This window comes from Burkholderia sp. 9779_493 (genome assembly GCF_015712215.1).
Lineage (GTDB): Bacteria > Pseudomonadota > Gammaproteobacteria > Burkholderiales > Burkholderiaceae > Burkholderia > Burkholderia cenocepacia.
Genome location: NZ_JACCQA010000014.1, coordinates 57672 through 115342, shown reverse-complemented (window position 1 = coordinate 115342; position 57671 = coordinate 57672). Strand labels below are relative to the sequence as shown.

Genomic DNA, 57671 nt, shown 5'->3' with positions numbered 1-57671 from the left:
ACGACAGCAACCCGTGCGTGAACTGAACCGGCAGCCCGCTCGGGCCGTTCCATTCGCTGCCCGTGTTGCCCGAGCATTCGAGGAAGTGGATTCGCGATTCGGACGGGAAGCGCAGCAGGTCGTCGACCGTGAAGACGCGTGGCGCGCGCACGAGGCCGTGCACGACGACGCGATGGCGTTGCGCATCGATGTCCGGCACGCCCGCGTGATGACGCTCGTAGACGAGCCCGTTCGGCGTGATGTCGCCGAACAGGTCGGCGAGCGGCGTCATCGACGAGCCGGAACCGGGCAGCGCCGGCGTGCGGGCGCTGCGGCGAATCACGTCGCGTTGGTGCGGCCCCGGCACGCCGTACGGCGGCGACAGCAGCGGCGCACCGGGCGCGCGCGTCCACGGCGGTACATCGAGCGGCGGGCTCGCGAGCGCGCCGCCGGCCGGCAGCAGCGTCGCCGCCCAGCCGCCGGCCAACTGGCGCAGCGCCGCGCGCCGGTCGGGGCGCGGCGCACGGGGAGGAAAACGGGAATCGGTCATGGTCGAACGCGTGTGGCGCGCGGGGAAACGATCATTCTCGGCAACCGGGCGTGGCGCGGCAAACAACGATTCCCGCTTTGCTTATCGTGACGATTGCGCCGCGCCCGCCGCGCGTGCCGTCAGAACTTCACGCGCAGCCCGCTGACGAACGCAAGCTGGCGGTTCGTCGACGACGCGCTGCCGATGTTCGAGATCGCCGCGATCTTGCGATAACCGCCCGACGTCGCGGTGCTCGCATCACCGGCCGCGAGCTGGTAGATGCCCGACACATAGATGTCGGTGCGCTTCGACAGCGCGTAGTCGAACCCGAGCGTGAACTGGTGCCAGCGCGGTTTCAGCGTCTGGCCGATCGTGCCCGGCAGGCCGCTGGCGCGCCCGTCGGTAAACGTATAGACACCGATCAGCGTGGCCGCCGGCGTGATCTGGTAGCGCGCGTTCACGTCGTAGTTGTTGAACTTGCGCGACGAGCCGTCGAGATAGTCGAGCTGCGTGTGGCTCCATGCGAAGCCGAGCGTCGTGCGGCCCAGCGAGTAGTTCGCGCCGACCGCGCCGATCTGCTGCTTCAGTACGCCGCCGTTCAGCCCGTAGAAGAACGCGCCGCTGTAGTCGTTGCCGGTGGTCGAGGTCGCGCCGCCCACCGCGCCGCTCGTGTTCGACGTCGCATTCGGGTGATTGAGCCGCACATAGCCGCCGCCGACCGACAGCGGACCGTTCACGTAGTTCGCCGATGCGCCCCACGCGTTGTTGTTCGAGAAGCCGGTGCCCGCGCCGCCATTGGCCTGGTTGCTGAATGCATAGAGCAGGTCGGCCGTGAAGCCGGCGATCGTGTCGCTACGGAATTTCACCGCGTTGTTCAGCCGGAAGCTCTGGTTCAGGTTGTCGTTGTCGCCCACGTGCGTGGCCGGCGACCAGATCCCCGATCCCGAGTACTGCGCGACGAGATCGGTGATCGGCTCGTACTGACGGCCGAACGTCAGCGTGCCGAGGCCTTTCTTGCCGAGACCCACGTACGCGGAGCGGCCGAACAGGCGGCCGCCCTGGCCGAGCCCGCCGTCGCTCGGCCGGAATCCGCCTTCCAGCGTGAAGACCGCCTGCAGGCCGCCGCCGAGATCCTCGGCGCCTTTCAGGCCCCAGCGGCTGCCGCTCAGCTTGCCGCTCGTCTGCTGGATGTTGCTCGCGCCGCCCTGGTTGTTCGTATACGCGATGCCGGCGTCGACCACGCCGTACAACGTGACCGAACTCTGCGCATGCGCACTGACCGAACCGATCGACACCAAACCCAGTACCACCGTTTTTTTGATCATGACCATCCTCTGTTGTTATCAGTACGTTTGTGAGGATCACGATGCTATTGACGACGGGCGCGTCGATGAACGGCCGATCCGTGGTTTGTAATTCGCTGTGCGGCCGATTTGTAATGTGCGTTGCCGCCGGCCCGGCAGGTGCGCCGCGATCGCGTCCGGCGCGCCTGCTGCGGCGAACGCATCGCGCGGACTGCGAACGTCGCGCGCTGGAAATGCCTGCGCGCGGTCATATCGATCGATGAAATGGTTCGATGTGCGGAATGCCCGTCGTTCGCATGACGATGCGTTTACGCAACGTCCGGCTAGGCGACGACCGGCCGATGCGCTATCCGCGTTTGCATATCGATTCCGCAAAACGTTGGTAGGGCCGTGCGAGGTGCGACGGTAGAGTCTGGCATCCGGCCGGTGGCCGGCATGACGCGGGAACAGCAGCGCGTACAGGCGTACGAATGCTTCCCGATCGGGACGATCGACGAAAAAGGAGCCGTTTGACATGAGTCGCGATGTGCTGTTTCTGCTGGAACCGGGCTTTGCCGATCCGAAGCATCCGGGCCAGCGCTTCGTGTGTCCGCATGGATTGCCGATCGAGGGGCTGCTGGCGAGCGCGCCCGATCTTGCCGCGCGTCTCGACGTGAAGCGCGTTGGTTTCGAGCGGCCGCGGCCCGCGGTGATCGACGCACTCGACGACGCACACCAGGGCCTGCCGGTGCTCGTGCTGGGTCGCGACCGGCCCGCGCCGGACGACGCGCAGACGCTCGGCGACGTGCGCTTCGTCACCGACGCGCGCCGCATCCTCGAACTGCTGGCCGAGCGCCACGGGTTTCCGGCGCTGCATTGACGCAGCGGTTCCACTTCCGATCCCATTCCATCCGATCGACAGGAGCATCCGATGTCGTCAATGTCGGCGGCACGTCGCCGTCTGCTGCTTGCCGGCGCCGCGATCGTGGCGCACCCATTGGCCGCGTTCGCCGCGCCGGCCGCCGACGCCGATCTGGCCGGCACGACGTTGCGCGTCGCGACCTACAAGGGCGGCTGGCGCGCGCTGCTGCAGGCGGCCGGGCTCGCCGATACGCCGTACCGGATCGACTGGCGCGAACTGAACAACGGCGTGCTGCATATCGAGGCCCTCAACGCCGATGCGCTCGATATCGGTTCGGGTAGCGAAATTCCGGCCGTGTTCGCCGCCCGCCAGAAAGCCCATGTGAAATTCATCTCGCGTGTGCGCGAAGACCTGAACAACCAGGTCACGCTCGCGCGCAAGGACACGCCGATCCGCGGCATCGCCGACCTGAAGGGCAAGCGCGTCGGCTACGTGCGCGCGACGACGTCGCACTATTTCCTGTATCGACAGCTGGCGGAAGCCGGCCTGACCTTCGACGACATCCAGCCGATCAACCTGTCGCCGACCGACGGGTTGTCCGCGTACGACCGCGGCGATATCGACGCGTGGGCGATCTACGGCTACAACGGCCAGCTTGCGCGCAATCGCTACGGCGCCCGCGTGCTGAAGACGGGGAAGGGCTACCTGTCGGGCAATTTCCCGGTGTACGCGAATCCGCGCACGCTCGACGATGCACGTCGCCGCGCGGCGACGGCCGATCTGCTGCTGCGGTTTCGACGTGCGTATGCGTGGGCGAACGGGCATTTCCGCGACTATGCGCTCGCGCAGAATCGCGAGACCCGCGTGCCGGTCGCCGATCTCGTCACGATGTTCGACCAGCGCAGCGAGGACTACGCATTGCTGCCGGTGACGCCCGACGTGGTCGCGCAGCACCAGCAGGTCGCGGACGTGTTTGCCCGCATCGGCGTGCTGGACGGGCCGACCCATGTCGCGCCGTTGTGGGACACGTCGTTCAATTCGGTGGTTGCGGCGGGGTGATGCGATGAAGCGGAAGGCGCGGTCGGGTCAGCGGTGATGCAAATTTCGTCGGACGATCAGGCTCGACCGGATCAGGAGAACGTCGTCGCGACCATGATGCCGAATACCACGCCGAGCGCGATCCCGCAGAGCCGGCCGTAGATCGATGCGCGAACGTTGTCGTCGAGCACGAACGGCGAGCGCTTGTGCTTCCAGACCGTGCTCAGTGCGACCGGACGCGTCAGCAGCGCAATGCACGCGATCAGCACGGGCGTGGCGATGAGCATCGCGACGCGCGGGCCGTTCCAGTCGACGCCGTGCATCGCCAGCGAAACCAGCGCGGCAAGCGGCACCTCGACGCACAGGCCCAGCAACGAGCCGTTGACGAAGGAATCTCCCGGAGTCTGGAACATGGTCGGTCCTGGGGGCGGGTGAAATCGGTGGCCGGATGGGGCTCCGGCAGAAAAATCATCGGCGCGATACGCGACGGTCGGTCGACCGTGTTCGACACGAACCGATATGACGGCCGGATGTTAAGGCAAATTGTCGGTCCGTTGGCGGTTATTCAAGCTATTTAACAAATGTTCCCGCGCCGAGGGCTTTCATGTCGCCCTTTCAACGTGTAACGTTCGGCAGTGACCATGACGATGCAGCGGCGTGCCCCGAGGGCCGGGCGTATTCCCGTTGCGTTCGTGGAGTGGGGCCCGCCAGCGGCATATGTCCCGTAGCCTGGGCCGGGAGCGAAAGTACAGGAGTCACCTGCCGATACCGGAAGCCGGTGGCCGCGATACGTTGTCGTGCCAACCGCGCCCAAATCAAAGTTCGATCATCGATAGAAACCGAATCACCAGCATTCCATGCGGGGATACATTGACCAGCGATCAATTCGGGCTCGACAGCGCATACAACGTCTACCTTCGCGAGAAATCCGCGAGCGCCGGACTCGCACTGGGCCGCGCGCTCAGATTGTCGGGCCACGCAGAAGAAGCGATTCGCGTGGTGAAGGAGCTTGCGGATCGCGTCAAAGAGCCCTTCTTTCGCGCGCAGATAGGCATCGACATGAATTATCTCGGCCTTTTCTCGCAGGCGGAAACGCTATTGACCCAAGCCATCACCGAACTTGATCACGAGCCTGATCTCAGGATCCTGAAAGTTGAACTCGCGATCTCGCGATACGCTCAAGGCCGTTTTCGGGAGGCGCACACGCTGAGTCGGCGACTGCGCGACGCATGGAGTCGGGCGGCGATAGTTTCCAATATCTATCAGAGCAGTACCGTCGAGTACGAGAAAATTGTCGGCAAATTGCTGCGATTCGACGAATCGGCCGCGGGCAAGCGTGTCCTCGTCATTCAGGAGGGCGGGCTGGGTGACGTGATCATGTTTTCCCGGTATTTGCATCTCTTGCGGGACGAGGGAGCGCAGGCTCTCGTATTGCAGGCACCGAATACGCTGGCGCCGGTATTTTCCGCACTCGACTGGCTCACCGTTGTAGAAGACGCCCGCACTGCGATCGACCAAAGCGATTGCATCCTCTGTACCTTCGATCTCTTTGTGCGCTATCAGGCGACGCCTTACTTTCCGAGCTACGCCGATTCATACTTGCAGGCGCCGGCGGGACGAGAGATGGCGACGCGGGTTGCCGACATTTTCAGAAATCGCCCCCAGGGCGTTCGCGAGATAGGCCTGATTTGGCGTAGCGGGACTGCGGTGCGCCACGAACCTTATCGATCGATCCCACTGGAGCAGCTTGCGCCCCTGTTCGGCGCGCCCGGGAGCCGCTTCCATGCGCTGCAGTTCGGCACGATCACCGAGGATGAACATGCGGTGCTCGACAAACACGGCATTGGGGTGATGAGTGACGAGCTGACCGATCTCGGCGACACGGCGGTCATCCTCAACAAGCTCGATTTGCTGATTACGGTGGATACCGGGCCCGCCCACCTCGCTGGTGCCCTCGGACGGCCAGTGTGGGTGTTGCTGTCGGCGGCATGCGACGAGCGCTGGTCCAACAGTCATCGCGACACGCCGTGGTACAGGTCAATGCAGTTGTATCGGCAGGCAACCCTAGGTGACTGGAGCAGACCGATATCGGAGATGGCGGAGGCGTTGTCCGGCGGCGATGCAATAGGGTAGCGGCTGACGTCGCGGTTGCCGTGTCGATTCGCGCCGCGCGCGCTCGTCAAACGGCGAAGATCCGCCGCTGGTAGTCGAGGATCAGGCGATCGATGTCCTGATCGGCGCGTCGCGGCTGGGTTTTCGGCTCGAGCCAGAGCCATCGCATCATCCGGTAGCGCGCCTCGACGCACATCAGCCATGCGTCCCAGTCCGACCAGTGTCGCAGCAACGGGATGTTGCGAATGTCGCGCAGCCCGTCGCGGATCTCGTACACGTTGAAGTACTTGCCCGCGCGCTGACTCAATTCGTCGAATGCGCGCGCGGCTTGTTCCGGGTCGGAAAGCAGAAAATCGTGGATTTCGATGATTACGTGGCTGCCGGAAAGCTGCTCCAGCAGCGCATCGTCGAACAGGTCGAACTCCGCACCCTCGATATCGCACAGGATGACCCGTTTGGCCGGCTCCCCGCCGTGCTCCGACAGAATCGCGGGCAAGTCGCGATCGGCCTTGCCATAGACCGCGACGCGGTCCGCCAGCCCCATCTCCGCGGCGCGGTGCTGGATCGCGTGGCGGCGCTGCTCGTCCATCTCGAAACACAGGCTGCGGGCAAAGACGTTGTTCCTGACCAGGCCGATGCCGAAAATCCCGTCGGCGGCGCCGAGGTCGACCAGCACCTTGTCGGGCGATCCGAGCGCTTCCAGGATCGCGCATACGGCGATCTCGTAGGTGCCGAGCAGATAGCCGCCGACCGCAACTTCCGCCCAATGACTGAAGCCGATCGGAAACCCGCGCAGGATGCCGTACTGGACGATCGAGCCTGTCTGCTCGCGCAGCAACTGCGACAGATAGTGCAGGCGAAGATTCGCGGCCTGGATCGAACTTTGGCTGAAATACTGCGAGTGGTCCATTTTTGTCGTTCTCTCGGGGTGAGGAAGCGCGTCGGGAAGGGTTGCGATGGCGGGCGGCTTCCGTCGTCGTCCTGCCTGGGACCAGAATATAGCGCGTTGTCGGCTCGCTCAGGAAGCCGGCTACCGGGGCGGCGCCGTCGATACGATGGGACGGGGTTCACCCGGAGCGTCCGGCCGAGCGATTCGCGAATACGCCGGCCACGTTGGGGGCGGCAGGCCAGGCAGCCTATGTAATGCGTATTCGTCGAGCGCCGATTCATTTGTCGGACCGCAAGGACGCACGATCCACCGGCCGCCCCCCTGCATACGCAGGCGGTCGGCCGGCCCCTTCTCGTCATTCACCCGAACGCCGCGTGACCACGACCGAATCGCTTTCCTCCGAAACGAAATCCCGCCACGCGACTGCCGGCGTCCGACGCGTTCATACACGCACGGTCAATTCACCCCGACCGCACTCCACGCGCGGGCGACCGTCGCGCTTTCGGCCGAGTTCGCGCCATACAGGTCGTTCGCGGCCTGGATCGACGCACGCCGCGCGTTCGGGTAGCTCGAGTTGGCGTTCAGGTACACGGTCAGCGTCCGGTACCAGATCTTGCCGGCCTTGTCGCGGCCCAGCCCGCTGAAGGTCGTGTCGCCGTTGCAGACCAGTTGCGTCCTCGACAGGCCGGTGTCGGTCGGCGGCACCGACGGGCCTTCCGACAGCAGGTAGAAGAAGCGGTTGCCGACCCCCGACGTGAAATGCGGATCGTGGCGCGGATTCGACCACGAGAAGCCGCCGGACGGGTAGCAGCTGAACGACCGGCCGTCGAGATCCTGCTTGTACATCTTGCGCAGGCCGCCACTCACCACGCGCGCGCCGATCACGTAGTTGCCGGGATCGTTCGGGTTGTTCGCGTAGAACTTCACGAGCGTGCCGAAAATGTCGGACGTCGATTCGTTCAGGCCGCCCGCATCACCCGAATAGTTCAGGTTGGCGGTGGCCTCGGTCACGCCGTGGCTCATCTCGTGTCCGGCGACGTCGACCGACACCACGGGTTTCGGCAGGCGCGTGCCCGGCTCGCCGTCGCCGTACGCCATCACGCGCGACGACAGCCATGCCGCGTTCGCGCCCGTCGTGCCGCTGCCGGTATTGAACACCACGTGCGCGTAGCTCTTCACACCGCGGCCGTCGTTGAAGATGCCGTTGCGGTTGTGCGTGGTCTTGTAGTAGTCCCAAGTCAATGCGAGCCCGTAGTCGATGTCTGCCGCGACGGTCTGCCGGTCGGTGGTCGCGTTGTTGCCCCACACGTTCGTGCTGCTCGTGAAGATCGGCAGGTCGGTCGCTTGCTCGACCTCGTCGGAGCTGAGACCGCGACCATCGTAGACCGAGCCGCCGCCGCGGCTCGGATCGAGCATCCGGTACGCGTTCGTGCCGGTCTGGTCCGTCGTGAGCGTCAGGTTGCCGTAGTACAGCGAGCGGCCGGTGCCGGTCGCGGCGGCGGTCTTGATCAGGTCCTGTGCATCGAGCAGGGTGCCGGTGCGAGCGTCGACGTAGTAGAGCACGGCGTCGCCGTGGGTCTCGGTCGCCTTGCCGTAGACGCGCACCGCATAGGCCAGCGTCGGCGTGACGTCGCGTGCGAACACGACGAGTTCCGCGTCGTCGACGCGGCGCACGTCGGAGTTGAAGCGCGCGGCCGCGATGTGCCTGGCGCGCGTCGCGCCTACGTCGGGTGCGTTGCGGATCACGGCGCGGTTTCCGACCTTGCCGATCGAGCCGGCGAGATTGATCGGCGCGAGCTGGGTCACGCTTGCCTGCTTCAATTGCCCCTTGCTCGAATGGACGACCACGTCGCCGCCGATCACGGGCAGGCCTGCATGGAAGCGGTCGAAGCGCACGTGCTCGGTGCCGTCGGGATCGACGATCACGTCGCGTACCTGGAACTGGTCGCCGTCGGTCGGTGCGCCTGCTTGTGGCCCCGCGAACTTCAACGTGCGTGCCGTGCCGCCGGCAGCCAGACTGAAGGCGGACGGGTTCTGCTGGATCAGTTGCAGTGCCTTGTCGACCGCGGCCGGCTGGTCGCCGGCCTGGGCAAAAGCGCTGAGACTCGCGAGGGTAATCGCGGTGATGGGCAGCAGTCGAGACAGTTTCTTCATGTAATTCCCCAGGTTATGAATGGGTTTGTTCGAGGAATGCATCAAGTGATGACTTTTAAACAAGACGTGTCGCGAACAGCAGAGGGATGCTAGAAGGTGATTTTTATAATTACAAGATATTTTCTGTTGGATTAATTTTTCATGTCACCGCTGTTAATCAAGTCGGGGTTTGGTGAGGGATTTGAAATGATCGTGTCGGGTGGGGCAGCCGCGTCGGGAGCCGCACATCGAGGTGTGGGGGATTGGGCCGTGATGTACGTGCCGCGATGGGCGGGGCGCGGTGCGGGTCGAGTGGACGGGGAGCGAGTGACGTGTGATCGAGTTGACGGAATGACTGGAATTGGTTTCATTAAATATTGTTTTTTATTATTGTCATTTAATGTATGAGGGTGTCGTCAAGTTGCGTGCAGTTTTCCGTCGACTGATCTTGATTGGGGTAAGGGCGCTGAATTGTGACCCCGAACATTTTGATTTAAATCAGTACCGGCCAGCCTCACGGATCCTGCAGTGACTCCAGCAGCCCCGTTCGTTTCTGCCGAAGCAGCAGGTAACGCATGCATGCGGTGAATGCGAGCGCTCCAGCGCCCGGCGGCGAGTGCACTGCTCGACAACGTGTCCCCGACGACTGCGATTTTTCGCAACATACGTGTGCTCCTCGAAATACGGCGTCGGCGCGGCGCGCGTCGGCCTCTCTCAGATTTGTTCGGATGATTGGCGGGGATTCCATCAAGTTGAGCGGTTCGCGCCCGGCAACAACGGCGCGTAGAGGCGTCCGGCGCGGTCGGCCTCGTCCTTCGCCGCGCTCCACGTTGATCGACGTTTATGGGGGATGTAGGTAGGTGGCCCGATACCGGTCCAGAGAGGGCCAGATCGCCACGAGCGCGGGAGATTCAGCGCGAGCGTGCGCCACTTGGCGAGCACGGCCGTGAACGCGCCTTCGCGCTTGGCTCGGCGGATTTTGTCCGCGACGTTCCAGCCGCGAATGACTAGATTTTACATAATGCTGATTATCGCCAAATTGGGGTCGAAATCGACAACCTCCATCTTCGGTATCACGTCGTGTGCAACGTAATGCTCCCGGCGTGGCCGCGGCCAGCCCGAGGGCGGTTTCCAGCGGATCCGCGCGCAGCGTTAGAATAGCGCCCCTTCTCACAGGAGACGAAAATGTCCTGGTTCGTTTACGAAGTGCCCGAATACCACGAAGACGCTGCGCGTATCGAGCCCTTGAGCGAGCTGCGCAGCCGTGTGCTGAAAGTCAACGGCCCGGCCATGGCCGACGAGCTGGAAAGCGTTCGCGAGAACGCCGCGGCGGCAGCGGACACGCCCGAGCGCCCGTTGCGTACGCCGGAAAATCCGCATGTTTTCCCGATTCCTTACGCCGATTCCATGATTCTGGTCGGCTTCATCTTCGATCTGAAGCGCGAATTCCGGCAACTGATCGTGTCGCCCGTGGAAATGCCCTGGCTGAAAGACGCGTAAAAGGCGGCCGGAACGGAAGTTAGCGTTCGAGCGATCGTGATAAGCAGGATGACATAACACTGACGGCAAACGGCGGTTTGAAAAAAGCCCGCCACGCGTGATGGTCGCGACACACCCGCGCCGTCTTCGCGTCGGACGCGCATCGTCGATCGGCCCGAGGAAGTCGCAGACGTCACACCGTCAGAAATTGCGCGCCAGGCCGACCATGAACATGTCCTGGTCCTTGTTGTTACCGGTTGCGACGCGATTGAAGCGCAAGCTCGCCGCCCAATCGTTCGTGACCTGATAGGTCACCAGCGCGCTGAGCAACGCATTGAGCCTCGTTTTGCGCGAGACCTCGTCCCGGTCATGCGACAGATACGGACCGACACCGGCCGAAAGCGTCCATTTGCTCTTGATCGGCGCGACGTACCAGAATTGCGCGGCCACGCCCCTTCGGCCCGCGACGCCATTGTTGCCTTCGTACACGAAGCTCGCCGAATAGGCCCACGCATTGCCGAACGGTCGTTTGACTTCGATCATGTAGCCCTTTTCGATCGGTACTTGGGGGCGGTTCGTCTGCGACGTCCCAGCCCAAACGCTCACCTGCGTCTTGCCGTCCGACAGCGCCGGGCGAGGATCGCCGCCAAAATCCGAGCCGATGCCGAACAGCACCGCGTCGGAATTGAATCCGCTGAACATCTGGACGTGGTTGTACTGCAGCTTGAGGAAGAACCGATTGGGCACGAGGTAATATCGCACCGCTGCCGACGCACGCACGCCCCAGCGCTTTTCATTGCGCGCCTGATTGTCGACATGCGTGGTGTCCATGCTGAAATACGGCCCGGCCGACAGTTCGAGCGTCACGCGACTGCCGACCGGCCAACGAAACGAGCCCAGCGCGGCGAAGCCGTCACGGTGGTGATCCAGCGGATGTCCCTCGTTCAGATACGCGAGGTAGACCGACAGGTAGTCGTTCAGGACGTCGCCGAAGCCGACTTCGTAGGCGCGCCAATGCATGTCGCCCCCCTCGGTCGCGCGTCCGTCGCCATACACCGCATAGGCGTTGATCGTTCTTTCCGATGGCTTGAAGTCGATCGGAAAGCTCGACGCACTGTCCTCGGCATGCGCGTTGCCCGGGCCAGCAAGCATGGCCAGACCGGCGATCGAACTCGTGAGGATGACGCGCGAATAGATGCGACGGTACGGTCCCATTTGCCCTCCCTCGCCTTGATAACCGCGACTTCCCGGACAAGCTGATGGCGATTATAGGAGGCCGCGAGGGATGGAGCCAGCCCGCGCTCTTCCGCTGCGGTACGCGTCACGGCGCGGCGATCAACGCCTGGACCAGATTGGCGGCCATCGGGCGCCCGAGGCCGGTTACGTAGTCGTATCCGGTTGTCGCAGTGCAAAGCGCGCCGCATGCGCCGTTCGAACCGCTGACGATGTCGTGGAAGTTCGCCGCGTAGGCGCTGGCGGCGAGCCCGTACAGCACGGTCTGGAGCGCGCTCACCGCATTCAGCGTCGTCTTGCCGTGCGCGATGCGCAAGCTGTTCGCGATCGCGATCAACGCGGACCATTGCGGTGCGCCCGCGCTCGTGCCGCCGACCACGAACCACCCGCCCTGCCCCGCATAGCCGTACGAATCGTAGACCGCGAAGCCGGATGCCGGATCGGCGTCATAGGCGACGTCGGGCAGCCCGCGCAAGCCGAGGCTATCCGACGGAATCCGGAAGTTCGACTGATACGTCGGCTCCGTCTCGACGGCGCTCTGTCCGCCGCCACTGCCGGCCCATGCCGTTTCGCCGGCATAGGCGCCGCTCGCATCGGTCGCGATCGACGTGCCGCCGACGCTCAGCACGTACGGCGACGCGGCCGGGTAGTCGATCCCGTTGCCGCCGTCGCCGGACGCTGCGACGAACGACACGCCGTTCGCGCTGGCGAACTGCCCGTCGAATTGCGTTTCGGCCAGGAACTCCCCGCTCCCCCAACTGATCGACACGACCTTCGCACCGACCCCGCCCGGGGCCGGACTCGTCGCGAGCGCGATCGCGCTCATCAGGTCATCGAGCGAGCTCGATGCGGCTTCGACCAGCACGATCCGCGCATTCGGTGCGATCGCGTGCACCCACTGCACGTCGAGCGAACTCTCGAGCGCCCACAGTGCGTCGGGCGGCGGCGGGCGCTTGTCGGCGGTCGCGTACACCTTCGTGAAGCAGCGCGGCGACGCGCACGGCGGCAGGCCGAACGTGCGGCTGAACGTTCGCAGATCCGCCTCGACGTTCGGGTTGTCGTACGCATCGACGATCGCGACGACCTGATCGTCGCCACCGTAGCCGCGCGCCGGCAATTGATCGAACCCGTAGAAACGGCGGATCTGCTGCGGTGACAGGCCGGCCGGATTCCGTTTCGCGGCGCCGTGCAGATGGAGCGGCGGCCGTGCAAACCCGCGCGGCGCGCGCGGTGAGGACTGGGCGAACGACACGCCGCACAAGAGCGCGACGCTCGCCGAAACGACCAGCATCCGCAGCGCACGCGCAAACGAAGCTCGCTTCATGATGTTCCCCGTTGGTCAAGGCGCCGGCGCGCGTCAATGCGCCTTCGCGCTCGTGAACGACAGCGACTTGCCCGTGCCCGCGATGACCAGCCAGTTGACCGGATCGGTGCTCACGATCGTTGCGCTTCCGCTTTTCACGCTCGGCATCTGGTACGTGCTCTTCGGGAGCAGCCAGGTCATGTCCTGCAGGCTGCTCGGGTGCGTCGCGCTGAACGTCCAGCCGGTGCCGGTGTCGGTCGCCGTCCAGTTCACGAGCAGACGGCGCCGGTCGAACTGCGTGAGCTGATCCATCGTGAACCACTTGAACTGGCCGGTCTTCGCGAGCGACGCGGCACGGCTCAGGATTGTCGTGACGACGTTCGGATACCACGACGCGCCGAGTGGATGCATGTAGATCAGCCGGCTCGTGCGGTTCGCGACGACGAAATCCATCAGCGACAGATACCAGTTCTGCACGTCCGCGGTCGGTACCGCGAACTCCTGGAACTCCTCGAACGTCGCGTACTTGCCGAACGGCATCACCGGAAACGCCCAGATGCCGGGATTCAGCAGCGAACCGTTACGATACGCACGCGTTTGCGCATTGCCGGTATGGCCGGTGAAGTAGTAGCCGGAGTAACCGTTCGATTCGAGCCAGTTCACCGCCCACGTCGGCGTATTGCCTTCCGGCGCCGCCCATTCGATGTCCGGCTTGCCCGTCACCGACTGCACCGCATTGCGGTTCAGCACCAGGTACTGCGTGAACGTGCTCGCGTTGGTTTCGCTGGCGTTCGCCCCCCAGTAGTCGTGCGCCCAGCCGCCGTGGCTGCCGACGTTGTGGCCGCGCTTGAGCAGGAACGCGACCAGTTGCTTCGCCTGCGTGTTGTTCGTCAGGTTGATGCCGAGACCATCGCCGATCGTCACGTCGTCAGGGCCGGCCGTCATCACGATCGAATACGGGCCGCTGTTCCAGATACCGTAATTCTTCAGATACTGCGCCGGCTGGATCTGGTCCTCCGCGCAGAAGTGCCAGTTCAGGACCATCCCGGCCTGGGCACGCGGCTGCAGCGACAGGCGCGGCATCGACAGGACGTTCGTCGTGAAGTAACGCAGGAAGCCGTGGATCGGCATGCTGTCGGTTTGTCCGTCGAGATACGCGAGCGGCAGGTTGACGAACATCACGCCGCCGTTTCCATACGCCTGATAGCCGGCGACGAGCCCGAAGTTCGGCGACGTCAGCAGCGTCGTGCCGGTATACGTGCCTTGCGTGACGTAGCTTGGATAGGTGAGGAAACCGTAGACGTAGCCGGAGATTCCTTCGAGCACGTCGGTCGTCGCGGCGGGCGACGTGCTCGCGAACGACGTCGCGCCACTCATCGACATCGATGTCGATGCCGACGACGGCCTCGTCGAGCTCGGCCAGTACGATCCGGAGCCGACCCTTGCGCCGGTCGACACGCGCCCGAGATTCAGCGGCACGCCGGTCATGCGTCCGTTCACCGTCTTGTACGTGAAGTACGCCTGATGGTTGTAACCGGCAAGCCCGCCGGGGTTCGACGTGCTCGGCTGCAGGTAGAGCGGCGGATTCGTCGTCGAGCCGGTCGACGTACTCGACAGTGTGGTGGCCGACGCGGTCGCGGCCGCCGTCGTGCCAGGCCATGTCATCGACTTTCCGGGCGGAATCTGCAGCGCGCGCAACGTGCTGCCCATCCCGGTCACGCTGCCGAGGCCGATCATGTTCCCGCCGAGCGTATCGTAGAGCACGTAGTTGACGCCGGCCATCGAGCTGAAGCGCGATTGCCCGGCCGGATAGAAGCCTGCCGCGTTCAGTACGCCGAAATCATAGACGAGCATCACGCGCCCGCCGTTCAACGCGTAGGTCTGGATGGCGCTCACGAGCGTATCGTCGGCGATCGTATGCACCTGGTCGGGCAGGATGAGGCCCTGGTACTGCTGCAGCGACGTGCCGCCCTGCTTGAATTGCGTGTCGCTGATCAGCGCGATCTGCAGCCCCTCTTCCGCCGCCGAATCGAGCCACGCGGACACCCGCGGGTCCGGCAGCGTGAAGTTGTCCGGCAGCAGCAACAGCAACTGGTTCGACAGTGCGCTCGCCCGCCCGGGTGCCAGCGTCATCAGGCAAACGGAGAAGACGATCAGCACGGTTCGTAGGGTCCGGATTGACTTGGCCAACATTTTTATCTCCCCGTAGAAGGTGGGACGACCGCCGATGCTCGACGCGTCACGGCCCGAGCGTCCCGCTCATCGTCGGCGGGCGGTCTGCGTCGGTCGGGTGGCGCCGTCGGCCGGCGGCGAAGCGCGAACGTGCCGTGTTGTCGGACACCCCGCGACGCATGCGCGTCGAATGGTCGGACGATCACGGGTGCTCGGCGGCTATCGTTCCCACTACGACCGGTGAAGCGAACAACGTGCCAGTCTCGCAACCGCGCCGTCGGGCCGGCCATGGGCGAGGTCGAGCATCCGGGACGCGAAAATCGAGCGCAAAACGTTGCAGCGTCGATACGGCGCCTGTCGCGCGTAATGGAGCGAAGCCGGCGGCCGCGGGCAAGATGGACGATGTGACGCTATTTGGCGCTGTGTCGGCCGGGGCTCGCGCCCGCGGCCGGCCGCGTCGGGCATCGGCAAGCGCGCCGGGCATCAACGGAAAATGATTCTGCCGTGCAACACCGGCGTGGCCCGCGCCTTGCTCGCCTGAACGGTGCGCAACATTCCAGGTTGCGATCAGGAGAGCGAGATGACACGTCAACAGCAACAGACAGGCAAGCAAACCGGCGACGCGAAGCCCGCGGAGAAGCCCGACGACGGGCAGCGGACCTTCGAAACCGATATTTCCGAAACCGGCGACGACGGCACCACGGTGCGCCAGGCGGAGGTTCACGAGGACGACCTGTCCGAGACGAAACCTCCGTCCGATCCGGCTCGCTGAGTGTCCGGAAGCGGCGCGGCCAGCGGGATCACCGCCGGCCGCGCGGCACACCGCGCCGCGCCATCGCTGCCGCGCGAACGACGCAATCCGCCGGCTACCGGCGGAATCATGCAAAATGCTCCGCATCTGAAATCCGAGTGGCGGAGCGTGACCCCGTGGGCATCAATTTCGATTTGACGGACTTGCAGGCGTTTCGCGCGGTCGTGGAAACGGGCAGTTTCCGAAAGGCCGCCGATGCGATCAGCCTGTCCCAGCCCGCATTGAGCCGCCGGATCGACAAGCTCGAGGACGCGCTCGGCGTGCGGCTCTTCGAGCGCACCACGCGCCGCGTGACCCTCACCACCGTCGGCCGCGTGTTCGCCCAGAGCGCCGAACAACTGCTCGACGATCTCGACGCCGCGCTGCTCGGCATCCGCGACGTGTCATCGAGCCGCCTCGGCCATGTGACGATCGCCTGCGTGCCGTCGGTCGCCTACTACTTCCTGCCGCCCATCATCGCCCGCTATCATCAGCGTTTTCCGCGCATCCGCGTGAAACTGCTCGACGCCAGCGCGAACGAGGTGCTCGGCGCGGTGATCAGCGGCGAGGCGGATTTCGGCGTGAGCTTCATCGGCAGCCAGGAGGCGGAGATCGAGTTCAAGGTGTTGCTCCAGGAACGGTTCGTCGCCGCCTGCCGCCGCGACCACCCGCTCGCGCGCAAGAAACGCGTGACCTGGAACGAACTCTACGCGCACGATTACGTATCGGTGGACAAGACGTCCGGTAACCGCCTGCTGCTCGACCAGGCGCTGGCGGCCGTCGCGCCGCGCACGCCGAGCGTCTGCGAGACGCGCCACGTCACGACCCTGCTCGGGCTGATCGAGGCGGGGCTCGGCGTCGCCGCGGTGCCGTCGATGGCGATGCCGGGGCACGACCACCCTGTCATCACGAGCGTGCCGCTCGTCGAACCCGTCGTCAAACGGCGCGTGGGCATCGTCAAGCGGCGCGGGCGCGCGCTGACACCCGCCGCCGAGGCGTTTCACCGGATGGTCGTCGACGCGAAGCGCGGCAGCATCGCCGACAGCGGTACATCGGCATGACGGCGCCGGAACGGAAACGAAGGACGACCGCATCGTGAGGCAGGCCCCGCTGCTCAAATCGCTGTACGTGCAGGTCCTGCTCGCGATGATGCTCGGCATGGGCATCGGCCACGTGTGGCCGGCGGCGGGCGCGATGCTCAAGCCGCTCAGCGACGCGTTCGTCGCGCTGGTGAAGATGACCATCGCGCCGATCGTCTTCTGCACGATCGTGTCGGGCATCACGTCGCTGTCGAACGGGCAGGCCATCGGCCGCACGATCGTGCGGGCGCTCGCGCTCTTCTATCTATTGACCGCCGCCGCGCTCGCGCTCGGGCTCGTCACCGCGTACGTGCTGCAACCGGGCGCCGGCATGCACATCGATGTCCATCACCTCGATGCGAGCCTCCTCGCCCCGTATGTGAAGCATGCGGCGCCGCCCGGGCTCGTGGCGTTCGCGCTCGGCGTGATCCCGGACACGATGCTCGGCGCGTTCGCGAACGGCGAAGTGTTGCCGGTGTTGCTGCTGTCGCTGTTGTTCGGCTTCTCGCTGAACGCGCACCCGCGGGCCGGCCGGCCCGTTCTCGCGCTGATCGACGGCTTCGCCGAGGTCGTCTTTCGCGTGCTCGCGATGATCATGCGGCTCGCGCCGCTCGGCGCATTCGGTGCGATGGCCTTCACGGTTGGCCGCTTCGGCATCGGCTCGGTCGGCTCGCTGGCGAAGCTGATGATGGCCTTCTACGTGGCCTGCGTGCTGTTCGTCGCGGGCGTGCTCGCACCGCTCGCGCGACTGCACGGCTTCGCGCTGTGGCGGCTGTTGCGCTACCTGCGCGAAGAGTTGCTCATCGTCCTCGCGACCTCGTCCACGGAGCCGGTCCTGCCGCGCCTGATCGTCAAGCTGGAAGCGCTCGGCTGCGACAAGGGCGTCGTCGGCCTCGTGCTGCCGGCCGGCTATTCGTTCAATCTGGACGGTACCGCGATCTACCTGACGCTCGCGGCGTTGTTCATCGCGCAGGCGTGCGACATTCCCCTTTCCGCGTCGCAGATCGCGACGATGCTCGCGATCATGCTGCTCACGTCGAAGGGGGCGGCCGGCGTGTCCGGCAGCGGGCTCGTCGCGCTGGTCGCGACGCTCGCCGTGATGCCCGACCTGCCGGTCGCCGGCGTGGCGCTGCTGGTCGGGATCGACCGCTTCATGTCGGAGGCGCGCGCGCTGACCAGCGTGATCAGCAATGCGTGCGCGGTGATTTTCGTGTCGTCGTGGGAAGGGGCGTGCGATCGTGCGCGGCTTGTGCGGACGCTCGCGATGGCCGGGCCGGCCTCGCCGAACGGAGTCGATGAAGATGGTATCGCGGCCCATGCGGGCGGGGACGGGAAGGCACGCTGACCCAAGCCTTCCCGTCTCTCCGGCTCAATGAGCCGAAACCGAATCGAGCCCGGTCGATTTCACGTCGCCCTGCACGTCGGGCGATGCGAGATAGTCGAGCAACGCCTTCGCTTCCTGCGGATGCTGCGCGCCGACCGGGATGCCGGCGGCGAAGCGCGTGACGGATTGCAGCGATTCGGGAATCTTGCCGACGAAGGTCGCCCCCTTGACGGGCAGCAGCTCGCTGACCTGCTGGAAGCCGATTTCGTAGTCGCCGTTCGCGACCACCGACGCCACCGGAATCCGCGGGATCATCTTCGCCTTCGACTTCACCTGCTCGTCGATGCCGAGCTTCTTGAACAGTTCGCGCTCGATATACACGCCGCTCGCGCTGTCCGAATAGGCGATCGACTTCGCGTGCAGCAGCACCTGCTTGAGGCCTTCGGCCGTGCTGATGTCGGGCTTGGCCGCGCCGTCGCGCACGACCATGCCGATGCGCGAGTCGGCCAGATCGACGCGGGACCCCGGGATCACCTTGCCCTGCTTGATCAGATCGTCCAGCGCGTAGCCGACCATGATGACGGCGTCGGCGGGCTCGCCGCGCGCGAGCCGGTTCGGAATCGCTTCGGGCGACTTGCCCATCGACGGGCCGAGCGCGGTGTCGAGCGTATTGCCGGTCGTCGACGCGAACCGGGGGCCGAGCACCTTGTAGGCGGCGGTGAAGCCGCCTGAGCTCATCACGTGCAGCTCGGCGGCCTGGACGTTGGCCGCCACCGCCGCGGTGGCGACGAGCGCGGTCGCGCAGCATTTCAGGAGCAGATTTCTCATGGTTGGTCGTGGTCGTACGAATGCGTGGGTGGGATGAACGTTCCGGCCGGGCCGGACATCAATGCGCCGGCGTCAACGTCGCGGCGTGCCGGCGATAGAGCGCGAACGTCGCCAGCAGCGCGCATACCGCGGCGAAGCTCATCCAGTAGCCCGGTGCGGCCTTGTCGCCGGTCATGTGAATGAGCCCGGTCGAGATGGCCGGCGTGAAGCCCCCGAACACGGCCGTCGCGAGGCTGTAGGCGAGCGAGAAGCCCGCGACCCGCACCTGCACCGGCATCACCTCCGTGAGCGCGACGACCATCGCACCGTTGTAGATGCCGTACATGAACGAGAGCCAGAGCAGCACGAGCAGCATGTGGGCGAACGACGGCGCGTGCGCAAGGAACGACAGCGCCGGGTAGGCGGTCGCGACGGTGAGCATCGTCATGCCGACCAGCAGCGGCCGGCGGCCGATCCGGTCGGACAGCGCGCCGCCGATCGGCAGCCACACGAAGTTCGACACGCCGACGCAGAGCGTCACGAGCAGGCTGTCGGCGGTGCTCAGGTGCAGCACCGTCTTGCCGAAGGTCGGCGCGTAGACGGTGATCAGATAGAAGCTCGTGGTGGTCATCGCGACCAGCATCATGCCGGCGACCACGACGCCCCAGTTCTGGACCAGCGTACCGAACACTTCCTTCATGCCCGGACGATGCTTGCGTGCCTTGAATTCCTGGGTTTCCTCCAGGTTGCGGCGCAGCATGAAGATGAACGGCACGATCATGCAGCCGACGAAGAACGGCACGCGCCATCCCCAGGCGGCGATCTGCGATGCGCTCAGCCACTGATTGAGCGCGAAACCGAGGGCCGCCGCGATGACGATCGCCACCTGCTGGCTCGCCGATTGCCAGCTCGTGAAGAAGCCCTTGCGGCCGGGCGTCGCCAGCTCGGCCAGATAGACCGAGACGCCGCCCAGTTCGGCGCCTGCGGAGAAGCCCTGCAGCAGCCGGCCGATCAGCACGAGCACGGGCGCCAGCAGCCCGATCGTCGCGTAGCCCGGCACGAACGCGATCAGGATGGTGCCGCTCGCCATGATGGACAGCGTGACGATCAGGCCCTTGCGGCGGCCGACCTCGTCGATGTACGCGCCCAGCACGATCGCGCCCAGCGGCCGCATCAGGAAGCCGGCGCCGAACACGGCGAAGGTCATCATCAACGACGCGAACTCGCTTTGCGCGGGGAAGAAGACGTTGGCGATCTGCGTGGCGTAGAAGCCGAACAGGAAGAAGTCGAACTGCTCGAGAAAATTGCCGGCCGTGACGCGAAAGATCGCGGCGGCCTTCGAGCGTTCGGCCGGAAGGCTGGACGAGGGATGCATCGAGGGTGTCTCCTGAAAATCCTGGAATACGCGGGAGGGACTGGTCTGATTGTCGTTTTCCGGCATGTTGGCGCGGTATCGCTCAAACGATAAGTGCGATTTTTGGAACGATTGATGCAGTATCGTTATCAGTTGGCAAATGCTGCGCAGGTCCGGACGGCACTCGGGCATCTCGCTGCGAGGCCGCATACGTTTGCGTCGCCGTGCGATGCCGCCATCGTCGGCGGGCCACCACGCGGGCCTCGATTTTTTGTTAACCGTGCCGTTAACGAGAATTTGACCGGCGCCGGCGCCATTGCAGCCGGCGTCCCAAACGAGCGCGAGCATGCCCGCATTCACTTCGATCGAGAAAATCGCCGACTGGGCCGGACGCAACCCGTTCGTCGTCGGTGCGTTGGGCACGCTGATGTCGCTCGCGGCGCTCGGGATCAGCGCGGTGACGCTGTGGGCCGCGCGCAGCGAGGTCGTCGAGCACGCGCACGAGACGTCGCGCAACGTCGCGGCCGTGCTGGCGAGCCAGATCTCGAGGACGGTCGAAACGTCGAACAACGCGCTGATCGCGCTGACCGTCGATCTCGGCAAGCCGTCCGTACAGCGCATGGATGCCGGATTGCGGCACGACCTGCTGTTCGAGCGCACCGCGGCGCAGTACGTGACCGGCATGGGCGTGACCGACCGGCACGGCCGGTTGATCGACGGCTGCTGCAGCGCGACCCATCGCTGGGACTTCAGCGATCGCGATTACTTCAAGGTCCATCGCGATGCGGACAATCTCGGTCTCTACGTCTCCCAGCCCTATCGCGCGCGCTCGCGCGGCGACAAGGAGTCCATCGCGCTGTCGCGACGCATCGAGCGGCCGGATCACGGGTTCGACGGGATCGCGGTCGTCGCCATCGATCTCGCCTATTTCGAGCAGCTTCTGTCCCGCCTCGATGTCGGGCCGAACGGGGTCAGCGCGATCGTGCGCGCGGACGGCACGATCCTCGCGAGAAACCCGTCGTTGAACGACGGCCAGATGAGCCGCCTGCGTCGTTCGACATCCTTCAAGCGGATGGTGAACAGCGAATCGGGCTTCTATCCCGCGCGATCGAGCATCGACGGCACCATGCGGTTGTATACCTACCAGCGGATACCGGGCACCCCGCTGATCGCGGTCGTCGCGCCGGCCGAAAGCGACGTGCTGGCCGGCATCCGGCGCCTGTCGTGGACGGTCGGCGTGTCGGCATCCGTGATCGGCGCATCGTTCTGCGCGGTGGTCTGGCTGCTGGCCTTCGCATTGCGGGACAACTTCCGCAAGCAGACGCTGCTGACCGACCTCACCCGCACCGATCCGCTGACCGGGCTGCACAATCGCCGCGCGCTCGATACCGCGCTGGCCGACGAATGGGAACGGCTGCAGCGCGGCAGCGGCGGCAGCCTCTCGGTGCTGTTCATCGACGCCGATCACTTCAAGCAGTACAACGACCGGCACGGGCACGCGCTGGGCGACACGGCGCTGCGCTTTCTCGCCGAATGCATCCGCGCGCATACGCGGCGGCGCGGCGACCTCGCCGCGCGCTACGGCGGCGAGGAGTTCGTCGCGGTGTTGCCGGATACCGATGAAAACGGGGCCGCGCGGGTCGCCGACGCGATTCGCCGCGAAGTCGAACGCAACCGGCTCGACGGGTTTGCGGAAACGGTTCCGCCCTTCACCGTCAGCATCGGCTGCGCGACCAGCCGGCGCGCACGGCATGTGTCGGTGCATGCGCTGACGCACGACGCGGACATGGCGCTCTACCGAGCGAAGCGCGAAGGAAGGAATCGTGTGTGTCGCGCGCAGGCGGAGCCGGTCGCGCAGCCGGCGTGAAGCGGGGAAAAGGCATCGGCGCGTGGCGTTCGCCCGGCGGTGCGCCGCGACCAGACGACGCCCGACAGACCAGCCGTCAACCGGTCCTCCCCCCACCCCGACGCATCACGACGAGCGCATGAAGTAATGCAGCGCCAGCTCGACCCAGTACCGGACCCCGGCCGGAATGATGTCGTCGTTGAAGTCGTATTTCGGATGATGCAGCGACGGTGCCGTCGCGCCGTCCTGCGCATTGCCGATCAGCACATACGCGCCCGGCCGCTCCTCCAGCATGAAGCCGAAGTCTTCGGACGTCATGTTCGGCGGCACGTCGCGGGACAGGCGTTCGTCGCCGAACGTCGCGCGAATCACCGCTTCGCACAGCGCCGTCTCGGCCGGCGTATTGACCGTCGCCGGATAGTACTGAAAAAACTCGACGTCGACCTGCGCACCATACGCATGCGCCAACCCCTCGCACGCAAGCCGCACGTCGCGCTGCAACTGCTGCTGCAATGCCGACGACAACGTGCGAATCGTGCCGCGCAGCTCGGCGGTGTCGGGAATCACGTTGTCGGTCGTGCCCGCATGGAACATGCAGACGGAAATGACCGCGGGGTCCACCGGGTCCTTGTGCCGCGCGGCGATGGTCTGGCACTGCAGCACCATCGAGCACGCGAGCGGCACGGGATCGATGCCCAGATGCGGCTGCGCCGCGTGCGCGCCCTTGCCCGTGACCGTGATCCTGAAGCGCGAGCCCGCGGCCATGATCGGGCCCGTGCGCAACCCGAAATGCCCGGCCGGCAACCCGGGCCAGTTGTGCATGCCGAATACCGCTTCCGTCGGGTATCGCTCGAACAGCCCGTCGTCGATCATCCTGCGCGCGCCCGCGCCGCCCTCTTCGCCCGGCTGAAACACGAAATGGACGGTGCCGGGCAACTGCGGCATTGCCTTCAGCACGCGCGCGGCGCCGAGCAACATCACGGTATGGCCGTCATGGCCGCACGCGTGCATGATTCCGTGCGTGCAAGATGCATGCGCGAAGTCGTTGGCTTCGTGGATCGGCAATGCGTCCAGATCGGCGCGCAGCACGATGCCGCGGCCCGGATCCGCGCCGGGCAGGCTCGCCACCACGCCCGTGCCGCCCAGCCCGCGCGACACCGCATAGCCGAGCGCCTCCAGCTCGCGGGCGACGACGTCGGCCGTCCGGTGTTCTTCGAATCGCAACTCGGGATGCGCATGCAGGTCGCGGCGCAGCTTTGCCCAGTGCGCGTGATGCGCGTGCAGCGACGGGACGGGAGTGACGGGGTTGTCCAATTTAGGCACCTTCGGAAAGTAGCGGGCTTGCAGCCGTCATGCCGGCGCGTGTCGCGCGCGGCGGCTGGGTCAGTCGTAACAGCCGACGATCGACTTGATCTCCATGTATTCCTCCATCCCTTCGATCCCGTACTCGCGGCCGTTGCCCGACTGCTTGTACCCGCCGAACGGCGCCTGCGGATCCCAGGCCGGGTAGTTCAGATGCACCTGCCCCGCCCGGATGCGGGCGGCCACCGCGCGGACGTGTTCCTTGTCGGTGCCTTGCACATGCGCGCCGAGCCCGTAGACCGTGTCGTTCGCGATGGCGACCGCTTCGTCGACGGTGTCGTAAGGCAGGATCGCGAGCACCGGGCCGAAGATCTCCTGCTGCGCGATCGCCATGTCGGTGCGCACGTCGGAGAAAATCGTCGGCCGCGCATAAAAGCCGCGGTCGAGCCCCGCGGGTCGGCCGGGGCCGCCGGCGATCAGTTTCGCGCGTTCGTCGATGCCCACGTCGATCATCTGTGCAACGCGGCCGAACTGCGCGCGATTGGCCAGCGGCCCGTGCGTGGTTGCGTCGTCGAACGGATCGCCGACGACGAGTCCCTGCATCGCCGCGACGGCCAGCGCCTCCACCACGCCGAGCACGGCGCGCGGCACGATCATGCGGGTCGGCGCGCTGCACGACTGCCCCATGTTGCGGAACGCGGCGGCCACGCCGGGCGGGATCGCACGCGACAGGTCCGCATCCGGCAACACGATATTCGGCGACTTGCCGCCCAGCTCCTGCGCGACGCGCTTGACGGTGGTGGCGGCCGCCTGCGCCACCAGCACGCCGGCCCGCGTCGATCCGGTGATCGACACCATGTCGACCTCCGGGTGCGACGCAAGCGCGGCCCCCACGGTTTCGCCGCTGCCGCTCACGAGATTGAAGACGCCGGCGGGCACGCCCGCATCGGCAATCACTTCCGCGAACAGCAGCGCGCTGAGCGGCGACAGCTCGCTCGGCTTGAGCACGACCGTGCAGCCGGCTGCGAGCGCCGGCCCGACCTTCGCGGTGATCTGGTAGATCGGCCAGTTCCACGGCGTGATCAGCGCGCACACGCCGATCGGCTCGCGCGCGACCGCGGTCGTCCCGCGCCGCTCGACGAACGGGTAGCGCGCGAGGTTGTCGCGTGCGACCCGGATATGTTCGGCCGCGAGCGGCACGTGCGCGCCGCGTGCATAGCCGAGCGGCGCACCCATCTCCAGCGCGAGTGCCGTGGCGAACAACTCGGCGCGTTCCAGCATCAACGCATGGATGCGGTCGAGCAGCGCGGCGCGTTCCTGGGGTGAAGTCGCGGACCAGCGTTCGAACGCGTGGCGCGCGGCCTGCACCGCGCGATCGGCGTCATGTGCGTTCCCGAGCGGGATCTCGCACAGCGTGTCTTCCGTGGACGGGCTGACGACCGCGAACCGGTCACGGCCGTCGGGCATGACCCAGTCGCCGTCGATGAAGAACCGATCCAGCCTTCCGGCTTGCATCAGGCGATGAACCGGTGAATTGACGGGGGAATGCATGGCAGGAATATCCTTGAGTCGATACCGTGCGTCGACGCACGGCGAAGGCCGTGATGAGCCGAAGCAGCGGTCGGAACGCGTCGCGGCCGCCCGCTAGAAATCCGCGACCTTGCCCCACGCGGATTCGGCGAACCGGCTGGGCCGATACGGCGCCGGATCGACGAGCGGTTGCGCACCGGTCGCGAGATCCGCGATCAGGTGCCCGGCGCCCGGGCCGATCCCGAAGCCGTGCCCCGAAAACCCGGCCGCGAGGATCAGCCCCGGCACGCCCGGCACTTCGCCGATGCCCGGCACGCCGTCCGGCGTGCTGTCGACGAAGCCGGCCCACGCGTGCGTGATCCTCGCTTCGCGCAGCTCGGGCAACAGTTCGGCCGCGCGGCGGTAAGTTTCGGCGACCGTCGGCATGTCGGGCTTCGGATCCAGGATGCGCACCGCCTCCATCGGCGTCGGCGCGTCGAGGCGCCAGCGCTTCAGCGTTTCGTGGCCGCCCCGCACGCCTTCGAGGCCGCCCGGCAGCAGATTGCGCCAGCGTTTCGCGAACATCGGCACGAATTGCGGCGCGAAGCGCAGGAACTGCGGCGTCAGGTCCACGCGCGCGCGGCCGCTGATCGCCAATGCATAGCGTCCGTCGCTGCGTCGCGTCACGGACACGCCGGACGTGTACATCGCCTCCGGCAGCGGCGTTTCGACGGGCGACACGCTCAGGATCGACTGACGGATCGACGCCTGCGGAAACCGGATGCCGAGCTGCCGGCAGAACGACGACGCCCATGCGCCGCCGGCCATCACGACCGTGCGCGTCTTGATGACGCCGGCCTCGGTGACGACGCCGGCGACCCGGCCGCCCTCCAGCTCGATGCCGCGCGCCGCGCAGTGCTGGTGGACGCTGCCGCCCAGCTTGATCAGCGCGGCGGCCACGGCCGGCGCGGCCTTTCCGGGGTCGGCCGTGCCGTCGGTCGGCGAGAACACGCCGCCCTTCCACTGCCGCCCGGTCGCCCGTCCGCGCTCGGCGGCCTGCTTGCTGTCGAGCATATACGTGGTCACGCCCGCGGTCTTCGCGAATTCGCCCCAGCTGGCCCAGCGGGACAGCTCGGCGTCGTCATTGCTCAGATACAGCAACCCGCAGCGATGAAAGCCCGTGTCTTCTCCCGATTCGGCGGTGAATCGTTCCCACAGATCGATGCTCTTGCTGGCCATCGGCAACTCGCGCGCGTCGCGGTTCTGCTGCCGGCACCAGCCCCAGTTGCGGCTCGACTGTTCGGCGCCGATGCGGCCCTTCTCGACGAGCGCGACCGATACGCCGCGGCGGGCCAGATAGTAGGCGGTGAAGACGCCGATGATGCCGCCGCCGATCACGACGACGTCGGCCGCGGCCGGCGGCGTGGACAAGGTTTCGATATGACGCAACGGAGGGGACATGTTCAGTCTCGCTCGACGGGGGCGTTGACGGTCTGCATCACGTAGAACTTCGCGACGCGTTCGCTGCTTTCCCACCCGATCGACGCGCCGCGCGGCACGAACAGCGCATCGCCGGCGCCGAGCGCCAGCACGCTGCCGTCGGGCGCGGCGAACCGTACGCCGCCGTCCAGCAGGAACATGAACTCGTTGGCGCGATGCGGCCGGACGATCCGGTGATACGGCGTCGAATCCCACGTGCCCGCGCAGTACCCGGCGCCGTCGTCGGTGAACACGTTGTCGCTGCGGCATTGCGGCGCGGGGCCGAGCAGCACCTCGGCCGGCAGCGTCGCGGACGGCTTGAAGTCCGCGTCGGCGTACAGCGCGAAGAGACCTTGCTTCGTCGGTGTCTCGCACGCCGCCGCGCAGAACGTCAGCCGCACGGGCGCTTGCGCGGCGATGCGCAGCGCGGTGCCGCAGCCGATGACGGCACCCTGTCGCGGACCGAGCACCAGCGGCGCGGCGCCGGCCGCTTCGAGCGTCAACTCGCCTTCGACGACGACGAGGGTTTCGACGTGCGGAAAGCTCGCCACGTCCAGCGCGCCCACGAAGGCGATGCGCCCGGCGGCCATCGCGTCGGGGCCTTCCCACGCAATCTCGCGATGCGCCGCGAACGGATCGCTCGCGCCGAACCCCTGCTGGCGGAAGGCGGTGGAAGACGGTGCGCCGTCGGCCCGGTGCAACACGAAAACTGCGGTCATTTCTGCTCCTGTGCAATGCGTGGCGACCTGGTTCGAAGCCGTCACGCGATATCGGAAATCGTCGTTCGCCGGCGCTCCTGCCGGAACGCCTCGGCGGCGCATGTCGTCCATGCGTGCGCCTATGCCGCGTGACACGACGCTTCGCGGCGTTCGCCGCGCACGCGCGTCGATGGCGCTCGCACCGGCGCGCCGGCCGTTCGGGCGACCACGTAGTCGCGCGGCGTGATCCCGAGCACGCGCCGGAAATGCCGGCACAGGTGGCTCTGATCGAAAAAGCCGACGTCGGTCGCGACGATCGACGGCGCGAGACCCGCGCGCAGCAGGTCCTGCGCCCGCCGCACTCGCACGAGACACAGATACCGGTGCGGCGACAGACCGGTTTCGCTGCGAAAGCGCGCGGTGAAACGCGACACGCTCAACCCGGCCACCGCCGCGAGCGTGTCGAGGTTCAGCGGCTGCGCGAACGCCGCGTCGATCGTGCGCAGCACGTCGCCGATCGCCGGCGACACGGGCCGCGCGACACGCGGCGAGCCCACGAATTGCACTGTCATGTCGAATTCTCCCGGCGCTCGCTTCAATGCAGGAAATCCTGCATCCGGTAATACGCGCCGACGAGCGGCAGGAACCACGCGTGCCCGAAATGGCCGGGTATCGCCGGCCAGTCGAGTGCGCGCCACGGGTTCGACGCGGCCGCGCCATACAGCACGTCGGCCATCACGCGGCCCATGTGCACCGACATCTGCACGCCGTGCCCGCTGTAGCCCATCGAGTAATAGAGCCCGTCGTGCTGGCCCGCGCGCGGCAGCCGGTCGGCGGTGATGTCGACCAGCCCGCCCCAGCAGTAGTCGAGCCGCACGCCGGCCAGCTCGGGGAAATAGCCGGCCATGCCGGCGCGCAGGATGTCGCCGCTCTTCGCGTCGGAGCGCGGGCTCGACATCGCGAAACGCGCGCGGCCACCGAACAGCAGCCGGTTGTCGGGCGTCACGCGAAAATAGTTGCCGATCTGGCGCGACGTCACGTACGCACGGCGCTGCGGAAACAGCCGGTTCAACTGCGCGTCGGGCAGCGGCTCGGTCACGACGATGAAGCTGCCGACCGGCGCGATGCGTCGCCGGAACCATGCGAACGGCCCGTGCTGCGACGCGCCGGTCGCGACCAGCACGCGATCGGCGACGATCGTGCCGCGCGTGCAGGTGATCCGGTGGCGCTCGCCGTCCAGCCGGTCGAGCCGTGTGACGGCCGCTTGCTCGTACACGCGTGCGCCGGCCCGCACGGCCGCTTGCGCGAGCCCGACGCCGAACTTGCCCATGTGCATCTGCGCGCCGTTGCGCTGCAGGAGCCCGCCGTAAAAGCCGTCGGACGCGATTTCATCGCGGATCCGCGACGGCTCGATCAGCTCGATGTCCGGATCGACGTCGCGCCGCAACGCATTGAAGGTCTTTTCGAGCCCCGCGAAATGCTGCGGTTTCGCGGCGAGCTTCAGCTTGCCCGTTCGCCGGAAATCGCAGTCGATCGCCTGTTCGGTGACGATCGTCTCGACGCTCTTCACCGCGCTTTCGTACGCGAGATAAAACTGCTTCGCCTGCGCGGCGCCGATGCGCGCGGCCAGCGACGCGTAGTCCTGCGCGACGCCCGTATTACACTGGCCGCCGTTGCGGCCGGACGCTTCGCCCGCGACCTGCGCGGCTTCGAGCACGACCACCGAGACGCCGCGCTGCGCGAGCGCGAGCGCCGCCGACAAGCCGGTGAAACCGCCACCGATGACGACCACGTCGGCCCGCCCTTCGACGGGCCCGACGCTGCCCGCGCGAAACGCGGGACGGGTATCCAGCCAGTACGATTCCAGTTTCATCGGATTCTTCTCGAGCATTCCCGCAACGACGATCGGCGATCGTTCAATGCGAATCATTTAATCACCGTCAAAAACCGCAGTTGCCGCGTATTCGCGCGCGGCACGCGTACAAATCGTCGTTTTGCGCGACCGCCGCAGCAGACTATGCGGCGGGCCGTTCACCGCGCCGCGCGACGCACGGTTCGCGCCACGGACTACAGCTGCACCGGCGTGACACCCGCGGGCGCCGGCTCCGCCTGAAAGCGCGCGAGATCCTCCTCGCTGCGATGGCACAGCACCTGCGCGCCGTTCCCGAGCGTGCGCAGCGACGGGGCCGTGCGGTTGCACACGCCGTCCACGCGCATCGCGCAGCGCGACAGGAACGGACACAGCTCGGCCTCGTGCTCGCGCTCGCCGATCGGCACCAGCGGACGATGGCAGCGCTCGGCCGCATCGTCGAGCCAGCCCGCGCGCAATTCCGGCGCGGACGACACCAGCAGATGCGAATACGGGTGATAAGGCGGCGCGCACAGCGCGTCGCGACTGCCCGTCTCCACGCGCCGGCCCGCATACAGCACGACGATGTCGTCGCTGATCGCGCGCACCTTCGCGATGTCGTGCGTGATGAACACGTACGACACGCCGAGCTTCGCCTGCAGGTCGCGCAGCAGTTCGATGATCGCGGCGCCGACCACGGTGTCGAGCGCCGACGTGACCTCGTCGCACAGGATCAGGTCGGGTTCGGCGGCGAGCGCCCGCGCGAGATTCACGCGCTGCTTCTGCCCGCCGGACAATTCGCCGGTACGCCGCGCGGCCACCGCCGGCGGCAGCCGCACGAGTTCGAGCAGTTCCGCGACGCGCTGCCGCGCACGCGCGCCCTTGATCCCGTGATAGAACGCGAGCGGTCGCGCGAGCGTGCGCTCGACGGTATGCACCGGATTGAGCGCGGTATCGGCGTTCTGGAACACGATCTGCACGCGGCGATGCTGCTCCTTCGTGCGCTTGCCGATATCGCGCGCGAGCGGCACGCCGTCGAGCAGGATCTCGCCGCCGGTCGCCGGCACGAGGCCCGCGATCACCTTCGCGAGCGTCGTCTTGCCGGAACCGGATTCGCCGATCACGCCGACGGTCTGCCCGCGCCCGATGCGCAGGTCGACTTCATGCAGGATCACCTTCGCGGGCCAGCCGTTCGCCGCGCGGCCGCCGTAACCGGCGATCGCGCCGCGCACGTCGAGCAGCGGCGCCGGCGCGGCCGGTCGTTGCACTTCCCCGCCACGTTCGGCATCGTTCGGCGTGACCGCCGCGATCAGGCTCTGCGTGTACGGATGCGTCGGCGCATGCAGGATCTGTTCGGTCGCACCCGCCTCGCGGATCACGCCGTCGCTCAGCACGACGATCCGGTCGGCCATCTGCGCGACCACGGCCAGGTCGTGCGACACGTACACCGCGCTCATCCCGTAGCGCCGGATCACGCGCTTGAACGCCTGCAGCACGTCGATCTGCGTGGTCACGTCGAGCGCGGTGGTCGGCTCGTCGAGGATCACCAGTTCCGGATCGGTGATCAGCGCCATCGCGGCCATCAGCCGCTGCAACTGCCCGCCCGAGACCTGGTGCGGATAGCGCTTGCCGATCGTCTCCGGCTCCGGCAGCGCGAGCGCGCGAAACAGCTCGATCGCCTTCGCCTGCGCGTCGCGCTTCGTCATCGTCTTGTGGATCAGTGCGCTCTCGATCACCTGGTCGAGAATCGTGCGCGACGGATTGAACGCGGCGGCGGCGCTCTGCGCGATATACGCGACCTTGCGGCCGCGCAGCGCGGTCAGCGCCGCGGCGGAAAGCGTGCACACGTCGGAGCCGTCGAGCTTCACCGAGCCGCCGGCGATCCGGCAGCCGGCGCGCGCATGGCCCATCAGCGACAGCGCGATCGTCGTCTTGCCGGAGCCCGATTCGCCGATCAGCGCGAGCACCTCGCCGCGTCCGATGTCGAAGTCGACGCCGTGGACGATCGTCGTTTCCTCGCCGCCCGGCCGGCCGCCGACCACGCGCAGCCCGCGCACCTCGACGAGCGGGTTCGATTCGTGTCGCATCAGTGTCCTCCGGCGGCGCCGGCCGCGCCCTTGCGGCGGCCGCGATGCGGCAGACCGTCGATCAACAGGTTGACGCCCACCGTCAGGATCGCGATCGCGACCGCGGGCATGATCGCGACGGCCGAGCCGTCGCCGAGGCTCGCGATGTTCTCGCGCACGAGCGAGCCGAGGTCCGCATACGGCGGCTGCACGCCAAGGCCGAGAAAGCTGAGGCCGCTCAGCAGCAGCACGACGAACGTGAAGCGCAGCCCGGTATCCGCCAGCATCGGGTGGATCATGTTCGGCAGCATCTCGACGCACGCGATGTACAGCGCGCTCTCGCCGCGCGCCTTTGCCACCTGCACGAATTCGAGCGTGCTGATGTTGACGGCCAGCGCGCGCGCGATCCGGTACGAGCCCGGCATGTAGCTGACCGCGGCTGTGAGCACCAGCAGCGGCAGCGACGAGCCGAACGCGGCGACGAACATCAGCGCGAACATCTTCGACGGAATCGACGTGAGCGCGTCGAGCAGCCGGCTCATCGTCTCGTCGACCGCGCGGCCCGACACGGTCGCGAGCAGCCCGAGCGTCGTGCCGGTCAGCGCGGCGAGCAGCACCGCGGCCAGCGCGAGCAGCACGGTCAGCCGCGTGCCGTACAGGATGCGGCTCAGCATGTCGCGGCCGAGGAAGTCGGAACCGAACGGCAGCTTCGCACCGAACGGCGCGAATACATCCGGCGTGACGATCGCGCCGACGTCGTGCGGCGCGAGCAGCGGCGCGAACACCGCGATGAACAGCATCAGGCCGACCATCGACAGGCCGACGCGGCCGCCGGTCGTCAGCCTGATGCGTGCGCCGCGGCGCTTGCGGGGCTGGTCGGGGGACGGCGCGGCGGGCGGCGTCGCGCCTCCCCACGGCGCGCGCGGGTCGCCTGACGGCGGCAGCGCGCTGCTGCGATGAACGGGTTCGGTCGGGTGCATGGGCGGCATCTCGGAAGAAGAACGGGACACTCAGGTCCGCAGTCGCGGGTTCGACACGATCGAGCACAGATCGGCGAACAGCACGAGCATCAGGTACGCGACGCAGAAAATCAGCGTGCATGCCTGGACCAACGGGAAATCGCGGTTGCCGACGGCATCGACCATCAGGCTCGCGAGGCCCGGATAGTTGAAGATCGTCTCGACGACGATCACGCCGCCGAGCAGATACGACAGGCTCAGCGCGATCGCGTTGGCGATCGGACCGATCGCGTTCGGCAGCGCGTGGCGCAGCACGACGCGCGCGGGGCTCGCGCCCTTGAGCATCGCCATCTCGACGTACGACGCGCTCAGCTGCTCGATCACCGCGGCGCGCGTCATCCGCGCCATCTGCGCGATCACGACCGCGCACAGCGTCAGCACCGGCATCGCATACGCCCGCAGGAAATCGTGCAGGCTGTCGATCGAGCCGCTGTACGACAGCGCGGACAACCAGCGCAGCTTCACCGCGAACACGAGCACGGCGACCGTCGCGATCAGGAACTCCGGCGTCGCGACGAGCGACAGCGTGCCGAGGCTGATCACGCGGTCGACCACCGACTCGCGTTTGACCGCGGCGAGGATGCCGAGCAGCAACGCGATCGGCACCGACACGGCGGTCGTGATCGCCGCGAGCGCGAGCGACTTCGGCAGGCGCCCGCCGATCAGCTCCGACACCGGCATGTCGCCGGACAGCGAACGGCCGAAATCGCCGTGCAGCAGCCCGCCGAGCCAGTGCATGTAACGCACGTGCGCCGGCATGTCGAGCCCGAACTGCTGACGCAGCGCGGCGACCGTCTCCGGCGTCGCCGACTGACCCAGCGCGGCCTGCGCGGCGTCGCCCGGCAGCAGGTTCGTGATCGTGAAGATGATCGCGGACACGATCAGCAGCGTCAGCGCGGTGACCGCGATACGTCGACCGATCAGCCCAAGCAGGATTCGATTCATGAAACGGCACTCCGGGAAAGATCCCGCGCGACCGGGGCGGTGGCCCGCTGCGGCCGCGCGGCGGCGTCACGTATCGACGTCAGGCGTTCCACCACACGTACTCGGCGAACATGAAGCCCATCATCCCGCCGGTCGGGATCGACCCGAGGCCCGCGAGCCGCTTGTCGTAGCCGTCGAGGAAGCTGATGAACGCCGGAATGCCGACCCGGCCCTGCTGCGCGACGAGCGTCTGCATCTCGCCGTATATCTGCTTGCGCTTCGCATCGTCGGTCTCCGAGCGCGCGGCGAGCAGCAGCTGATCGAACTTCGCGTTCTTCCAGCCCGACTCGTTCCACGCGGCGTCCGACTTGAAGAACTGCGTGAACAGCACGTCGGCGCTCGAGCGCGGGTTGATGTTGCCGAAGCCGAGCGGATGCTTCATCCAGTGGTTCGACCAGTAGCCGTCGGGCGACACGCGGTTGACCTGCAGGTTCAGCCCGATCTTCTGGCCGGCCTGCTGCAGCAGCACGGCCATTTCGATCGACCCGTTCGCATCGGACGTCGCATAGATCGGCGGCAGCGCCGTGCCGAGCGCGCCGGCCTTCTGGAACAGGAATTTCGCCTTGTCCGGATCGTGCGGCCGCTGCGGCAGCGACGCGTTGAAGTAGCGATGCCCCGGCGGAATCGGCTGGTCGTTGCCGATCACCGCATAGCCGCGAAATACCGCCGAGCGGATCTGTTCGCGATCGAACAGGTACTTCATCCCCTCGACGAAATCGGGATTCGCGGTGATCGGGCTTTCGCTGCGCATGATCAGGTCGGTATAGAGCCCCGACTTGGTTTCCTTCAGCGCATAGCCGGGCGTCGACGCGACCCGTTGCGTCGAGCGCGGGTCGATCGCGTTGATCAGGTGCACGTCGCCCGACAGCAGCGCGTTCAGGCGCGCGGCGCTGTCGCTGATGCCGATCAGTTCGATCTCGTCGAGATACGGCATGCCCGGCTTGAAGTAGCTGTCGTTGCGCACGCCGACGGTCGACACGCCCGGCTTGAACGACTTGAGCTTGTACGGGCCGCAGCCGATGCCGGTCGCGAAATCGGTCGTGCCGTCCTTGACGATCACGAGTTGCGGCGTCGCGAGGATGACCGGCAGATCGGCGTTCGCGCTGGCGAGCGTGAGCGTGACCTCGTCCGGGCCGCTCGCCTTCGCGTCCGCGAACTGGTCGGCGAGCGGCTTGACCTTCGACGCGGTGGCCGCGTTCTTGTGGCGCATCAGCGAGAACACCACGTCAGCCGGGCCAACGGGTTTGCCGTCGTGGAACGTGACGCCCTTGCGCAGCTTGATGATCCAGGTCTTCGCATCGGTCGTGTGCAACGACTCGGCGAGATTCATCTGCGGCGTGAGGCTCCCGTCGAGCTGCGTGAGGCCGCTGTAGAACATGAAGAAGCGGATGTAGTCCGCGCCCGTCGAACCCTTGGCCGGGTCGAGCGTATCGGCGGTCGAGCTAGATTCGTTCGCGACCCGGATCTTGCCGCCGCGCTTCGGCGCGGGCGCGGCGAATGCCGACTGCGCGCTCGTCAGCAATCCGCCGCCGCCGACGGCCATCATGCCGCTCGCCGCCATGACCCGCATCATGTCGCGGCGCGTGAAGCCGCCCTTGCCGCCATTGTCGATATCGTCGCTCATCCGAACTGCTCCTGACTGTGTAAAGTGGGTCATAGGGTCCAGCGTGGTTGTTCGATCCCGCCGCGCCCGCTTGCTGGTGGCGGGCGCGACGCCGTGCACATGCAATTCATTTAAGCATCGCCAAAATGCCGGTTGTCCCGATTCGGGCCGCCCTCACGATACGAATCGACCGTTTTGGGTAGCCTGCGCAGCATGATTTGCTGCGTGCGCCGGGGACCGTCGGCGGGTGCCGGCCGCATGCCGGCGCGTAAGTGAAAGTTCAGAGGATTGTTCGCCGGCATCGACGCGTTGATCCCGAGGGCGCGACGCGAATGCGTGCAGGCTTGCGCGACGTGGCGACGCCGGCCGCCTGCCGCATTGCGCGTGTTTCTTCAGGGATCGCGACGGGCGGCACCCGGCGTGCGCGGCACCGCACCGGGGAAACGCGTCGCTTACAGCCCGAGCTGCGTCGCGAGCTGGCCGATGTCCGACACTTCGTAATAGTTGTAGAACGGCGTGCCCGGCTCGTGGCCGCGATTCACGAAGGCCTTGTGCCTGATTCCCAGATCCTCGGCCGTCATCAGGTCGTAGCGCAGGCTCGACGACACGTGCAGCACGTCCTCGGGCTTGCAGCCGAGCTTGTCGAACATGTATTCGAAGCCCTGCATCCGCGGCTTGTACGATTGCGCCTGCTGCGCGGTGAACACCGCGTGGAACGGTGCGCCGAGCTTGTCGACGTTGCTCATGATCTGCTCGTCCATCGCGTTCGACAGGATCACGAGCTTGTACTTCGTCGCCAGCCGTGACAGCCCGGCCGGCACGTCCGGATGCGGGCCCCAGGTCGGCACCGCACGATAGAACAGCTCGGCCTCGGCTTCGTCGAACGTCACGCCGACCCGCGCGCAGGTGCGGCGGATCGCGTTGACGACGACATCGCGATACGGCTTCCACGCACCGAGCACCTCGTCGAGCCGATAAGCGGCGAACGCGCGCACGAATGCCTCCATCGCGGCCGGCGACAACCGGTCCGCATAGATTTCGCGCGCCGTCTCGGCCATCCGGAAATGGGTCAGCGTGCCGTAACAGTCGAAGGTGATGTACTTCGGTTCAAACTGGATCATGATGACGTCCTGTCGGTGTGAAGCCCCGGCGGGCCGGGGACGGGCTGGGTTGTACGAAATTGAATCAGGGCAAAAAGCCCCGCGCGCGTCGTTTGGCGCCGTCCGAAACGCAGAATCGTCGCGTGTTGCGCGGCGCGGGCAGCACGATATGCGGCGCGTCCGGCGTCGTCGGCCGCCGCAGCCCGCCGCGAACGGCCGCGATACCGCGCTTTCGTCGTAGCGGCACGCTCGCGGCAGGAAGGATCGCGTTCATGTGACGCGTCGGCACGACGGGCGGATGCGTTCGTGCCGGCCGAGCGGATCGGCGTCGATCCCGAGCGCCGGGCCGCCGCCGGAAAACAGGCGAATCGTCCTATCCGTGCCGCCGCCGGGCTGGCAGAGTGAACAGGTCATTTCCACCCATCCGGAGTCCGGCGTGTCCGACCTCAATCCTTCCCGCACGCTCATCTATCGCCCGTTCACCGAAGCCGACCTGCCCGCCGCCCATCGACTGTCCGAAGCAGTCAAGTGGCCGCACCGGCTCGACGACTGGCGCTTCGTATTCCAGCTCGGCAGCGGCTTCGTCGCCGAGGACGAAACCGGCATCGTCGGCACCGCGCTCGGCTGGCGCTTCGGCGAATCGCACGCGTCGCTCGGCATGGTCATCGTGTCGCCCGAGCGCCAGGGCTGCGGCATCGGCCGCGAACTGCTCACCCGCGTGGTCGACAGCTTCGGCACGCGGACCGTATTTCTGCATGCGACGCCGGCCGGCGAGCCGCTGTACGCGAAGTTCGGCTTCGACGTCATCGATACGATCGATCAGCACCAGGGCGCCGCGTTCCAACCGCCGCTGATCTCGCTGCCGCCGGGCGAGCGCCTGCGCCCGCTCGGCACCAACGACGGCCCGCGGCTCGCCGCGCTCGCGTCGCGCGCGGCCGGCTACGAACGCGGTGCGGTGATCGATGCGCTGCTCGACGTCGCGAACGGGATCGCGCTCGACCGCGACGGCGAGCTGCTCGGTTTCGCGCTGTTCCGCCGGTTCGGCCGCGGCCACGTGATCGGCCCGGTGATCGCGCCGGATGCGCTGCGCGCGCAAGCGCTGATCAGCCATTGGCTCGCGCTGCACGAGGGCATGTTCGTGCGGCTCGACGTGCCGGGCGACAGCGGGCTGTCGGACTGGCTGCAGGGGCTCGGGTTGCCGCGCGTCGATACGGTCGTCGCGATGGCGCGCGGCACGACGCCGCCACGCGACCCGGCGCTGCGCGCGTTCGCGATCGTGAACCAGGCGCTCGGCTGAGCGGGGCGCACGATGAGTTTTCTCTACAAGGCCGACCCGGTGCGCGGCGCGCAGTGGGCGGCGCGCTTCGCGCAACGCGCGCCCGACCTGCCGTTCCGGATCTGGCCGGACCTCGGCGACGCCGACGCCGTCCGCTATCTCGCCGCATGGCAGCCGCCGGACGATCCGGTCGCGCTGTTGCCGAACCTCGAAGTCGTGTTCTCGGTCGGCGCCGGCATCGATCAGTTCGACCTGTCGCGCGTGCCGCCGCACATCCCCGTCGTGCGGATGATCGAGCCGGGTATCGTCGAAGGAATGGTCGAATACGTGACGCAGGCCGTGCTGACGATCCATCGCGACCTGTTCGACTACGCGGCGCAGCAGCGCGATCAGGTGTGGCGCGAGCGCCCCGTACGCGCGGCCGCGTCGCGACGCATCGGCGTGCTCGGGCTCGGCACGCTCGGCCAGGCCGTGCTCGACACGCTGCGGCGCTTCGGTTTCCCGTGCGCGGGCTGGAGCCGCACGCCGCGCACGCTCGACGGCGTCGACTGTCATGCAGGCGATGCCGCGCTCGACGCGTTCCTCGCCCGTACCGACATCCTGATCTGCCTGCTGCCGCTCACCGACGGCACGCGCGGCCTGCTCGGCGCGCGCGTGTTCGACGCGCTGCCGGCCGGCGCGTCGCTGGTGCAGGTCGGGCGCGGCCCGCAGCTCGATGCACCCGCGCTGCTCGCGGCGCTCGCGAGCGGCCGGCTCGACAGCGCGATCCTGGACGTGACGGACCCCGAACCGTTGCCGGCCGGCCATCCGTTCTGGACGCATCCGCGCATTCGCATCACGCCGCACATCGCCAGCGCGACGCGACCCGACACCGCGGTCGACGCGGTGCTCGCGAATCTCGCGCGCCATCGCGCGGGACAACCGATGATCGGCGTCGTCGATCGCGCACGCGGCTACTGACGTGCGGGCCCGGCCTGCGGGGCGCGCAGCAGAAAATGCCGAAGCGCCCGGTGCAAACGCCGCGCGCATACGTTTCGGACCGCAAATTGAAGACGCATGCGGATGGCTTGCCCGTTAGCATGAACTCACCGCTGACACCTGACGAGAGTCCCGCCTTCCCATGAACCAAGCCGCGCTGATCGAAGCCGATCGTCAACACCTGATCCACCCCGTCGTCAACTACCGTGCGCACGAGGCGCGCGGCGTCACCGTGCTGGAATCCGCGGACGGCGTGTTCCTGCGCGATGCCGCGGGCCATACGCTGCTCGACGCGTTCTCGGGCCTGTGGTGCGTCAACGTCGGCTACGGCCGCGACAGCATCGTGAAAGCCGCCGCCGACCAACTGGCCAAGCTGCCCTACGCGACCGGCTATTTCCATTTCGGCTCGCAGCCGGCGATCGAGCTCGCCGAACGGCTCGCCGCGCTCGCGCCGCCGTCGCTGAACCGCGTGTACTTCACGCTCGGCGGCTCGGACGCGATCGACTCCGCCGTGCGCTTCATCACGCACTATTACAACGCGACCGGCCGTCCGTCGAAAAAGCAGATGATCGCGCTGGAGCGCGGTTATCACGGCTCGTCGTCGATCGGCGCCGGCCTCACCGCGCTGCCGGCGTTTCACCGTCATTTCGACCTGCCGCGTGCGGACCAGCACCATATTCCGTCGCCCTACCCGTACCGCCATCCGCTCGGCGACGATCCGCAGGCGCTGATCGCCGCGTCGGTCGCCGCGCTCGAAGCGAAGGTCGCCGAACTGGGCGCGGACAATGTCGCCGCGTTCTTCTGCGAGCCGGTGCAGGGTTCCGGCGGCGTGATCGTGCCGCCGGCCGGCTGGCTGAAGGCGATGCGCGACGCGTGCCGGCGCCTCGGCATCCTGTTCGTCGCGGACGAGGTGATCACCGGCTTCGGCCGCACCGGCCCGCTGTTCGCGTGCGAGGCCGAACAGGTCGATCCGGACCTGATGACCGTCGCGAAGGGGCTGACCGCCGGCTATGCGCCGATGGGCGCGGTGCTGATGTCCGACGAAATCTACGAAGGGATCGCGGGCCACCGCGCCGATTCGCCCGCGGTCGGCCACGGCTATACGTATTCCGCGCATCCGGTGAGCGCGGCGATCGGCCTCGAGGTGCTGAAGCTCTATCACGAAGGCGGGCTGCTCGCGAACGGCCAGGCGCTGGCGCCGCGCTTCGCCGCGGGACTCGACGCGCTGCGCGCGCATCCGCTCGTTGGCGACGCGCGCTCGGTCGGCCTGCTCGGCGCGCTCGAACTGGTCGCCGACAAGGCACGCAAGACGCGCTTCGACCCGGCGCTGAACGTGCCGGACCGGATCGCGGCCGCCGCCTACGCGAACGGCGTGGTGTTCCGCGCGTTCGGCGACGGCGTGCTCGGCTTTGCGCCGGCGCTGAGCTTCACTGCCGGCGAGTTCGACCTGATGTTCGAACGCGTGCGCAAGACGCTCGACGACGTGCTGGCGGATTCCGGCGTGCAGCGCGCGCTCGACGCCGCGCATGCGCAACCGGCCTGACGGGCCAAGGGAAAGCCGGGCTTGTAGCGGTCATCGTTCGTCTCTAAAGTAACCGGACATTCCATTTTTGCTCTTTCACGTGAACATGACGGACAGCAAGCTGGATCGCATCGACCTGCGCATCCTCTCCCAGTTGCAAAAGCGCGGCCGCATGACCAACGTCGAGCTGGCCGATGCGGTCGGGCTGTCGCCCAGTCCGTGCCTGATCCGCGTGAAGCGGCTCGAGAAGGCCGGCTACATCGGCGGCTACGGCGCGCACATCCAGCTCGAGAAACTCGGCGACGTGCAGGTCGTATTTACCGAGGTCACGTTGGCCGATCATCGGCGCGAGGATTTCGACCGCTTCGTCGCGGCGATCCGCACCGTCGACGAGATCGTCGAATGCCACCTCGCGAGCGGCGGCTACGACTATCTGCTGAAGTTCATCACGCGCAGCGTGAGCCATTACCAGACGATCGTCGAAGGGCTGCTCGAGCAGAACATCGGCATCGAGAAGTATTTCAGTTACGTGATCATCAAGTCGCCGTTCGTCAAACGGCACTACCCGCTCGAATCGCTGTTCGGCGAACGTCACTGACACGCGGCGTGCGTCACCCCCGAACGCGGCAGCCTGCTGTCCGCGCGGGGTAGCCGCGCGCCCGCACCGCTCAACCAGCGTCGCCGAACCGCCTCATTCAAGGATCTGTCATGCCGCTTACGCTATCCCGCACCGAACTCGTTCGCACCGCCAACCTGATCGACGGCAACTGGCGCGATGCGCTCGACGGCCGCCGCTTCGCCGTCATCGATCCCGCCACGCTCGAAACCGTTGCCCACGTACCCGACAGCGGCGCCGCCGACGCACGCGCGGCGACCGACGCGGCAGCCCGCGCACTGCCCGCGTGGCGTGCGACGCCCGCGCGCGAACGCGCCGCGATCCTGCGTGCCTGGCATGCGGCGATCGTCGCGCACACCGATGATCTCGCGAAGCTGATGTCGCGCGAACAGGGCAAGCCGCTGGCCGAGGCGCGTGGCGAAGTCGCGTACGGTGCGTCGTACGTGCTGTGGTTCGCGGAGGAAGCGACGCGCACGTACGGCGACCTGATCCCGCAGCAGCAGCGCGGCAAGCGCTTGAGCGCGGTGAAGGAGCCGATCGGCATCGTCGCCGCGATCACGCCGTGGAATTTCCCGCTCGCGATGATCGCGCGCAAGATCGCGCCGGCCCTCGCGGCCGGCTGCACGGTGGTCGCGAAGCCGGCGGAGGACACGCCGCTGACCGCGCTCGCGCTCGCGTTGCTCGCGCAGGAAGCCGGCGTACCGGCCGGCGTGCTGAACCTGATCGCCGCGTCGCGCGAGCGCGGCGTCGACGCGGCGGCCGACTGGCTCGCCGACGGCCGCGTGCGCAAGATCACGTTCACCGGCTCGACGCCGGTCGGCAAGCTGCTCGCGCGCGAATCGGCGGCGACGTTGAAGAAATTGTCGCTGGAGCTCGGCGGCAATGCGCCGTTCATCGTGTTCGACGACGCCGAGCTCGATGCCGCGGTCGACGGGCTGATGGCCGCCAAGTTCCGCAACGGCGGGCAGACCTGCGTGTCGCCGAATCGCGTGTACGTGCAGGCCGGTGTCTACGACGCGTTCGCCGCGAAGCTCGCCGCGTGCGTCGCCGCGCTGAAGGTCGCGCCGGCGACCGACCCGGCCGCGCAGATCGGCCCGATGATCAACGCGCGCGCGGTCGACAAGATCGCACGCCACGTCGGCGATGCGATCGAACGCGGCGCGCGCGTGCTCACGGGCGGCAAGCGCCTGACCGAGCTCGGTGCGAACTATTACGCGCCGACGGTGCTCGTCGACGCGACCGCCGACATGCAGCTCACCTGCGAGGAAACCTTCGGCCCGATCGCCGCGCTGTTTCGCTTCGCGTCCGAGGACGAAGCGGTCGCCGCCGCGAACGACACGCCGTTCGGGCTCGCCGCCTATTTCTACACGCAGGACGTGCGGCGCATCGCGCGCGTGTCGGCGCGGCTCGAAACGGGCATCGTCGGCATCAACGAAGGCGCGCTCGCGAGCGAGGCCGCGCCGTTCGGCGGCGTGAAGGAATCGGGCTACGGCCGCGAAGGCTCGCGCTACGGCCTCGACGATTACCTGTCCATCAAGTACCTGTGCCAGGGCGGGCTCGACTGAGCGGATGAACCCGCGCCGTCCGCAAGGACGGCCGTCGCCGTGTCCGGTCCGGCCACGCGCATTGACATCGGAACCGATCGGTCCATATAATGCATCCAACTTTGGCACCGCATCGATGGCGAAACCGATCAATGGCAAATCCGGCTGGCGTGGGCCGTCCCCGCGAATTCGAACTGGGCGACGCCGCGCGCGACGCGATGGACGTTTTCTGGGATCGCGGCTACGAAGGCGCGTCCCTGCCCGACCTGATCGCCGGCACGGGCTTGTCGCGCGGCAGTCTCTACAAGGCGTTCGGCGACAAGAAGGCGCTGCTGCTGGCGGCGCTCGACCTGTACATGGCCGACGGGCTCAAGGCGACCGCCGACATCCTGTCGCAACCCGGTGCCGTGAAGGATGCGATTCGCGATTCACTGCTGCGCTATGCGCGCCTGTCCGTTGGCGACGCGGGCCGGCGCGGATGTCTCGCGGTCGCGATGACCACCGAACTGGCCGCGCGCGACGCGGATGTCGCGGAACGCACCGGGCGCATGTTCCGGCGGCTGCAGCAGCTCTATGCCGGTGCGATCGTCCGCGGCCAGGCGAGCGGCGAGATCCCCGAGCAGGACGAACAGGTGCTGGCGCGTTTGCTCGTCTGCCAGATCGAGGGCATGCGCGTGCTGGGCAAAACCGGTATGTCCGAGCCCGACATGCTCGCGCTGGTCGACCGCACGATGCGCATTCTCGACTGATATTTTTTTACCCGATTTGGAACCGATTGGTTCCGTACGGAGAGCCGCCCATGTCACGGAATGACCCTGTTTCACCCGACCCGCGTCGCTGGGCGATGTTTTCGGTCCTGCTCGTCGGCGCGTTCCTGCCGCCGTTGGATTTCTTCATCGTCAATGTCGCGCTGCCGTCGATCCGCGCGGAACTGGGCGCCTCGTCGTCGGCCGAGCAACTCGTCATTTCATCGTATGCGGGCCTGTACGCGGTGACGCTGATCACCGGCGGGCGATTGGGCGACCTGTTCGGCCGCGGCCGCGTGTTTTTCCTCGGGTTGATCGGCTTTGCGATCGCCTCGACGCTGTGCGGCCTCGCGAGTTCGCCGTGGACGCTCATCGTCGGCCGCGCGTTGCAGGGCGTGACGGCCGCGATCATGGCGCCGCAGGCGCTCGCGTCGATCCAGGCGATCTTTCCGGAACCGGAAAAGCCGCTCGCGCTCAGCTTGTACGGCGCGGTATTCGGCCTCGCGGCCGTGGTCGGGCAGGCGCTCGGCGGGATCCTGATCTCGTTGAATCTGTTGAACCTGGGCTGGCGCACGATCTTCCTCGTCAACCTGCCGCTGGCGATGCTGGTCGTCCTGTTCGGGATTCCGCTGTTGAAGGAAACGCGGGCGCAGCATGCGCGCAAGCTCGACCTCGGCGGCACCGCGCCGTCGATGCTGACGCTGGGCGCGCTGATCGTGCCGCTGATCGAGGGGCGCGAAGCAGGCTGGCCGGTATGGGCATGGGGGTCGCTGTTCGCGGTGCCCGCCCTCGCCGCGTTCTTCTGGCGCTACGAGCGCCGGCTCGGCCGCCGCGGCGGCGCACCGCTGCTCGATCCGGCCGCGCTGCGCGCACCGGGGCTGGGCCGCGCGTTGCTGATCGCGCTGCTGCTGTACTCGATCGGCGCGTTCTTCCTGCTGTTCTCGGTGTATCTGCAGAATGCGTTGCACGTCGACGCGCTGAGCGCGGGCCTCGTGTTCTTGCCGTTCGGCGTCGGGTTCCTGCTCGGCCCGTTGTCGACGCCGTTCTGCACACGTGTCATCGGCGCTTACGTCAATCCGTTCGGCATGGGGCTGGAGATCGTCGGGCTCGTCGGCCTCGCGGGGTTGATCGATGCCACGCCGGTCGGGATGCCGCTCGCTGCCGTGCCGCTCGCCGCCGCGCTCTTCGTCATCGGGTTCGGACAAGGGCTCGCGCTGCCGACGCTGATGCGCATGGTGACGGGGCGCGTCGCACCGGCGCTATCCGGCATGATCGCCGGCATCGCCAGCTCGACGCTGCAGGTCAGCACGTCGCTCAGCGTGGCGATCATCGGCGGCATTTTCTATACGACGCTCGGCACGCGCCAGGACCCGGCGGCCATCGCGCACGCGTTCATCGTCGCACTCCTGTCGATCTCGCTGTTCCTCGCCGTCGGCGCCGCGCTGGGCATCTCGCTCGCCCGCGCACCCGCCGCGCACCCGTCGATGCGGGCCGCCGTCCGTCCGGGCTTCGGCCCTGAACGCAAACGGCCGTAATCGCCCGTCGTCGCCTGTAAACTAGCGCGGCGCTGGACGCCGCGTTCGCTGCCGCGAAGACGGCAGATGTCATGGCCGATATCGATGCGTTCACCGATATCGAACCCGACCGGCACATCACGCAGGTGTTCTCGCGCATCCGCGCGCACACGCAAGCGAATCCGCGTCGTGGATGGCGTCAGAGCAGCCCCAGCGCCGACGCCTTGAGGGTCGCCGCGGCGCGTGTCGAACATTCGAGCTTGCGGAACGCCTTCTCGACGTGAGTGCGCACCGTGCTCGGACTCATCGCGAGCGCCTGCGCGACCTGCTTGTTGCTCGCGCCGCGGGAGATCGCCCGCAGGACGTCGATTTCCCGCGCGGACAGGCGCGGTCCAGCGCCCGACGCGCGCGGCGCGATGCGCCGGGGCACAGGCGCTCCGCCCGTCACGAGCGCGGCCACCACGTCGCCGCATAGCCGGCCGCAGGCCGCTTCTTCCTGCAACTGGTCGGCGGCGGCCGCATCGCTCAGCGCCGCGCGCCACGGACGCGCCGAGCGCAACGCGACCCATGCCAGCGACGCCGCGAGCACGCGCGCTTCCAGCGTCAGCGCCGCATCGCGCGCGCCGCGAAAATAACCCGAGCCGTCCTGCCGTTCATAGGCATACGACGCAAGCACCGCGGCTTCGCCGAGCGCGCCGGTCTGCCTGCCGGCGCGCTCGGTCCAGTAAGGCACGAGTCGCACCTTTTCCCAGGCGCTCGCGGGCAGCCGCGTCGGCAAGTTCCACACGTCGTTCGGTACCGCGGCCCGGCCGATGCCGTGAATCAGGCCGGCGCGGTACACGCGTTCGCGCGCGGCCTCGTCCGGCGAGAGACGGCCGTAACACGCGGCCGCCGTCGCGGCGACCGAACGCGAGAAGCCCGTCATCCACGGCAGTTTCAGATCGATGACGTCCGCGATCAATTCGGCGGACGTGGCGCCCTGCATGTCCGGCGTGGCCAATGCGGCGTCCAGCTCGGCGGGCGCCATGTGCTCGAGCGCCGCCAGCCAGCGCGGTGCGTCACGCTCGGCCGTCTCGACGAGCACGGCCGGATAGCGCGCCCCCGCGCGTTGGCCGATCAATTGGAGCGCCCGTTCGATGCCGTAGGTGCGGCTGAACACGTCGAGGTCGCCCGCAAGCGCGACGATCGATACGGCGGCCGGCACCTGTTCCCGCGCGAGCCGCGCGGGCAGCCCGTTGCCGTCCCAGCTTTCGAAAATGTGCCGCAGCACGGTTTCCGTCGCGTTGGACAGACCGAGTATTCGCGCGACCTCGCCCGACACTTCGCAATGAATCTGCGCGAGCGGGATCATCGCGACGCCCGCGCCGCCGATCGCTTCGGCCATGCCGGGCCGGCTCTCGAGCATCGCGGCGCGGATCGCGACGTCGTCGCCGAATACCTGCGCGAAACCCGCCGCATTCGCGGTGCAGCCCGACCAGCGCAACAGCGCCACCTCGCGGGCCGTATCGCACACCGCTGCATCGAATCGCGCCGCGTGCGCGAGCTGCGCCGCCAACCAACTCGTGCGTGGCGAATGGTCGGTCGGCTGGCCCATGCTGAGATCGCCGATGAAGGCCAGCGCGCGTACGGCGTCGACGATGCGCAGCGGGGCGTGACGGGCTTCGGCGTCGGACATCGGGCGGTGGAGACATTCGCGGGAGCGGGAAAACGATCATACGCGACGGCGTCGCGGCGTGCACGAGCATGCGCGTCGGCGCCGCGCCGCGGGCCGCCCCGATGCGATGTTCGCCTGGACCAGAGCCTGCCGCCGGTGGAATGGGCCATCGGACATCTGACCGATGGCGGCCGGCCCCGGCGATTGCGATACTCGGCGCACTGGAGATCCGGTCGGCGCCGCATCCGAATCCGCATGGCGGACGCCCTGCATGCCGGCCGGAACGACGATTCAATATACGAAGGAATGCAAATGATTGGCCGCTACCCCGAATTCCGTCCCCCTGCCGACGAACACTGGCTGAAACGGTACTACTTTTCCCGCGCGGTGTTCTCGCTGATCTGGGTCGCGCTGGCGTTTTCCGTCGGCCGGCACAGCGCAGCCGGCGCGGCGGTGCTGCTGGTCGTTTATCCGGCCTGGGATGCGCTCGCCAATTTCGTCGACCTGTCCCGCAGCGGCGGGATGGCGGCAAACCGCACGCAGGCGGTCAACGTCGCGATCAGCGCCGTCACGACACTGGCCGTATTTCCGGCGTTGAATGCGGGCCTGTCCGCGGTACTTGCGGTGTTCGGCGTCTGGGCGATGCTCTCCGGCGCGCTGCAGCTCGGCACCGCCGTGCGGCGCTGGAAGCATGCCGGCGCACAGTGGGTGATGATCCTGAGCGGAGCGCAATCGGCGTTGGCCGGGCTGTTCTTCATTGTCCAAAACCATGCGCCGATGCCACCCGCGATCGTCAAGATCGCGGGCTACGCGGGAGTCGGTGCGCTTTATTTCCTGATATCCGCCATTTGGCTGCAGGTGCGGGGGATGCGGCGCAGCGTGTCGTGAGTCGTCGGTCAGAGTGAAGATGTCGCACTGCGGGTCGCCATCGCCGTGCTTGCAGTCAACGAATGCCTTCCGACGCGTTTGGCTGAGGTCGCCCGGAGAAGACGCCAGCCATTCCCGGAACCGGCTTTTCGGACCGGTCGTCGACGCCGGTTTGACCCGTGTCCTTACCGCCTACGCAACGCCTGAGCCAGCGCATCTCCCGCCGCCAGAACGTGCGCGGACAAAGCCGCGCACGCTGCGTCCACGTCACCATCGCGTATCGCGCGAACGATGTTTCGATGCTCGTCGTTCGAGCGATCCTGCCAGTCAAGTTGCTGCCACGTCGCGTACAGATGCCGTGAGCTGGCCCGATGCATGTCGCCGATTGCGTCGATGAGCCGCGGCATCCCGCACCGCGCGGTCAATGCGCGATGAAACCTCAGGTTCAGCGTGCCGAGCACGGCTATGCCGTGCGCTGCCGACTCCTGATCGAGGATCGCATCGAGTTCCTCCAGCGCACGTGCGTCGAGCGCGGGCATTGCCTCGCGCAGCGCCAGCGCCTCGAAAGCAGCGCGCATCTTGGCCATTTCGAGCACGTCCGCCGGCTCGAGCGGCGCCGCCCGCACGCCGCGTCGCGGCTCCACCACGGCCAGCCCCTGCGCTTCCAGCCGTCGGAACGCCTCGCGTACCGGCACATGGCTCGCGCCGAACTCTGCCGCGATGTGGTCCTGACGCAGCCACTCTCCCGGCGCGATGACGCCGGAGATGATGCGGTCCGCCAATGCGACGGCGATCCGATCGGCCAGCGAGCGATCGTCCTTGACTTCAAAGTTCATCCCGACCACCATGCATATATTATCTATTAAATTGTAACAAAATCGGAGGCTCCGATGCGCCACCACCGTCCTGTGCGCCTGCAGCACATCGCCGGCATCGGCGTCGATCGCATGGGTTCGATCGCCGATCATGCCGACGTCGACCTTTTGCGACTCGAAAATCTCGATACCGACATCCCGCCCACCTCGGAGGCGCTCGCCGTCACCCGAGAGGCCATCCAGCGAGACTCGGCCAACTCCTATTTGCCATTCGTCGGTCAGGATCTGCTACGCGCGAGCGCTGCCGCCCACGTGTCGGCGCTGTCGGGGCAGCGCTTCACGGCCGACCAGGTGGTGGTGTCGGCGGGCGGGCTCTCCGGCATTCTGAACACGCTGCTCGCCACCGTCGAGACCGGCGACGAAGTCATCGTCACCGATCCGACCTACGCAGGTCTGCTGAACCGCGTCCGCCTTGCGGGCGGCGTGCCCCGGCAAGTACCGTTCGTCTTCACGCCGGGCGGCGAATGGAAGCTGGACCAGGCCGCGCTGCGGGCAGCGATCGGTCCGCAGACGCGGGCCATGCTGCTGATGTCTCCGTCGATGCCTTCGGGCGGCTTCTTCGATGCGTCCGACTGGCAGCTGATCGCGAGCCTGTGCGTGCAGAACGATCTGCTGCTGATCCTCGACAGCGCGATGGAACGGCTGCTCTTCGATGGACGCACGGTCATCCATCCCGCCGGCCTGCCCGGCATGGCGGAGCGTACGGTCACGGTCGGCGCGGCGTCGAAAGAGCTGCGCATGATCGGCTGGCGGGTCGGCTGGATCGTCGCGCCGCAATGGCTGATTCCGGATCTCGTGGCCGTGTCGCTCGCCAATGTCGTGGTGCCGGTCGGCATTGCGCAGGAGGCCGCGGCGGTCGCGCTCGACCATTCCGCATCCGATCTGCCTGGCTACGTGAGCGAACTCGAGAGGCGGCGGGATACGGTCGCCGCCCAACTGTCGGGGCTCCCGTTCGGCATGCCGGCGGGCGGCTGGTCGATGCTGCTGCGCGTGTCCGATTTCGGCCTGACCGGGTCGCAGATGTCGGAGCGATTGCTGCGCCACGGCGTATGCGCGACGGCCATGGCCGGATGGGGCGTTGCCCACGGCGACGCGTATATCCGTTTCGTGTTCGCGAACGAACCGGTCGAGCGGTTGCGCACGCTCGGGGACAAGGTGCGCTTCGCACTGGACGGCGCCTGACGACCGCTCGCGAGAAAGCGGAGTCGCGCGCAGCGCGTAGCCGGTTGGAGGTGTCCGGAAGTCCGTCCGTGATGGTCGAGCACACTCACGCGAGATCACTCCACGTGACGCGATCCATCCGGCGCCGGGGCGGCGCGATGCCCCGGCCCCGGTCGGACCTGACGCCGGGCGAACGCCCTACCGCCCCGCCGGCGGCCGCAGGATGTCGCGCGGAATCGACGCGATCAGCACGCAACTGATCAGCAGGCAGGCGCCCAGCGCATAGGTCCCGTTGTTGATGTCGCCGGTCATCTGTTTCGCGACGCCGGTGATCATCGAGCCCGTGAAGCCGGACAGGTTCCCCACCGAGTTGATCAGCGCGATGCCGGCCGCCGCGGCCGTGCCGGACAGGATCTGCCCCGGAAAGGTCCAGTAGATCGGCATCAGCGCGAGGATGCCGCACGTGGCGATGGTCAGGAATACGATCGACAGCGCCACGTTGTGGGCAAACGCCGCGCTCAGGATCAGAAAGACGCCGCCGATCAGCGCGGGAATCGCCGCATGCAGGCGGCGTTCGCCGGTCTTGCGCGAGTGCGACGCGTTCCACACCATCGCGAAGATCGCCGTCAGGTACGGAATGGCCGTCAGTACACCGATGTGCAGCGGGCTGTGCACGCCCGACGCGCGAATGATCGACGGCAGCCAGAAGGCCAGCCCGTAGAAGCCGGTATTGAAGGTGAGCAGGATGAAGGTGAGCAGCCAGACGCGCGGGCTGCGCAGCGCGGCGCCGATGCTGTGCGACTTGTGCGCGGCTTCGGATTCGAGGTTGCGCGACAGCACCGCCTTTTCGTCGGCGGACAACCATTTCGCCGACTGCGGGCCGTCGCCGAGGCAGGCCAGCACGATGAACGCCACCACGATCGACGGCAGCCCTTCGAGCAGCAGCATCCATTGCCAGCCGCTCATGCCCGACAGGCCGTGCGTCTGCTCCATCAGCCAGCCCGACACCACGCTGCCCAGCGTCAGGCTCAGCGGGATCGCCACCAGGAAGCCCGACATCGCCACGCTCTGGCGGCGCGCCGGGAACCAGTAGTTCATGTACAGGATGACGCCGGGGAAAAAGCCGGCTTCGCACAGCCCCAGCAGGAAACGCAGCGTGTAGAACATGGTGGTCGTCTGCACGTGGAAGAACTGCGCGAGCGGCACGATGAACGCCATCGACGACGACACGATGCCCCACGTGATCATGATCCGCGCGATCCAGAAGCGCGCGCCGTAGCGGTGCAGCAACAGGTTGCTGGGCATCTCGAACAGGAAATAGCCCCAGAAGAAAATGCTCGCGCCGAGCGCATAGACGCTGTCGCTCAGGCTCAGGTCGTCGAGCATCTGCAGCTTCGCGAAGCCGACGTTGACGCGATCCAGATAGGCCACGACGTAGCAGAGCAACAGCAACGGCAGGATGCGCCGCATGACCTTGCGGTAAAGGGCGTCTTCGGACGAATCGGCCGCGGCCGGTGCGGCAGCGGCCTGCGTGATGGATGGCATCGGTCTGTCTCCTGTTCGTGTAGGTCTTCTTCGTACCGGCGAGTCCTCTGACGCATCGATGTTACCGATAACATTCCGTGGCAAAAAAAAGCCGGCGAGGCGACGGGAGCGATCGGCACACTGATACCGGTAACACACCGGAAGGTAGCACGCTGCGACCGGGGCGTACAAGGTCCGCCGCACGCGTGGTTTCCCTAGTACGGGCGTCGCCGCGACGGGCGAGCGTCGGCCGGCCTGCCCGGTACGCCGCACCGGTATGATGTAGCCTTTCCGGCCTTCTCACGATCGCGATTCCGATGCCCAGTCCCACCGCCGTCCGGCCTGCCGGGCCGCCCCGCATGTCCGACGTGGCGCGCCTCGCCGGCGTCTCGAAGATGACCGTGTCGCGCGTGCTCGCCGGGCACAGCGTGGCCGCCGAGACGCGCGCACGGGTCTGCGAGGCCATCGAGCAGCTCGGCTACGTGGCCGACGCGGCCGCCGGCGCGCTGTCGTCGGGGCGCTCGGAGTTCGTCGCGGTGCTGGTGCCGTCGCTGTCGAGTTCGAACTTCTCGGACACCGTGCGCGGACTGACCGATGCGCTCGAACCGCATGGCCTGCAGTTGCTGCTCGGCGATACCGACTACGACCTCGAACGGGAAGAACGGCTGGTGCGCTCGATGCTGCGGCACCAGCCGCGCTGCATCGCGCTGACCGGGGCGCAGCACACCAACGCGACGCGCAAGGTGCTGGAGCGCTCGGCGATTCCGGTGGTCGAGATGTGGGACCTGCCCACCCGCCCGATCGACACCGCCGTCGGCTTCTCGAACGTGCGCGCCGCCCGTGCGATGGTGCGGCACCTCGCCGAGCGCGGCTATCGGCGCATCGGCTTTCTGGTCGGCGCGAGCGAACTGGATCGCCGCGGCCTGGACCGGCTCAAGGGCTACCAGGCGGAGATCAAGGCGCTGGGGCTCGGCGAACCGCGCGTCGTGCGGCTAGGCGAATCGCCGATCACGATGAGCCACGGCGGGCCGGCGATGGCGGCCCTGCTGGCGCAATGGCCGGATACCGATGCGGTGATGTGCGTGAGCGACATGTCGGCGTTCGGCGCGATCATGGAATGTCATCGGCGCGGGCTGGCCGTGCCCGCCGACATCGCGGTGGCCGGCTTCGGAAACTTCGAAGTGGCAACCTGCTGCCATCCGACCATCACGACCGTGTCGGTCGATGCGTACGGTATCGGGCTGCGCACCGGCGAAGCGTTGCTGGCGGCGCTGCAGGCGCGCGACGGCGGCGAGCGGACCGAATCGAAAAGCATTCGTATCGACTACACGATCATCCCGCGGGAAAGCGCCTGACGGCCGGCGCCCGGGCGCATCCCGACCCGCGGGATGCGCGGCTCCGTACCGGTTTCCGCCGCCCTCTGCTGCGCCACTTGCGCACGAAATCACGCACGAAATCCCTTCCGCGATGCAAAAACCCCGTGCTAACATCCCACCGATGTTACCGGTAACTATCCGGCACACAAAATGAGAAAGGCCCCTTAGGAGACAGCCTGCCATGTCACACACCGCTCGCCGCCTGCGCAGCCAGGAATGGTTCGACGACCCCGCGCACGCCGACATGACCGCGCTCTATGTCGAGCGCTTCATGAACTACGGGTTGACGCGCGAGGAACTGCAGTCGGGCCGCCCCGTCATCGGCATCGCGCAGACGGGCAGCGACCTGGCACCGTGCAACCGCCACCACCTCGAGCTGGCCGAGCGGACCAAGGCCGGCATCCGCGACGCGGGCGGCATTCCGATGGAATTCCCCGTGCATCCACTGGCCGAGCAAAGCCGTCGGCCCACCGCCGCGCTCGACCGCAATCTCGCCTACCTCGGGCTGGTGGAAGTGCTGCACGGCTTTCCGCTGGACGGCGTGGTGCTGACGACCGGCTGCGACAAGACCACGCCCGCGTGCCTGATGGCCGCGGCCACCGTCGACCTGCCCGCGATCGTGCTGTCGGGCGGCCCGATGCTCGACGGCTGGCACGAGGGCAAGCGGGTCGGCTCCGGCACGGTGATCTGGCATGCGCGCAACCTGCTCGCGGCCGGCGAGATCGACTACGAAGGCTTCATGCAGCTGACCACGGCTTCGTCCCCGTCGATCGGCCATTGCAACACCATGGGCACCGCGCTGTCGATGAACAGCCTGGCCGAGGCGCTGGGCATGTCGCTGCCGGGCTGCGCGAGCATTCCCGCGGCCTATCGCGAGCGCGGCCAGATGGCTTACGCGACCGGCAAGCGCGCGGTCGAGCTCGTTCGCGAAGATCTTCGCCCGTCGACGATCATGACGCGTGCGGCATTCGAGAATGCGATCGTCGTCGCGTCCGCGCTGGGCGCATCGACCAACTGCCCGCCGCACCTGATCGCGATCGCACGCCACATGGGCGTCGAGCTGAGCCTGGACGACTGGCAGCGCTTCGGTGAAGCCGTGCCGCTGCTCGTCAACTGCATGCCGGCCGGCGACTACCTCGGCGAAAGCTTCCACCGCGCCGGCGGCGTGCCTGCCGTGCTGCGCCAGCTCGATGCGGCCGGCCTGCTGCGACGCGACTGCCTGACCGTATCCGGTCGCGCGATCGGCGCGATCGCCGACACCGCGCAGGACGCCGACCGCGACGTGATCCGGACGCCCGACGCGCCGCTCAAGCATGGCGCCGGCTTCATGGTGCTGTCGGGCAACTTCTTCGACAGCGCGATCATGAAGATGTCGGTGGTCGGGGACGCGTTCCGCCGGACCTATCTTTCCGAACCGGGCGCGGAAAATACGTTCGAAGCGCGCGCGATCGTGTTCGACGGCCCCGAGGACTATCACGCGCGCATCGACGATCCCGCGCTGGACATCGACGAGCGCTGCATCCTGGTGATCCGCGGCTGCGGCACGGTCGGCTATCCGGGCAGTTCGGAAGTCGTGAACATGGCGCCGCCCGCCGAATTGGTGAAGCGCGGCGTGACGTCGCTGCCGTGCATGGGCGACGGGCGCCAGAGCGGCACGTCGGCCAGCCCGTCGATCCTGAACATGTCGCCGGAAGCGGCGGTCGGCGGCGGCCTCGCGCTGCTGCGCACGAACGACCGCGTGCGCGTGGACCTGAATCGCCGCAGCGTCGACGTGCTCGTCGACGAGGACGAACTCGCGCGACGTCGCGAAAGCGCAAGCTTCACCGTGCCGCAGGCGCAAACGCCGTGGCAGGAACTCTATCGCCGCTTCGTCGGCCAGCTGTCCACCGGCGGCTGCCTCGAACCGGCCACGCTGTACCTGAAGGTGATCGAGCAGCGCGGCAATCCGCGCCATTCGCACTGATTTCACCGTCCACGACTCTTGCCGAGCTGACCATGCGTACTCCTTCCGTTTCCGACTGCCTGCCGCACGACCTCGCCCACGCGCTGCTGATCGGCCGCGTCTGGCGGCACGACGGCGCCCACGCGGGCCCGAGCGTCGTCGCCGTGCGCGGCGGCGAAGTGTTCGACATCACGCGCACCGTGCCGACCACCGCGGACCTGTTCGACCGCCCCGATGCAGTCGCCATCGCGCGCACCGCCGTCGGCGAATCGCTGGGCCGCGTCGAACCGCTGCTGCAGGCGGCGCTCGACGGCACGCCCGGCGCGACGCACCTGCTCGCACCGTGCGACGTGCAGGCGATCAAGGCGTGCGGCGTCACGTTCGCCGTCAGCCTGATCGAACGCGTGATCGAGGAACAGGCCGGCGGCGATCCGGCCAGGGCGCGCGAGGTACGCGACACCATCGCCGCGACCATCGGCACCGACCTGTCGAAGATCGTGCCCGGCTCGGAAGCCGCGCTGCGCCTGAAGGCGGAACTCGAGCGCCGCGGCGCGTGGTCGCAATACATGGAAGTCGGCATCGGCCCGGATGCCGAGGTGTTCTCCAAGGCGCAGCCGATGTCCGCGGTCGGCTTCGGCGCGGACGTCGGGCTGCTGCCCGTGTCGGTATGGAACAACCCGGAGCCGGAGATCGTGCTGGCGGTCGCCAGCGACGGCCGGCCGGTGGGTGCGACGCTCGGCAACGACGTGAACCTGCGCGACATCGAAGGCCGCTCGGCGCTGCTGCTCGGCAAATGCAAGGACAACAACGGCTCGTGCGCGATCGGCCCGTTCGTGCGGCTGTTCGACGACGGCTTCACGCTCGACGGCGTGCGGCAATGCAGCGTGTCGCTGCGTGTCGAAGGCGCGGACGACGGTTTCGTCCTCGACGGCATCAGCCACATGCGCGAGATCAGCCGCGACCCGGCCGACCTCGTCGCGCAGACCTGCGGCGCGCATCACCAGTACCCGGACGGCTTCATGCTGTTCCTCGGCACGATGTTCTCGCCGATCCAGGATCGCGACGCGCCCGGCGCGGGCTTCACGCATCACCTGGGCGACCGTGTCACGATCTCGACGCCCGCGCTCGGCGCACTCGTCAATACCGTGCGGCTTTGCACGGAGATCGCGCCGTGGACCTTCGGCGTGCGCGCGCTGTATGCGAACCTGGCCGCGCGCGGGCTGCTTGCCGAATGAAAGCGGAAGACGCGCCGGCATGACGCCCTTCGCGACCGACATCGACCGCCAGTAGGCGCAGCGGGTTGAAACGAGCGTTCGCGCCGGCACGCATGTCGCCGGCCGCCTTGCGATCGGAGCGTTCGACGAGCCGAAACGTCCGTGTCGCGCGGCGCCGCCCGCTCGACCGTCTTTGCGGCGGCGCTCCACGGGCCCGGTAGACGCGATTCGCCCCACCGGCGCCTCGTCGGCTGCGACAATACCGCGGCTGAGTCAATTCGAGGTGTCGATGGAACTGAGGCAACTGCGCTATTTCGTCTGCGTCGTGGAACACGGCAGCATGGGCAAGGCCGCGCTGGAACTGGGCGTGGTGACGTCCGCACTGAGCCAGCAGATCAGCCGGCTCGAGAGCGAGTTGTCCACGCGCCTGCTGCAACGCACCTCCACGGGCGTCGTGCCGACGGACGCCGGCCTTGCATTCTGGCGACAGGCGCAACTCGCGTTGCGCCACGTCGACGATGCGGCGCTCGCCGCGCGTCAGGCGCGCCTGTCGGGGCACGTCAGCGTCGGGCTTGCGCCCAGTACGACCGGCGTACTCGGCCTCGCGTTCATGCAGGCGATGCGACGGCGCTATCCGGACGTCCGGCTGCGCATGGTCGAGAGCCTGTCGGGCTATCTCGGTGCGATGCTGAGTGCGCGGCAGATCGACCTGGCGATCCTGTTTCGCGAAGAACCCGCGCAGCGCTGGAGCGTGATGCCGTTGCTCGACGAGCATCTGTTCGTGATCGGCGCCCCCGGCCTGCCGGGCATGCCCGACGGGCCGCGCGTCCGCCTGGCGAACCTCGGCGCCGTGCCGCTGATCCTGCCGAGCGGCCCGCATGGTCTGCGCGCGTTGCTGGATGTCGCATTCGCCCGCACCGGCTTTACCCCGCACATCGCCGCCGAAGTCGACGGCCTCGCGATGTTGATGGATGCGGTGCGCGGCGGGCTCGGTGCAACCATTCAACCGGGCGCGGCGCTCGCACGGCTCGAGAACGCCGCGCTCGCGAGCGTCCCTGTCGCGGACGCCCACGCGACGAGGCCGAACCTGATCGCGAGCGTCTCCGACGACGAGTTGTCGCCCGCAGGGCTCGCCGCGCGGGTCGTCCTCGCCGACGTCGCGCGCGAGATCGTCGCGGCAGGCGGATGGCCCGGCGCCACGCTGCGCGAGCCGCCTCTTCACAAAAACTGAAGACGTGTTGCCGCGCCGCTGATGGCGGCAGGCGAGGCCGATCCGTAGAGTGCGTCTCAAAGGAGACGACTCAGATGATCGATGTTCTCGTAATCGGCGGCGGCAACGCGGCGCTGTGCGCGGCCTTGATGGCGCGCGAAGCCGGCGCGTCGGTGCTGCTGCTGGAAGCGGCCCCGCGCGAATGGCGCGGCGGAAACTCCCAGCACACGCGCAACCTGCGTTGCATGCACGACGGCCCGCAGGACGTGCTGGTCGGCGCCTATCCGGAAGAAGAGTACTGGCAAGACCTGCTGAAGGTCACGGGCGGCATCACGAACGAGGCGTTGGCCCGGCTCGCGATCCGCGCGTCGGCGAACTGTCGTCCGTGGATGCACGCACATGGCGTGCGGTTTCAGCCGCCGTTGTCCGGCGCACTGCACGTGGCGCGGACCAATGCATTCTTCATGGGCGGCGGCAAAGCGCTCGTGAACGCGTACTACCGCAGCGCCGAAGCGCTGGGCGTACGGATTCGCTACGACACGCCCGTCGACGCCATCGAGCTCGACGGCGAACGCTTCGTCGCCGCGCGCAGCGGGAGCCGGCGCTTCGAGGCGCGCAGTTGCGTGCTGGCGGCGGGCGGCTTCGAATCCAACCGCGAATGGCTGCGCGAAGCGTGGGGACAAAACGAGCGTGGCGAGTGGCCCGCCGACAATTTCCTCATCCGCGGCACGCGCTTCAACCAGGGCGTCCTGCTCAAGGCCATGCTCGACGCCGGCGCGGATGCGATCGGCGACCCGTCGCAGTCGCATTGCGTCGCGATCGATGCGCGCGCGCCGCTCTACGACGGCGGCATCTGCACACGGATCGATTGCGTGTCGCTCGGTATCGTCGTCAACCGCGATGCGCAGCGCTTCTACGACGAAGGCGAAGATTTCTGGCCGAAGCGTTACGCGATCTGGGGCCGCCTCGTCGCGCAGCAACCGGGACAGACCGCCTACTCGATCATCGATGCCAAGGCCGTCGGACGCTTCATGCCGCCGGTATTCCCCGGGGTCCGCGCCGATTCGTTGCCGGAACTCGCGCGCGGGCTGAACCTGCCCGAGCGAGCGTTCGTCGAGACACTGCGCGCGTACAACGCCGCATGCCAGGTGGGCACGTTCGATCACACGACGCTCGACGACTGTCGCACCGAAGGCGTCCATCCCGCGAAAACCCACTGGGCACGCCCGATCGATACGCCGCCCTTCTTCGGCTATGCGCTGCGTCCCGGCATCACGTTTACTTATCTCGGGCTCAAGGTCAACGAGCGCGCGCAGGTCCACTTCGGCGGACGACCAAGCGGCAACCTGTTCGTTGCCGGCGAGATGATGGCCGGCAACGTGCTGGGCAAGGGTTACACGGCGGGCGTCGGGATGTCGATCGGCACCGCGTTCGGCCGTATCGCGGGCACCGAGGCGGCCAAGGCCGCGCAAACGACCGGAGTTCAACATGCACGATATTGAAGAACACGTTCGCGACGCCCACGCGCTCGCGCCCGCCGGCCGGCCGTCGACACGCGCAAGCGGCGCCGCCGTGATCCGCATCGTGCCCGTCACCGACCACGAAGCGGAAGTCGCGCGCCAGATGCAGATCTGCAATGCGTGCCGCTACTGCGAAGGGTTTTGCGCGGTCTTTCCGGCGATGACGCGCCGGCTCGAATTCGCGAAGGCGGACGTCAACTACCTGGCCAACCTGTGCCACAACTGCGGCGCGTGCTATCACGCGTGCCAATATGCGCCGCCGCACGAATTCGCCGTGAACGTGCCGAAGGCGATGGCGCAGGTCCGGCTCG

General features: G+C 67.4%; 49 protein-coding genes (2 of these 49 cut by a window edge). 23 read left to right on the top strand and 26 right to left on the bottom strand.

Features of this window, described 5'->3' with window-relative positions:
• Together soxC and H0X95_RS16580 are read right to left on the bottom strand one after the other, a co-directional pair.
• Window positions 1-529, bottom strand: the beginning of a protein-coding gene (soxC, locus tag H0X95_RS16585) for a sulfite dehydrogenase (RefSeq protein ID WP_059722982.1). Its footprint begins 728 nt before the window's first position; 529 of the gene's 1257 nt are visible here — the first part of the coding sequence; the start codon lies at window positions 527-529; its stop codon lies beyond the left edge, outside the window.
• Window positions 530-648: 119 nt separating this feature from the next.
• Complete coding sequence (locus H0X95_RS16580) at window positions 649-1833, bottom strand: porin (RefSeq protein WP_059723112.1); 1185 nt, start codon at window positions 1831-1833, stop codon at window positions 649-651.
• Window positions 1834-2326: 493 nt separating this feature from the next.
• On the opposite strand from H0X95_RS16580, the gene H0X95_RS16575 reads away from it, so the two are divergent.
• Window positions 2327-2671: a DUF3088 domain-containing protein gene (locus H0X95_RS16575; RefSeq protein WP_006481897.1), complete on the top strand. Its 345-nt coding sequence runs from the start codon at window positions 2327-2329 to the stop codon at window positions 2669-2671.
• 51 nt (window positions 2672-2722) lie between these two features.
• Window positions 2723-3712 (top strand): ABC transporter substrate-binding protein, encoded by a 990-nt coding sequence (locus tag H0X95_RS16570; protein ID WP_059722984.1) that lies wholly within the window; start codon window positions 2723-2725, stop codon window positions 3710-3712.
• Between the two features lie 71 nt (window positions 3713-3783).
• Here the strand turns inward: H0X95_RS16570 and H0X95_RS16565 are convergent, their stop codons facing one another.
• A complete protein-coding gene (locus H0X95_RS16565; RefSeq protein ID WP_006498203.1) occupies window positions 3784-4104 on the bottom strand; it encodes a hypothetical protein in 321 nt (106 codons plus the stop codon).
• A gap of 457 nt (window positions 4105-4561) precedes the next feature.
• Here H0X95_RS16565 and H0X95_RS16560 point away from each other — a divergent pair, with 457 nt between their 5' ends.
• Window positions 4562-5824, top strand: a complete 1263-nt coding sequence (locus tag H0X95_RS16560) for a glycosyltransferase family 9 protein (protein ID WP_059722985.1) — start codon at window positions 4562-4564, stop codon at window positions 5822-5824.
• 46 nt (window positions 5825-5870) lie between these two features.
• Here the strand turns inward: H0X95_RS16560 and H0X95_RS16555 are convergent, their stop codons facing one another.
• A complete protein-coding gene (locus tag H0X95_RS16555; RefSeq protein WP_230204632.1) occupies window positions 5871-6641 on the bottom strand; it encodes a hypothetical protein in 771 nt (256 codons plus the stop codon).
• Window positions 6642-7148: 507 nt separating this feature from the next.
• Window positions 7149-8846, bottom strand: a complete 1698-nt coding sequence (locus H0X95_RS16550) for a M4 family metallopeptidase (protein ID WP_006481898.1) — start codon at window positions 8844-8846, stop codon at window positions 7149-7151.
• 1164 nt (window positions 8847-10010) lie between these two features.
• On the opposite strand from H0X95_RS16550, the gene H0X95_RS16545 reads away from it, so the two are divergent.
• Window positions 10011-10325, top strand: a complete 315-nt coding sequence (locus tag H0X95_RS16545; protein ID WP_006481895.1) for a hypothetical protein — start codon at window positions 10011-10013, stop codon at window positions 10323-10325.
• 180 nt (window positions 10326-10505) lie between these two features.
• Here the strand turns inward: H0X95_RS16545 and H0X95_RS16540 are convergent, their stop codons facing one another.
• The 3 genes from H0X95_RS16540 to H0X95_RS16530 all read right to left on the bottom strand — a co-directional run bounded on the left by H0X95_RS16540 (window position 10506) and on the right by H0X95_RS16530 (window position 15033).
• Window positions 10506-11519, bottom strand: a complete 1014-nt coding sequence (locus H0X95_RS16540; protein WP_059722988.1) for a hypothetical protein — start codon at window positions 11517-11519, stop codon at window positions 10506-10508.
• Window positions 11520-11625: 106 nt separating this feature from the next.
• Window positions 11626-12861 carry a S53 family peptidase gene (locus H0X95_RS16535; RefSeq protein ID WP_059722990.1) on the bottom strand — a complete coding sequence of 412 codons (1236 nt, stop codon included), beginning with the start codon at window positions 12859-12861 and terminating at the stop codon, window positions 11626-11628.
• A gap of 33 nt (window positions 12862-12894) precedes the next feature.
• Window positions 12895-15033 (bottom strand): polysaccharide deacetylase family protein, encoded by a 2139-nt coding sequence (locus H0X95_RS16530; protein WP_059722992.1) that lies wholly within the window; start codon window positions 15031-15033, stop codon window positions 12895-12897.
• A 559-nt stretch (window positions 15034-15592) separates the two neighbouring features.
• Between H0X95_RS16530 and H0X95_RS16525 the strand changes: the two genes are divergently transcribed.
• The 3 genes from H0X95_RS16525 to dctA all read left to right on the top strand — a co-directional run bounded on the left by H0X95_RS16525 (window position 15593) and on the right by dctA (window position 18226).
• Window positions 15593-15784: a hypothetical protein gene (locus H0X95_RS16525; protein ID WP_059722993.1), complete on the top strand. Its 192-nt coding sequence runs from the start codon at window positions 15593-15595 to the stop codon at window positions 15782-15784.
• A 155-nt stretch (window positions 15785-15939) separates the two neighbouring features.
• Entirely contained in the window at window positions 15940-16863 is a 924-nt protein-coding gene (locus H0X95_RS16520; RefSeq protein ID WP_059722994.1) for a LysR family transcriptional regulator, read from the top strand.
• A 34-nt stretch (window positions 16864-16897) separates the two neighbouring features.
• Window positions 16898-18226 carry a C4-dicarboxylate transporter DctA gene (gene dctA, locus H0X95_RS16515; protein WP_059722996.1) on the top strand — a complete coding sequence of 443 codons (1329 nt, stop codon included), beginning with the start codon at window positions 16898-16900 and terminating at the stop codon, window positions 18224-18226.
• A 24-nt stretch (window positions 18227-18250) separates the two neighbouring features.
• Here the strand turns inward: dctA and H0X95_RS16510 are convergent, their stop codons facing one another.
• Both H0X95_RS16510 and H0X95_RS16505 read right to left on the bottom strand, forming a co-directional pair.
• Window positions 18251-19033, bottom strand: a complete 783-nt coding sequence (locus H0X95_RS16510) for a substrate-binding domain-containing protein (RefSeq protein WP_006481888.1) — start codon at window positions 19031-19033, stop codon at window positions 18251-18253.
• 58 nt (window positions 19034-19091) lie between these two features.
• Window positions 19092-20387, bottom strand: a complete 1296-nt coding sequence (locus H0X95_RS16505; RefSeq protein WP_006481900.1) for an MFS transporter — start codon at window positions 20385-20387, stop codon at window positions 19092-19094.
• A gap of 325 nt (window positions 20388-20712) precedes the next feature.
• Between H0X95_RS16505 and H0X95_RS16500 the strand changes: the two genes are divergently transcribed.
• Window positions 20713-22233: a GGDEF domain-containing protein gene (locus H0X95_RS16500; protein WP_059723115.1), complete on the top strand. Its 1521-nt coding sequence runs from the start codon at window positions 20713-20715 to the stop codon at window positions 22231-22233.
• 105 nt (window positions 22234-22338) lie between these two features.
• Here H0X95_RS16500 and H0X95_RS16495 read toward each other — a convergent pair whose 3' ends face one another.
• From H0X95_RS16495 to H0X95_RS16435, 13 genes are all read right to left on the bottom strand, one after another.
• Window positions 22339-23526, bottom strand: a complete 1188-nt coding sequence (locus tag H0X95_RS16495; protein WP_059722997.1) for a M20 aminoacylase family protein — start codon at window positions 23524-23526, stop codon at window positions 22339-22341.
• Window positions 23527-23595: 69 nt separating this feature from the next.
• Window positions 23596-25065, bottom strand: a complete 1470-nt coding sequence (locus H0X95_RS16490) for an aldehyde dehydrogenase family protein (RefSeq protein WP_059722999.1) — start codon at window positions 25063-25065, stop codon at window positions 23596-23598.
• A gap of 93 nt (window positions 25066-25158) precedes the next feature.
• On the bottom strand, window positions 25159-26484 hold the full coding sequence (locus H0X95_RS16485; RefSeq protein ID WP_059723001.1) for an NAD(P)/FAD-dependent oxidoreductase: 1326 nt from the start codon (window positions 26482-26484) through the stop codon (window positions 25159-25161).
• A gap of 2 nt (window positions 26485-26486) precedes the next feature.
• Entirely contained in the window at window positions 26487-27221 is a 735-nt protein-coding gene (locus H0X95_RS16480; protein WP_043205907.1) for a cupin domain-containing protein, read from the bottom strand.
• 119 nt (window positions 27222-27340) lie between these two features.
• Window positions 27341-27772: a helix-turn-helix domain-containing protein gene (locus tag H0X95_RS16475; protein ID WP_034203514.1), complete on the bottom strand. Its 432-nt coding sequence runs from the start codon at window positions 27770-27772 to the stop codon at window positions 27341-27343.
• 23 nt (window positions 27773-27795) lie between these two features.
• The gene (locus H0X95_RS16470; protein WP_012493728.1) at window positions 27796-29073 is read right to left on the bottom strand and encodes an NAD(P)/FAD-dependent oxidoreductase; all 1278 of its coding nucleotides are present in this window, start codon (window positions 29071-29073) and stop codon (window positions 27796-27798) included.
• Window positions 29074-29267: 194 nt separating this feature from the next.
• Complete coding sequence (locus H0X95_RS16465; protein ID WP_058903943.1) at window positions 29268-31136, bottom strand: ABC transporter ATP-binding protein; 1869 nt, start codon at window positions 31134-31136, stop codon at window positions 29268-29270.
• A complete protein-coding gene (locus H0X95_RS16460; RefSeq protein ID WP_034203512.1) occupies window positions 31136-32095 on the bottom strand; it encodes an ABC transporter permease in 960 nt (319 codons plus the stop codon). Before H0X95_RS16460 ends, H0X95_RS16465 begins: the two co-directional genes overlap by 1 nt.
• A gap of 30 nt (window positions 32096-32125) precedes the next feature.
• The gene (locus H0X95_RS16455) at window positions 32126-33079 is read right to left on the bottom strand and encodes an ABC transporter permease (protein ID WP_059723002.1); all 954 of its coding nucleotides are present in this window, start codon (window positions 33077-33079) and stop codon (window positions 32126-32128) included.
• Between the two features lie 79 nt (window positions 33080-33158).
• The gene (locus H0X95_RS16450; RefSeq protein ID WP_059723004.1) at window positions 33159-34742 is read right to left on the bottom strand and encodes an ABC transporter substrate-binding protein; all 1584 of its coding nucleotides are present in this window, start codon (window positions 34740-34742) and stop codon (window positions 33159-33161) included.
• Between the two features lie 431 nt (window positions 34743-35173).
• Window positions 35174-35842, bottom strand: a complete 669-nt coding sequence (locus tag H0X95_RS16445) for a haloacid dehalogenase type II (RefSeq protein WP_034203511.1) — start codon at window positions 35840-35842, stop codon at window positions 35174-35176.
• Window positions 35843-35906: 64 nt separating this feature from the next.
• Entirely contained in the window at window positions 35907-36095 is a 189-nt protein-coding gene (locus H0X95_RS16440) for a hypothetical protein (RefSeq protein WP_154641186.1), read from the bottom strand.
• The gene (locus tag H0X95_RS16435; protein ID WP_154641187.1) at window positions 36092-36235 is read right to left on the bottom strand and encodes a hypothetical protein; all 144 of its coding nucleotides are present in this window, start codon (window positions 36233-36235) and stop codon (window positions 36092-36094) included. The genes H0X95_RS16440 and H0X95_RS16435 overlap by 4 nt, the downstream gene beginning before the upstream one ends.
• Before the next feature lie 22 nt (window positions 36236-36257).
• Between H0X95_RS16435 and H0X95_RS16430 the strand changes: the two genes are divergently transcribed.
• The 7 genes from H0X95_RS16430 (at window position 36258) to H0X95_RS16400 (ending at window position 44038) form a co-directional block, all read left to right on the top strand.
• Entirely contained in the window at window positions 36258-37118 is an 861-nt protein-coding gene (locus H0X95_RS16430; protein WP_006482807.1) for a GNAT family N-acetyltransferase, read from the top strand.
• Between the two features lie 12 nt (window positions 37119-37130).
• Window positions 37131-38057, top strand: a complete 927-nt coding sequence (locus tag H0X95_RS16425; RefSeq protein WP_006498158.1) for a 2-hydroxyacid dehydrogenase — start codon at window positions 37131-37133, stop codon at window positions 38055-38057.
• Between the two features lie 160 nt (window positions 38058-38217).
• Complete coding sequence (locus tag H0X95_RS16420) at window positions 38218-39618, top strand: aspartate aminotransferase family protein (RefSeq protein WP_034203509.1); 1401 nt, start codon at window positions 38218-38220, stop codon at window positions 39616-39618.
• Window positions 39619-39703: 85 nt separating this feature from the next.
• Window positions 39704-40195 (top strand): Lrp/AsnC family transcriptional regulator, encoded by a 492-nt coding sequence (locus H0X95_RS16415; RefSeq protein ID WP_034178445.1) that lies wholly within the window; start codon window positions 39704-39706, stop codon window positions 40193-40195.
• A gap of 110 nt (window positions 40196-40305) precedes the next feature.
• The gene (locus H0X95_RS16410; RefSeq protein WP_059723005.1) at window positions 40306-41778 is read left to right on the top strand and encodes an NAD-dependent succinate-semialdehyde dehydrogenase; all 1473 of its coding nucleotides are present in this window, start codon (window positions 40306-40308) and stop codon (window positions 41776-41778) included.
• Window positions 41779-41909: 131 nt separating this feature from the next.
• The gene (locus H0X95_RS16405; protein ID WP_059723007.1) at window positions 41910-42506 is read left to right on the top strand and encodes a TetR/AcrR family transcriptional regulator; all 597 of its coding nucleotides are present in this window, start codon (window positions 41910-41912) and stop codon (window positions 42504-42506) included.
• Window positions 42507-42556: 50 nt separating this feature from the next.
• The gene (locus H0X95_RS16400; RefSeq protein ID WP_196446118.1) at window positions 42557-44038 is read left to right on the top strand and encodes an MFS transporter; all 1482 of its coding nucleotides are present in this window, start codon (window positions 42557-42559) and stop codon (window positions 44036-44038) included.
• Window positions 44039-44216: 178 nt separating this feature from the next.
• On the opposite strand, the gene H0X95_RS16395 is transcribed toward H0X95_RS16400, so the two are convergent.
• Window positions 44217-45692: an HD domain-containing phosphohydrolase gene (locus H0X95_RS16395; RefSeq protein WP_059723009.1), complete on the bottom strand. Its 1476-nt coding sequence runs from the start codon at window positions 45690-45692 to the stop codon at window positions 44217-44219.
• Between the two features lie 291 nt (window positions 45693-45983).
• Between H0X95_RS16395 and H0X95_RS16390 the strand changes: the two genes are divergently transcribed.
• Window positions 45984-46559 (top strand): DUF308 domain-containing protein, encoded by a 576-nt coding sequence (locus H0X95_RS16390; protein WP_006498151.1) that lies wholly within the window; start codon window positions 45984-45986, stop codon window positions 46557-46559.
• Window positions 46560-46723: 164 nt separating this feature from the next.
• Here H0X95_RS16390 and H0X95_RS16385 read toward each other — a convergent pair whose 3' ends face one another.
• A complete protein-coding gene (locus H0X95_RS16385; protein WP_012493725.1) occupies window positions 46724-47374 on the bottom strand; it encodes a GntR family transcriptional regulator in 651 nt (216 codons plus the stop codon).
• 54 nt (window positions 47375-47428) lie between these two features.
• Here H0X95_RS16385 and H0X95_RS16380 point away from each other — a divergent pair, with 54 nt between their 5' ends.
• A complete protein-coding gene (locus tag H0X95_RS16380) occupies window positions 47429-48595 on the top strand; it encodes a pyridoxal phosphate-dependent aminotransferase (RefSeq protein WP_058903935.1) in 1167 nt (388 codons plus the stop codon).
• Between the two features lie 177 nt (window positions 48596-48772).
• Here the strand turns inward: H0X95_RS16380 and H0X95_RS16375 are convergent, their stop codons facing one another.
• Window positions 48773-50119, bottom strand: a complete 1347-nt coding sequence (locus H0X95_RS16375; protein ID WP_006498148.1) for an MFS transporter — start codon at window positions 50117-50119, stop codon at window positions 48773-48775.
• Window positions 50120-50415: 296 nt separating this feature from the next.
• Here H0X95_RS16375 and H0X95_RS16370 point away from each other — a divergent pair, with 296 nt between their 5' ends.
• The 6 genes from H0X95_RS16370 to tcuB form a co-directional block, all read left to right on the top strand.
• The gene (locus H0X95_RS16370; protein ID WP_196446117.1) at window positions 50416-51453 is read left to right on the top strand and encodes a LacI family DNA-binding transcriptional regulator; all 1038 of its coding nucleotides are present in this window, start codon (window positions 50416-50418) and stop codon (window positions 51451-51453) included.
• 202 nt (window positions 51454-51655) lie between these two features.
• Window positions 51656-53437, top strand: coding sequence for an IlvD/Edd family dehydratase (locus H0X95_RS16365; RefSeq protein WP_006483301.1), 1782 nt, complete (start codon window positions 51656-51658; stop codon window positions 53435-53437).
• Window positions 53438-53469: 32 nt separating this feature from the next.
• The gene (locus tag H0X95_RS16360; RefSeq protein ID WP_048985816.1) at window positions 53470-54651 is read left to right on the top strand and encodes a fumarylacetoacetate hydrolase family protein; all 1182 of its coding nucleotides are present in this window, start codon (window positions 53470-53472) and stop codon (window positions 54649-54651) included.
• Between the two features lie 268 nt (window positions 54652-54919).
• Window positions 54920-55861: a LysR family transcriptional regulator gene (locus H0X95_RS16355; RefSeq protein ID WP_006498144.1), complete on the top strand. Its 942-nt coding sequence runs from the start codon at window positions 54920-54922 to the stop codon at window positions 55859-55861.
• A 74-nt stretch (window positions 55862-55935) separates the two neighbouring features.
• Entirely contained in the window at window positions 55936-57342 is a 1407-nt protein-coding gene (gene tcuA, locus H0X95_RS16350) for an FAD-dependent tricarballylate dehydrogenase TcuA (RefSeq protein WP_059723012.1), read from the top strand.
• A protein-coding gene (gene tcuB, locus H0X95_RS16345) for a tricarballylate utilization 4Fe-4S protein TcuB (RefSeq protein ID WP_006483284.1) crosses the window boundary here: on the top strand, window positions 57329-57671 show its 5' portion. It continues 860 nt past the right edge of the window; 343 of the gene's 1203 nt are visible here — the first part of the coding sequence; its start codon is at window positions 57329-57331; the stop codon falls past the right edge of the window. Before tcuA ends, tcuB begins: the two co-directional genes overlap by 14 nt.

What these genes read in the sequence shown, in the direction of transcription:
- H0X95_RS16480 (WP_043205907.1), bottom strand. Translation starts at nt 27,221, where the DNA reads ATGACCGCAGTTTTCGTGTTGCACCGGGCCGACGGCGCACCGTCTTCC.
- H0X95_RS16435 (WP_154641187.1), bottom strand. Translation starts at nt 36,235, where the DNA reads ATGACCTGTTCACTCTGCCAGCCCGGCGGCGGCACGGATAGGACGATT.
- H0X95_RS16535 (WP_059722990.1), bottom strand. Translation starts at nt 12,861, where the DNA reads ATGAAGCGAGCTTCGTTTGCGCGTGCGCTGCGGATGCTGGTCGTTTCG.
- H0X95_RS16550 (WP_006481898.1), bottom strand. Translation starts at nt 8,846, where the DNA reads ATGAAGAAACTGTCTCGACTGCTGCCCATCACCGCGATTACCCTCGCG.
- H0X95_RS16425 (WP_006498158.1), top strand. Translation starts at nt 37,131, where the DNA reads ATGAGTTTTCTCTACAAGGCCGACCCGGTGCGCGGCGCGCAGTGGGCG.
- H0X95_RS16525 (WP_059722993.1), top strand. Translation starts at nt 15,593, where the DNA reads ATGACACGTCAACAGCAACAGACAGGCAAGCAAACCGGCGACGCGAAG.
- H0X95_RS16380 (WP_058903935.1), top strand. Translation starts at nt 47,429, where the DNA reads ATGCGCCACCACCGTCCTGTGCGCCTGCAGCACATCGCCGGCATCGGC.
- H0X95_RS16565 (WP_006498203.1), bottom strand. Translation starts at nt 4,104, where the DNA reads ATGTTCCAGACTCCGGGAGATTCCTTCGTCAACGGCTCGTTGCTGGGC.
- H0X95_RS16575 (WP_006481897.1), top strand. Translation starts at nt 2,327, where the DNA reads ATGAGTCGCGATGTGCTGTTTCTGCTGGAACCGGGCTTTGCCGATCCG.
- H0X95_RS16505 (WP_006481900.1), bottom strand. Translation starts at nt 20,387, where the DNA reads ATGCATCCCTCGTCCAGCCTTCCGGCCGAACGCTCGAAGGCCGCCGCG.
- H0X95_RS16470 (WP_012493728.1), bottom strand. Translation starts at nt 29,073, where the DNA reads ATGAAACTGGAATCGTACTGGCTGGATACCCGTCCCGCGTTTCGCGCG.
- H0X95_RS16360 (WP_048985816.1), top strand. Translation starts at nt 53,470, where the DNA reads ATGCGTACTCCTTCCGTTTCCGACTGCCTGCCGCACGACCTCGCCCAC.
- H0X95_RS16410 (WP_059723005.1), top strand. Translation starts at nt 40,306, where the DNA reads ATGCCGCTTACGCTATCCCGCACCGAACTCGTTCGCACCGCCAACCTG.
- H0X95_RS16460 (WP_034203512.1), bottom strand. Translation starts at nt 32,095, where the DNA reads ATGCACCCGACCGAACCCGTTCATCGCAGCAGCGCGCTGCCGCCGTCA.
- H0X95_RS16580 (WP_059723112.1), bottom strand. Translation starts at nt 1,833, where the DNA reads ATGATCAAAAAAACGGTGGTACTGGGTTTGGTGTCGATCGGTTCGGTC.
- H0X95_RS16415 (WP_034178445.1), top strand. Translation starts at nt 39,704, where the DNA reads ATGACGGACAGCAAGCTGGATCGCATCGACCTGCGCATCCTCTCCCAG.
- H0X95_RS16405 (WP_059723007.1), top strand. Translation starts at nt 41,910, where the DNA reads ATGGCAAATCCGGCTGGCGTGGGCCGTCCCCGCGAATTCGAACTGGGC.
- H0X95_RS16445 (WP_034203511.1), bottom strand. Translation starts at nt 35,842, where the DNA reads ATGATCCAGTTTGAACCGAAGTACATCACCTTCGACTGTTACGGCACG.
- H0X95_RS16420 (WP_034203509.1), top strand. Translation starts at nt 38,218, where the DNA reads ATGAACCAAGCCGCGCTGATCGAAGCCGATCGTCAACACCTGATCCAC.
- H0X95_RS16490 (WP_059722999.1), bottom strand. Translation starts at nt 25,065, where the DNA reads ATGCATTCCCCCGTCAATTCACCGGTTCATCGCCTGATGCAAGCCGGA.
- H0X95_RS16355 (WP_006498144.1), top strand. Translation starts at nt 54,920, where the DNA reads ATGGAACTGAGGCAACTGCGCTATTTCGTCTGCGTCGTGGAACACGGC.
- H0X95_RS16450 (WP_059723004.1), bottom strand. Translation starts at nt 34,742, where the DNA reads ATGAGCGACGATATCGACAATGGCGGCAAGGGCGGCTTCACGCGCCGC.
- H0X95_RS16500 (WP_059723115.1), top strand. Translation starts at nt 20,713, where the DNA reads ATGCCCGCATTCACTTCGATCGAGAAAATCGCCGACTGGGCCGGACGC.
- H0X95_RS16465 (WP_058903943.1), bottom strand. Translation starts at nt 31,136, where the DNA reads ATGCGACACGAATCGAACCCGCTCGTCGAGGTGCGCGGGCTGCGCGTG.
- H0X95_RS16540 (WP_059722988.1), bottom strand. Translation starts at nt 11,519, where the DNA reads ATGGGACCGTACCGTCGCATCTATTCGCGCGTCATCCTCACGAGTTCG.
- H0X95_RS16485 (WP_059723001.1), bottom strand. Translation starts at nt 26,484, where the DNA reads ATGTCCCCTCCGTTGCGTCATATCGAAACCTTGTCCACGCCGCCGGCC.
- H0X95_RS16475 (WP_034203514.1), bottom strand. Translation starts at nt 27,772, where the DNA reads ATGACAGTGCAATTCGTGGGCTCGCCGCGTGTCGCGCGGCCCGTGTCG.
- H0X95_RS16375 (WP_006498148.1), bottom strand. Translation starts at nt 50,119, where the DNA reads ATGCCATCCATCACGCAGGCCGCTGCCGCACCGGCCGCGGCCGATTCG.
- H0X95_RS16545 (WP_006481895.1), top strand. Translation starts at nt 10,011, where the DNA reads ATGTCCTGGTTCGTTTACGAAGTGCCCGAATACCACGAAGACGCTGCG.
- H0X95_RS16570 (WP_059722984.1), top strand. Translation starts at nt 2,723, where the DNA reads ATGTCGTCAATGTCGGCGGCACGTCGCCGTCTGCTGCTTGCCGGCGCC.
- H0X95_RS16370 (WP_196446117.1), top strand. Translation starts at nt 50,416, where the DNA reads ATGCCCAGTCCCACCGCCGTCCGGCCTGCCGGGCCGCCCCGCATGTCC.
- H0X95_RS16390 (WP_006498151.1), top strand. Translation starts at nt 45,984, where the DNA reads ATGATTGGCCGCTACCCCGAATTCCGTCCCCCTGCCGACGAACACTGG.
- H0X95_RS16440 (WP_154641186.1), bottom strand. Translation starts at nt 36,095, where the DNA reads ATGAACGCGATCCTTCCTGCCGCGAGCGTGCCGCTACGACGAAAGCGC.
- H0X95_RS16530 (WP_059722992.1), bottom strand. Translation starts at nt 15,033, where the DNA reads ATGTTGGCCAAGTCAATCCGGACCCTACGAACCGTGCTGATCGTCTTC.
- H0X95_RS16400 (WP_196446118.1), top strand. Translation starts at nt 42,557, where the DNA reads ATGTCACGGAATGACCCTGTTTCACCCGACCCGCGTCGCTGGGCGATG.
- H0X95_RS16455 (WP_059723002.1), bottom strand. Translation starts at nt 33,079, where the DNA reads ATGAATCGAATCCTGCTTGGGCTGATCGGTCGACGTATCGCGGTCACC.
- H0X95_RS16510 (WP_006481888.1), bottom strand. Translation starts at nt 19,033, where the DNA reads ATGAGAAATCTGCTCCTGAAATGCTGCGCGACCGCGCTCGTCGCCACC.
- H0X95_RS16365 (WP_006483301.1), top strand. Translation starts at nt 51,656, where the DNA reads ATGTCACACACCGCTCGCCGCCTGCGCAGCCAGGAATGGTTCGACGAC.
- tcuA (WP_059723012.1), top strand. Translation starts at nt 55,936, where the DNA reads ATGATCGATGTTCTCGTAATCGGCGGCGGCAACGCGGCGCTGTGCGCG.
- H0X95_RS16385 (WP_012493725.1), bottom strand. Translation starts at nt 47,374, where the DNA reads ATGAACTTTGAAGTCAAGGACGATCGCTCGCTGGCCGATCGGATCGCC.
- H0X95_RS16395 (WP_059723009.1), bottom strand. Translation starts at nt 45,692, where the DNA reads ATGTCCGACGCCGAAGCCCGTCACGCCCCGCTGCGCATCGTCGACGCC.